Raw genomic sequence first — 57,671 nt, forward strand, 5'->3', positions numbered from 1 at the left:
GTTTCATTATATCGTTGTCTTGATTCGCTCATGGACAGACACCTCTTAGATAATAGTTAAGATTATTATTACTTCTACACTAAGAGACGTCCACTTTTAATTCTAAGTGCATTTATCCAGTTAATTCTTTGGAATTCCCCAATAAATTCCGAATAAATGGATTTTTTCCAGCTAATTTCAGGCATTTTTGTCGAGATGAGCATATGGACGAAAATTAACTACATATTTTCCATCTAAACTGAATTATCGGGGAGTTTCCTCCGGAATAGCTGTACAATTTCCAGTTAATTTATCTTCACGGGTCCAGAATCCTCGCGAAACCTAGTTAGTACGATCATCCCCAGCTATTCTCATCATCCAAACTAAACCTTGCACTCCCAGCAAACCTACAACCAATCACCCTCGCCAATATAGTCATCAAAAGCAACCCTTTCAAAACAGATACAGCAAGCCAACTAAGTCATCGACCGAGTCAACCAACCCAACTCAGCCAGCCCCCAACCAATAGGTAGATGTCACTTTAACATAGCTCCACCAAAAAAGGCGCAACAGACTGACGGAACACATTCAGTGGAATCTTACTCTTTTTGCGTTGGTCATTCGTCAATACGACGACGATCTCAAGACTAGGGATGATATAAATACATTGTCCGCCAAATCCATATGCGTAAAAGTAGGTTATCGTATTCGCGGGCGATCCTTCTTCAGAAGAATCAGGGTAGGCATCTGTCCACCAATGCCAGCCATAGCTGCCGCGACGTGGTGCCTCCGCACGTATCGCAGGTTGCGTGGAACGAACGACAAGTTCTTGCGAAATTAGCTGTTTGTTCCCCCATTTTCCTTGCTGTAAGTAGAGTTGACCAAACTTGAGCATATCACTAGGACGCAGTGACAGTCCAAAACCTCCCGTATGAATTCCTTGTGGGTCGTGCTCCCACGCATATGACTCAATCCCAAGGGGGCCGAATAGAAATAACTCGGCATAACGGGCTACCGGCATGCCTGTTACTTCCATAATAATGGCAGATAATAATTGTGAGCCGCCTGAATTGTAAGTCATTTTCATGCCAGGCGTGTCGGACAAAGGTAGATCTAATACGAAGTCAATCCAATTGGATGTTCTGGTCATAGTAGGGAAGGAATTCTGACCGCCGAACTCGGTCCAATTGAAGCCAGAAGTCATCGTTAATAGATGAAGCAGTGTGATTTCGCCTTTGCCGGAGTGCGGTTCTTGCCCAAGCCGCGGGAAAAATACAGATGCTGGTGTCATCGGATCCGGCAATAATCCCTGATCCATGGCTATGCAAAATAGGGATGACAGAATGCTTTTAGTACAGGAATTGATCTTAGCAAGGGTATCATGTTTGGAAGGATCTCGAAAATGCTCAAATAAGAGTTTGCCTCGTTGACTTATTAGACAACTAACGAGATTGGCAGGTTCTATTGCTGCAAATAAATTTGAAAAATTCATGTCAACCTTCTTCATTTTTCGGCATGATTTTTGCATATAGGGGGAATTACACATGTAAACGATATGCTGGTGTAACGTAAAAATTCATTATTATTATACCCATCACACCCGAACTACACTTATTTCCAAACCCGCTCCATTTTTAAGAACTCTTGCAAATACCCCAACAACGATACAGGACTCATAATTATTTGATATCCCAACACAAATAAAATAAATCCTAACTTATTCTTTCTCACTTTTAAATCCAAAGAACGAAATACGTGCTTTTGATAACGGTACAGTGTGAAGTAACTAACCATGGTTACCGGTAGCACTAATATGGTCAGCGGTCCTACAATCCAAAACACACCAAAGAATGCAAGGATAAGTCCTGGTAGCCATATAAGTGCATAGGTTGCATCTATATAAGGCATCATAAAATTAATTCCTGTTAGATACTTTGCGTAGACTTTAGGTTGTTCCCATGGTTTTACAGCCCTAAGTCCCTCGATCATACCTCTTGCCCATCGGCTTCGTTGTCTTGCAAAATGAACAAAGTTTGTCGGTACAGAGGTAAACGCAACAGATAGAGGTTCAAAAAATACACGATATCCATGTTTTAAAAATAGCCATGTTAAAACAATATCTTCACCTATCGAATCTGACCAACCACCCATTTGTTTAACTGTTTCTGTTCTGTACATACTAAAGGCACCTTGAGCAACCAAAGTCTGTTGATACATGCCTTGTAGTCGTTTTACCGATGCAATAGCTAAAAAGTAATCCCATTCTTGAATTTTAGCCCAAATGTTCTCGCGGCTATTCCTTACTAGGACCGCACCCGCGACTGCACACACATCAGGTGGAGCTGATATCATACGACTTACAAGATACCTTAGCGCCGATTGATGCATCAATGTATCTGCATCCAAGGTAATCATATACTCCGTCTTTACATAGGTTAAGCCCGTATTTAACGCGTGATTTTTCCCTGCTCTGTGTTCATGCACCACTAATAAGTCGATGTTATTTTCTAATGCAATTATTTGGGCTACTTCCACCGTTGCATCAGTTGAATTGTTATTAGCTAAGATGACTTTTATTTCGCCTTCATAGTCTTGCTTAGCCACTTGAAGCAAAGTATCCTTAATACCTTTTTCTTCATTCCACGCAGCAATCAAAATTGTTATTGCCGTTTTTGGATTCAATTCTATGAATTTCGGTTGTTTATCCATTATCAAACTCACAACCATAAACGCATTTAAATAGCCAGGTATATAAGCTATCCCCGTAATTGCCAACAGAGCCCCCGGCAAGGTAATAATTTCTCCCAACTCTACAATCCATCTCTGAGACAAATAGATGGAAAACAACACCCATAACAATGCGAATACATGACTAATGACGAATTTATAAATAACAGGTATATATCTGTCCGATTTTACGGATTTTTTTGTTCTTTTCTTTCGCACCCTTCTCACATCCGTTCAACGAGGATACTCTACGTAACCATACTACTTTTTGAGTATCTCGTGTACCTACAGTTCTTGGTATTAAAACGAATTTATGATAAGCAGATTTTAATTACGCCTATCTAGCATCGAAGCTCATCGGATCTGAAGGAACGTTATGGAAACAAGGAAAATTCACATAGCTGGAGAATATTACTATGATACTTTTTCTCAGCTGTATATGGGAAATAAAAGGAGACAACGCTACTATGAATCAAGAGGTAACCGATTTTATCGAAAAGCTTCCAGCATGGCAGGTTGAGGTGAGTAATCGACTTCGTCAATTGGTCCATCAGGTCATTCCCGAGGTCGCCGAGCGTATTCAGTATAAGAAACCTCATTTTTTGAAGAATGGTCACTATGCCGCTGTTATTTCGCCGTCTAAGGATGCGATTGCGTTTATGATTATGAATGCGACAGGTTTGGAAGTCCCGAAAAGTTATGAAGGACCTACTGAACGGAAATGGTTGAAAATCCGCGAAGGCGATACGCCTGATTTCGATTTGATGGCTAAGCTGTTAGATCAGGCGTCCAGTGGGCTGTCATGAATTGTTAAACGACAATCATCAGTGGAAGTAAATAAACGAAAAGCCTGAGAAGCGATTTACGCGCTTTCAGGCTTTTTTTTGGAGATATGTTAGGCGTAAGCTTATTCGTGTTTTGTAAACGTTTGACCGCCCATTTGCAGTGTATTCCCATCTACTGTGAAAGAAACAGTGTTAATGGCTCTGTCTGCAACGAACTTAATATGCCCGGCATCTAGGATCAAATAGTTACCCACAGCTACTCCCGCACGATACAGCACGCCATCGCTAGTAAGCTCCATTTCGGTAGCTTTTTGCTTTTCGGTCCACTTACCGACAAGTTGAGATACTACGGTTGGGTTTAAGTTAATCGCGTGAGTCAGGACGAGCTCATACTGATTTTGCGTAAATTGATCAGCAATTTGTTGGTAGATTGTATAATCTTCACTCTGAGCGGCAAACGTATTCTTTTGTGCATGATGCAGCACATATACGTAGCTGCCTTTTGAAGCCAATACAGTATCATTTGCATCGTGCTGATCAGCAGCCCAATCTGTTTGTGTAAACACTTCAATAGTAGCCATTACAGTTGCTGGAGCTGTTACATCTTTGGGAAGATACAAAATATCCATCGCACTTTTCACGTTCTTGGACAATTTGCCGGATTCAACGCCTTTTGCAAGAGATTCCTGTGGCCATACGGTAGGGCGTACTTTTCCTCCAAGAGATGAAGGGATATGCACCGTGTAGCCATATTTAGCTAGGATGAGTTCTTCATCTGCACGGAACGTGAGGAATTCATTATTTTCACTAAGATAGGCCGTTTTGCTGTTCTCATCCCATGTCACATTATAACCAAGTCCTTGAGCAACACCACGTACAGGTAAATAGATCGAGTTATTATAATTAAGCGGAGTTACTTCGTTACCTTGCTCATCTTTCAGAGAGATAGCTTTCCCGCTAGCATTCACTTGCACGGATGAATCTAGAAATGCTTTTACCTCTGTAAGCGAGCCATTAGCAAAAGCTCCTGCTGCCATTCCAAGTGTCAAAGTGGCAAATAGGCCGGTTACGATCATCGTTTTCTTTTTCATGTATAATACCTCCGAGGATTAATTATAGTACAACTCAGTTTATCAAGTTGCCTTTATAGCTGTAAGACGAACGGGGTTCGTAAAAAGTTTGGAGGTATCGTGGCTCATTTTTTTGAAGGGTATGCTAAACTCGGTACATAACAAAGAAAATCCAAAAATCAAGGAGGTGAATTGGAGCAATCATTATCGCTGTCTTTAGACGCAATGACTGTTTTTCAAGAGCATCCTGGTCAAGATGAAGAAGAATGTAAATGCTATGACAATAAGCCATTCAAGGGAGTGTAATTCAATGTCCGATCAAACAGGAAAACACAAATTTACAAACCGTCTTGCTGATGAGAAATCACCTTATCTATTGCAACATGCGCATAATCCAATTGCTTGGTTTCCATGGGGAGAAGAAGCTTTCTCTAAAGCTGGACGCGAAGGTAAACCTGTATTCTTATCCATAGGCTATTCTTAGCTTCGGCTATACAAATATCGAGTAGTGCATATGTCTACATGTCATTGGTGCCACGTTATGGCACACGAATCATTTGAAGATCAAACCATAGCTGACATGCTGAACAAAGATTTCATCTCTATTAAGGTAGACCGTGAAGAGCGCCCTGATATCGATCATATCTATATGGCGGTATGTCAGGCAATGACCGGGCAAGCCGGCTGGCCGTTGACGGTGTTCTTAACACCAGAGAAGAAGCCATTCTTCGCAGGGACTTATTTTCCGCGCAGTCGCAAATATAATCGAGCAGGGATGGTTGAGATCATCGCACAGCTTGCAAGTAAGTGGAGGGAAGACTCTGAGCGAGTTCGCGAGCTTGGTGATCAAGTGATCAGTCAAACGACAAGTCGGTTGCTGGAGCATCAAATAGGCGGCACAATGTCAGAGGAAACGCTGCATGAGGCTTTTCGTTTGTATGAGTCTAATTTTGATGCTGAAAATGGTGGATTTGGCAGCTCTCCGAAGTTTCCTACCTCTCACAATCTGTCATTCTTATTGCGATATTATAAGAAAACGGGGAATGAGCGAGCGCTTGAAATGGTTGAGAAAACGCTAGACGCTATGTACCGTGGGGGCATGTATGATCACATTGGATTCGGTTTCTCCAGATATTCTGTTGATGCCCAATGGTTAGTGCCGCATTTTGAGAAGATGCTGTATGATAACGCACTTTTGGTGATGACGTACGTAGAGGCTTATCAGGTGACGGGAAAAGATGAATATGGCGAAGTCGCTGAGCAAATTATGACGTATGTGCTTCGTGATATGACGGACGATGGCGGCGGTTTCTACTCTGCGGAGGATGCCGATTCGGAAGGCGAGGAAGGCAAGTTCTACGTCTGGACGATGGACGAAGTTGAGGACGTATTGGGGATTGATGAGGGAGACCTCTTTAGTGAGATCTACGGATTGACAGAGTCAGGGAATTTTGAGGGAAAAAATATCCCGAATCTGCTCGACACGACGTTGGCGTCTGTGGCTAGGCGGAAGCAAATCCCTCTGGATGAGCTGAAGCAGCGTTTGGAAGCTGCCCGCGTCAAGCTTTTCGCACATCGCGAAAAGCGGATCCATCCGGGCAAGGATGATAAAATTCTGACCTCGTGGAACGGTCTGATGATTGCTGCGCTGTCCAAGGCGACACGTGCCTTGGACAAGCCATTGTACGCGGACGCTGCCGCGAAGGCCGCGGACTTCCTGCTTCGCGAGCTGCGCCGCGAAGATGGGCGCTTGCTCGCGCGCTATCGCGATGGCGAAGCGGCGTTCCTGGGCTACGTGGACGACTACGCGTTCCTCGTATGGGGACTGATCGAGCTGTATGAGACAACGTTCGAGCTGCGCTATCTCCGTGAAGCGGTCCAGCTGAACGCAGAGATGCTTCGTCTCTTCGGAGACGAAGACAGGGGCGGGCTCTACTTTTACGGCAGCGATGCCGAACAGCTGCTCACCCGCCCCAAAGAGATCTACGACGGCGCGATGCCGTCGGGTAACGGAGCAGCCGCGCTCAATATGCTGCGGCTGTCAAGGCTGACCTACGACGCGAAGCTGTCGCAGGCAGCCGATGAGCAGCTCCGGGCGTTCGCCGGAGCTGTCAGTAAGTACCCGCCGGGCCACGCGCTAACGCTGGCCGCGCTTGATTTCGCATGTGGCGAAGCCTGCGAAATTGTGATCGCCGGCGCCCCGGCGAAGCCTGAGACACAGCACATGCTGCGCACGGTTCAGCGGCAGTACTTGCCGAATGCGCTGCTGATTCTTCACCCGCAGGGAACGGAAGGTGAAGAGGTGCGCCAGCTGATTCCGCTGGTTCAAGACAAATTGCCGCTTGGCGGTCGGGCCACGGCGTATGTGTGCCAGAACTTCGCTTGTCAAGCACCGACACAGGACCTTGAGGACCTTGAAGAATTTTAAAACAACGAAAATCTATTCCAACAACACTGATAATAATTATCATTATTGGTTACAATAGACGTAGAAACGTAAAAAGAGGCCATGAAGGCCTCTTTTCAACTCAACGTTTCTATTCACAACTTGATCTTGAATCGGGCTAAAGCTGAATTAAACTTTGGATTCGAATGTTCTACAATCTGTCTCTTCTGAATTACGAGCTTGATTACTACCGTGGTGGCTCACGATGGAAATCGAGCTTGCATTGCATTTGTTTCCATTGGCCCAGTATTTGCAGGAATTCACTTCACACATTACATCTTTTGCCATGTCCTTTTCACCTCCCCTACCTCATAGGGTGGGCGAAAGGGACCTCTTTTTATACATGGAGCTAAAAATACTTATACAAGGTGGGTGCAGACGTAGATCTAATAAAGTGTATAGATGTATGGATTGAATTAGGAACAAGTGTAACCATGTATAGAATATACTTGAAGTAGTATGTCAAGGACTTCAAGGGGATGAAGATATGGCTGAGAAGAATGAGCTTCAAACCTGTGTCAGATGCAAGTACGTTGCCGTGAAAGAAGACAGGTACTGCATTCGTTGTGGAGCGCCGCTCAAGAACAAATGTACGAAAGAGAAATCCCTGATGCATAAGGGTTGCTATAAGGTCAATAAAGCGGATGCGAAGTACTGCGCGGATTGCGGGACGGAGACGACTTTCAGCCAATGGGGACTCTTATGACCGTGAGTGTAGCACCTATCAAAATAAACCTGTGACAAGGACGAAGTCCAAATCTCAGGTTTATTTTTTGCGTTTCAGGTTTATATCAGGTTGTCTTAAGTCGTTAGCATCAATAGTAGATAGATCCTACTTCTTCTGCAGCACTGCCTGCCACAAATCAGCCGAATCATAGCCTAACCGCCAAGCCGCGACGCCCGCGATGTCATACTTTTTCGCCAAGTCCATACGAGCTGTGACGGTAGCTTGATTCTCCAGCCAAAGCACGTAAGTGAAGCCATTCTCTTTGTACTCGATTTTATATTGACCAAACTCATTATCCCATGTTTGCGTGGTCGATTTGGAAGCCATTAAAGCAGGAATGTCCTTCATAAGAACGGTGCGGTTACCTACTAAAGCGCCTTTCGCATCCAGCTGCCATTCGCGTACATAATAGGGGATGCCTAGAATGATTTTGTCACGAGGAATACCGTACGAGAGGAACTCTTGAATGCCGCCATCGGCCCAAGGAATACCTGCAACGGAGCCAGGCGATGTGCTTCCTTTCCAGTACTGATCGTAAGCCATGATACAGATATAATCGACGATGGCACCTAGCTTCTCGTGATCAAAAGCGGAAAGATGATTCCACTTCACGCTGCCGCGCGGCAGGTCAATGGAAATAATTAATCCTTTGGCATGCGCGGAAGCAGTTAATTTTGAAATAAACGCCGTGAATGCATTGCGATCAGAACCCGCTAAGCTTTCAAAATCCACATTGATCCCTGGAACCCCCAATTGCACGGAGCGGTTGACCAAAGCCGAAATAAACTTGTCCTGGGCGGCATTGTCTGCCAGAAACTGCGTTGTTAAAGATGAGCTAAACTGATTGCTAACTAATGGGTACACGGTATAACCACTTTTTTGCAACCATTTGACGGTGTCGGCATTCGACGTATCCTTGAGATTACCAGCGCTATCTGCCAACTCGAAATAGGAGGGAGAATCCACGTCTAGACCGAGCGTATTCGATACATGTGCTTTAATCGTTTCTGCTCCTGAGCTTCCGTTCCAGCCCCACACTTGCAGCTTTTTGAAATTATCCCAGAGCATGCGGTGCTCCAAGGTTTGAATAGACGCATTGCTATATTGTTTACCATAAGATAAGGCTTCCGGTAGGGTCTTAAACTCACCAATCAGGTTTGAACTCTGAAACACTTGGTAAGAGGCGTAGTTGTTCCAGATCTTACGACCTTCCCGATAAATGGCGCTGTGTCCCCATTGCTTTGCGTAGCTGATCGCGTCATCGATGGAAGTGAATTCCTGTAGTAAAGCGTCATTTTGAAAAACTTTATATGCTTTAAGATTGCTGTAAACGGTTTTTTTGGAGTTGATATTGACGACTGTCGAGTTCCCCCATTTGAGAGCCTCATGAATCGCATCTTCTAAGGAAGCAAATCCCCAATTTGGAGCTGTAAATGTTCCTTGATACACGTTGTATTGCACGCTGCCTGCGCTGTTTGCAGCCTTCTCAGCTTGGGGGATGTTATCCCATACCCACCCGTTCGAGTTCAAATCGATAATATGAGCGCCGCCCCATTTTTTGGCTTCGGCGATGGCATCTGTCAGACTCGTAAACTTCCAAGAATCCAGCGTAATTTCATTTTGATAGAGTTGGTAACGCGCATAATTGTTCCAGACCCATCCTGTGGATTGCAAATCACGCACACTCGCGTTCGTCCACTTCTTAGCTTCAGAGATCGCCTCATTCAGCGTGGCGAATTGCCATTCTGGCAACGTTACATCCTGTTGATACACTTGATATCGGGGGAGATTGCTCCACACCCAAGTACGTGTACCGATTTCTTCGACGTGGCTGTTCGAGAACCATTTCGCATATGCTTCTGCCCCAGCATAGGTTGCAAATTCCATTAGCACCTGGTTGTACTGATAGACTCGATATTTCGTCGTTTTATCTGCGCTTGTACCTGTGTTGCTTGCTGCGAGTACAGTTGAAGGTACAGTCATTGAAAGAATTAGGGTGCCCGTGAGTAACCATTTACCAATTTTCATTCATTCCGCCTCTTTCTACTAAGCTACTCTATTGGACGCATGAAATGGTAGATTGGTTGCGTTTTCGTTCTGTTGGAAGTTCATGGATAAATCGTGAAGTTGGACGATGTCCCGACTTTTTAGTAACATGAGGGAGAATGGTTTACCGTGATGAACTTAAGGTGAGGGGAATTCATATGACGCAATATCCAGAGGCATACACCGATTATTTATGTTATTTTCACGGAGAGCGGGATTATTTCGAATGTCATGAAGTCATGGAAGAATATTGGAAAGAAAATCCCAAAGATCCAGCAAGACTAACTTACGTTGGGCTTATTCAAATTGCTGTCGGGATGTACCACAGTCGAAGAGGGAATTACGCTGGGGCTGTGAAAATGCTGCAAAGTGCAGCAAAGAACCTGCAAGCTGAGGATGTGCGAACTTTGGGCTTGGATGACATTGAACTGCAAGCCAGAATTGAGCAAGCTTGGCAGGCGATCGAACGGGATGACTATCAATTTAAAGATATGAATTTACCTATTGCTGATTCTGAGCTGCTGAACTTGTGCCTTGAATTATGCGGGCAAAAAGGGTGGAGCTGGCAAGCGCCAAGTCGGATGTCAGATGAAATGATCGTTCATAAGCATACGCGAAGAGACCGGTCAGAGGTTATTGAAGAGAGAGCTCGCCAACAAATCATTCGGAAGGAATTAGGTGGCATGGAATGAGTTCAGAAGGCAAAATTCTAGTCGTTGAAGATGAACCCAATATTTCTGAGGTTGTCAGGTTGTACTTGGAGCACTCGAAGTTTGAAGCGATTCAATTGTTTCGCGGCGGTGATGTCCTCAAAACGATCATGAGTGAGCGGCCTAATTTGGTGCTGCTTGACATTATGCTTCCTGATGTTTCCGGGTATGAGCTGTGTGAGCAAATTCGCAAAATGGATGCTCCGTATCATCACACACCGATTATTTTCCTTACTGCGAAAGGCGAGTCCTTGGACAAGCTCAGAGGCTTCAATTTGGGCGTCGACGATTATTTAGTGAAGCCGTTCGATCCGAATGAGCTCATTGCGCGCATTAAGGCTGTACTTCGTAGAACCTTGCAAATACCTGCTGATATGTCTGGGCCGCAAAGCTCTCCACGCAAATGGTTAGAAATTGGCAATATTATGATCGACTTAGAGCAATATCGGGTAACGGTTGATGGCAATCGTGTTGAACTGACACCGAAGGAAATTGAACTGTTGTTTTTCCTAATGAGCAATCCTGGTCGTGTCTTTACGCGCGAGGACCTGCTCGGATATGTGTGGAATTTTGATTTCTCGGGTGGCACTCGAACGGTGGATGCGCATGTGAAAAACTTGCGAAAGAAGCTAGGTCAGCATGAGACTTGGAATATTCAAACCCTCTGGGGCATTGGGTATTCGTTCGAGGTCGTTCAGCATGCTTAAGCGTTGGATTACGGGGAGATACAATAGTTTATATATTAAAATTTTCCTCTCCTTCCTTGCGACTTGTGTGCTTTTCTTTATTGGTTTATTCGTTTTTTGGAATTATTATTTCACAGATCTTTTCTATAAAGATAAAATCGAGCTTTTGGAAAAACGGAATACAGAAGTGATCCGATTGTTAAATTCTGTTCAGGATGGCACGATTTCCATTCGTGAATTGAAATATACCGTTCGTATTCTCGCTAGAAGTATTAATGGTCAAGTCTGGGTCGTAGATGAGAAAGGGAATATCACCAACGGTTCATCAGACGGTGAGGGAAGAGCGATTCCCAAGCAGATGGATGCCATATTTATTGATGGCTTGCATGGCCATTCAGGGCATACCATGATTAGTTTGGACACGCAGGAAGGGACTAGAAATTTATTTGCTTTTTATGCTCCCTATCAATTAAACGATCAGCCATTGGTCATTATTCTTCATTTCCCTGCTGGTGATATACGAGAGGTCATCTCAGCCGTGCGGCTAAACATTTTGCTGCCGCTTCTTTTTTCACTCATTGCGGTAGGCTTTATCCTGTTCATCGTTTCCCGTAAACTCGCAGGGCCGCTTCAACAGATGAATCGTGCCGCCTTAGAGCTGGCTCATGGGGATTTCAAGACACGAGTTCCCGTTACATCACAGGATGAAGTTGGACAGCTTGCTAAGAGTTTTAACTTTATGGTGGAGAAATTGGAGGAGTGGGAGGAAACGAGGCAGGAATTTCTCGCCAATGTCTCTCATGAGCTTAGATCGCCGCTCACAACGCTGCGCGGATTCATAGTTGCGATGAATGATCACATTATCCCACAGGAGAAGTACCCGCATTATTTACACATTTGCGATCAAGAGGTGCAGCGTTTACAACGTCTGGTAACAGACCTTTTGGACCTTGCTCAGATTCAAAATGGGGTTGATGTATTCCGATTACGTCCGGTAGATATGGTTGAATTAGTGGAAGACTCACTTGAGCTCCTAAAGCCTGCCATTGCGGAGAAGCTCATTTCGCTGCATCTTATTCTGCCAGAGGAGAATGGGGAAGGGTGCCAGGTGCAGTTAGATCCAGATCGATTTGCCCAAATCATCCATAATTTAATGTATAACTCATTGAAATTCACCCCTGAGGGGGGGACGTTAACAGTAGCTTTGGAAGAGCACGAGAAAGAAGTCCATTTGTATATTCGAGACACGGGGACTGGAATGAGCTCTGTGGAATTATCGCGGATATGGGATCGCTTCTATAAGGCGGATGAGGCTAGAACGTCCAAATCGGACGGTATCTCGGGGACAGGACTAGGTCTAACCATCGTGAAACATCTAGTCACTGGAATGAATGGAACAATAGCAGCCCGCTCTCGTATCGGGGAAGGCACGGAGTTTCAGATCGTATTCCCTAGGAGTGTTTGATTTGTTCACAAATTTGTCACAATATTATCATACTTCATACACATTTTTCGCCTATCCTGTTGCTGATGGATAGGTTTTTTTGTGGAGGTGTATGTAAGTTGAGCAGTACACGCAATGGCTTGCTGTGTGTAACCCTCACGACCTTCTTGATAGTCGGTTGTAATAGTCACGGATCTGGACAAGCTGGGTCCTCTATTACTGTGATCCCGTCTATGCCTGCTTCAGTTCAAGTCTCGCAAGAGCTCCCTACGGCTGAAGATGTACAGAATGTGAGTGAACGACAGCTGGTTATGCTATTCCAAGGGTTAATTGTGATGGATCGCCAACCTTTACTAGCTTTGACCGCTGAGCAAGCTCATGCCATTTTGCCCATTGTACGCAAGAGTGAAGAAGAAGGAAGCATCGACGAATCCGAACGAAAAGCAGTCATCCATGTGTTAACGATTGATCAGAAAGCTTATCTGGATGAACAATCGAAGCAATTGAAGATGCGCATAGCTGAACGAATGAACACTCATAGGGAAGCGTTGTCTGCAGCGGAGAGGGAGCGATATGTAAACGCTTTCGAAAGAAGGCGGAAGTACGAGCAACAAGTTGAAGCTGGTGTCTCAGGGCAAGTGAACAGCGATGCTTCATCTCCGGATTCACGTGGATTGGGGATCAGCGTTGAAAAACAATTAATTGAATTATTGATCTCAAAGTCGTAAGACAGCGTACAAATGCTAAGGGGGAAGTATCAGAATGAAATTTTTTCGCAGTAAATGGTTCATCGTGATTGTGGCAATCATCGTTTGTGCTGGTGGTTCCTATGCGTATTTAACGAAAGGAAAGAAAACAAAATCAGCAGAGACGAAAGAAGTGACGGTTGATGTAAAAAAGGGGAACATCCGCTCATCGGTTTCTGGGACAGCCCAATTTGAGCCGAAGGATACCCAAACCATTTCGTCAACGGAAAATGCTAGCATCAAATCGATTAACCTGACTCGTAATCAAGCGGTTAAAGCGGGAGATGTTCTTATTGAGCTGACGAGCTCAAACTTGGAAAACGATCTTCAAGATGCAAAAGTGACCTATGAGCAAATGGTGAAAGATTTGAACACGAAGCAACAACAAAAAGGATTAATGGGCGTTAATGCGCCAATTAGCGGGAAATTAACGTATGCCAATATTGATGTTGGCGCAACGATCAATAAATCAACGAAAATCGCTACTATTAGCGATGCAAGTACTTTAACTGTTACATTGCCTTTCAACGTGGAGGATGCTGCGCAATTACATAAAGGTGATTCCATAGACTTAACGGTTGATGGCTTCATGATCACCAAAACAGGAACGATTGTGGCAATTTCCAAAGACCCAAAATCGGATGGTAAAGGTGGTAAGCTATTCGATATCGATATTCAAATTAAGAATGACAATTCCATGGATGCGGGTATGAATGTCTTGGGCTCTGCAACCATTGGCGGACGTACGGTAGATTCACAAGGGAAAGCAGCACTTCAGTACGTGCAGGTTGCTACAGTACTTGCAGGAACGACAGGAAGTATTTCGACATTGCCTTTCAAAACAGGTGTAATTGTACATCAAGGTGATCTGCTTGCATCCTTCCTGAATGATACCTTAGACGATGATATAACTACAGCGCAAGCTGCGCTAGAACGTCAGAAGTTGAAAGTAGATGCGGCACAAGATCGCGTAACCGCACTGAAAATTCTTGCTCCTTTCGATGGTGTATTCTCAACAGATTTCGTGAATAAAAAAGTGGATATTCTTAGCAACTTCCGACCGGGAACAAGGGTTCAAAGCGGTACTCAGTTTGGTACTGTGGCAAGTTTTGCTAAAATGCAGCTTCCAGTCCAAGTGGATGAGCTGGACTTACCGAATATTAAAGTTGGAATGAAGGCGGAAATTAAGGTTGATTCCTTCCCTGGACGCACCTTCCCGGCAGAAGTGACACAAGTATCTACGGTAGGTACAACAACGAATGGCGTAACGTTCTATGATGTTATTTTGGCAACAGAAAATAAAGATAACGTGTTGAAATACGGGATGACAGCAACCGGTGAAATTTTGATTCAAGATAAGAAAGATGTCCTTTATATACCGCCAGAAGCGCTTCAGCTGCAACGTGGTAAACGTGTTGTAACGGTGAAGAAAGCGGATGGAACATCAGAACCAGAACATGAAGTGAAAATTGGGATTCGTTCTACAACGCAAATTGAGATCACGGATGGTCTTAAAGAAGGCGATAAAGTCGTATTGCCTGCTGCTGTGAGAAGACAGCAGAATTTAAGTACAGACGAGATCAATCGCTTAAGACAACAATTCCAGCAAGGCGGCGGTGCCGGCGGCGCTGGTGGCTTCCAACAAGGTGGTGCAGGCGGTGCCGGTGGAGCAGGCGGTGGTGGTAATGCTGGTGGCGGTAATGTACAGCGTACCACCGGTGGTGGTAATGCCGGTGGCGGTAACAGATAATGCTGCCCTGAAAGGAGCTATTGCGGGATGAATATCATTGAACTGAAAGATATTACGAAAACCTATAGGCGCGGCGAGGAAGATCTTCCCATTCTGCGTAACATATCGCTTTCCGTTGCCGAAGGTGATTTCGTCGCTATTATCGGCCCGAGTGGATCCGGCAAATCAACCCTGATGAACACGATCGGCTTGTTGGATGTACCGACCTCAGGCAGCTACACTCTGGACGGCGTGGTAACAGAGCACATGAGTGATAATGCGCTGGCCGAGCTTAGGAATCAGAAGATCGGCTTTATATTCCAGCAATTTAATCTGCTTCCACGATTAACGGCAATGGAAAACGTGGAACTCCCGATGATCTATGCGGGGATTTCAAAAAAGGAACGTAAAGAACGCGTAAATGCGATGTTGAAAATGCTCGGAATGGGCGAACGTGGCCATCATCGGCCAAGCGAGCTGTCAGGCGGTCAGCAGCAGCGGGTAGCGATTGCGCGTGCGCTTGCAATTTCACCTTCGTTGATTTTGGCGGATGAGCCAACGGGAGCCTTGGATTCGCGAACAGGTGAGGAAGTATTGGAGCTTATTTTGCAGCTTAATGCGCAAGGCAACACCATTGTCCTCATTACGCATGATCATCATATCGCGGACAATGCGAAGCGGGTGGTTGCCCTTCGAGACGGTGTCATCGTGGATGATTATCGGAACGACACGAAGAAGAGCCCGTTGCAGCAAGAGGTGAGCGTATGAAGTTAACTGAACTGATCCGGATGTCGCTTCGGACGATTATTTCAAGTCCATTGCGTACATTTCTGACCATGCTTGGCGTCATTATCGGCGTAAGCTCCGTCGTCACGCTCGTTTCCATTGGGCAAGGGACATCGGAGCAAATTGCGAAGCAATATGAGAACATGGGAACGAATTTGCTCGTCGTTACTGCGACAGGGAACGGGCGTGCGACGCAGTTGAGTTATGACGATCTGATGAATTTCGAGAATTTCCCGGAATTCAAATCCATCGCACCAACAATGTCGAAGAACGGTTCCAACATCAAATATGATCGTACGCAGGAGAAATATAATGTGTTAGGTACGAACGACCGTTATTTCGACATTATCAAAGCAAAAATTGATAAAGGTCGTAATCTGTCGCCGACAGATCTAGAGTTTCGTTCTAATGTCGCAATTTTGGGCAGCGAAGTGACGAAAAAGTTCTTTGGTACGCTAAACCCTGTTGGCGAAAACATCAATATTGATGGGGTTGTTTTCAATGTCATCGGTACACTCAAGGAAAAGGGCTCTAATATTGGGGGAGCTTCTGTAGATAGCTCTGTCATTGTGCCGTTAGAATCGGCTCGTCGTCAATTTAAGCTGGGTCAAATTCGAACAACTTACGTAGAAGCACCTACGAAGGACGATATTTATATCGCTCAGGAGACCATGAAGCAGTACCTGACGTATAAATTCAAAAGTGATACGGGCTTTGTTTTAACGAATCAGGACGAGCTGCTGAAAGCACGGACTGAAGCAACCAATACACTTACGAATCAATTAGTGGCGGTTGCCTTGATTTCCCTGCTCGTTGGGGGAATTGGGATCATGAATATTATGCTAGTTACGGTTAGTGAACGTACACGTGAGATCGGGATTCGCAAATCGATTGGCGCTAAGCGTCGAAATATTTTACTTCAATTCCTGGTGGAAGCGGTCGTAATCAGCGGCATGGGTGGATTAATTGGGCTGCTCATCGGCATTGGATTCTCGTATGCCTTGCCTTATTTTAGTCCGAAACAGTCAACCAGTCTTTCATTTGATGTAGGCCTTTATTCCTTCTTATTCTCTGTATTAGTTGGTGTGGTTTTCGGGTTATATCCAGCTAACAAAGCTTCCAAGCTGCGTCCAATTGACGCATTACGTTCTGACTAAAATTATCTACAAGGAGGACTCCCTGTGAATCAACAACGTAAGATGAAACGTCTGCTCAGCCGTTCGGCTCTAATGCTAACCGCTGCTAGCTTCCTAACACTTCCTCTGGCAACCTCAGCTTTCGCTGGCAAGGAAGGCGTATTTCTCAGTGATTCCGTCTACTTTACTTTGGACAAAGTGTCGTTATCGGTAGGAGCCGATGATGGCTCACTTCGTTTCTCATTAGGCTTGAACAATAATAGTAACTCTACTGTAGATTTCAATAACTATGGTGTAAAAGTCATTGATGCGAAGGGCATTACCTATACAGCGAAGCTCAATGAGAAGGTCGTTGCGCGTGTGAAGGCAGGAGAGACGGGGACATTTAAGTTTACGTCAGAGGTTCCGAGCAATCTTACGCCGTCTGACCTTAAGGTCGATATTTTTAGATGGAATAATAATACGACATCAGACATCGGGGCGCTTTCGGTCGAATCGGCCATGGCCGAAGCAGGTCAAACGCTGGAGCAACAAGCTGTTATTAATTTAAAAGAGATCGACAGTACATTGGCTGAAGAGGTTTTAGTAACCGCGAAATTAGGACAAAGCTATAAAGTTTACAAAGATGGCGTGTGGATGGTATACACGGATCTTACCTTGGCCAATGAAAGCAGATCCAGCGTAAAGCTTCCAGAGGGTTTAGAGCTCAATTTCCAAGACAGCAAAGGGCTGACTTATGGTGCACAGTTTGTTGCAAATGTAGGCGCATTGCTTCCTGAGCAGCCTGTGACAGTGAAACTACAAGCTGCTGTACCCGCTTCACTGGATACGAATAAATTGTCCTTGTTATTCTCACCTAAGGGCAAGGTGAAAACGACAGTGCTCGGCGCTTTGAACGCAGCGAAAACCTTTGCTGTAGGACGAATTGGCGATAAAACGGCTTACCCGAATACAGAAGCTAATGAAGATGTGAATGGTCTCGTTATTTCGACTTCTTGGGCATCGGCTATCCAACAATCGGACGGGCTGCATGTCCAAGCGAATGTGACATTGACGAACGATGGTGAAGGGATTGTAACGGTTCCTAACTTGACTGCAGAATTCCAGGCGAATCGTGGCAATGTTGGCGTGACGTCGAGTGACAATGCTGTTCGCAGCTCCTATTTATCACCAAATGAATCGACGACATTCCATTTCCAAGGCGTAGTACCTGCTTCGCTAAGTGCTGAAGCCTTGCAGCTTGTTGTGCTGGAGAAACAAGGTGCGGCTGCACCTACAACAACACCAACAGGTGGTGCTGGTGCTGGTGCTGGTGCTGGTGCTGGTGCTGGTAACACGGATACTTCGAAACAAGCAGTATCCCTGCCTGTTGCCATTACATCGCTTGCTGGGGCAGGCGTTGCAGTTGAATCAACCTCCTATGCTGCTGCGCAAGATTATAAGATCGGCGATTCCTTTAAATTAACTTCAACGAATAGCATCAATTCCAACATTGATTTGTCGCTCGTTGAGTTGGGTATGAGTGTGAACTCAGACTTTGGTTATAAGACTGTCGTTGGGAAATATAAACTAACGAATAGAGGGACGTCGACATTGACACTGCCGGATTTCCAAACTGATTTAACGAACGAAGAAGGCTACACCTATGCAGGTGTTCGTCAAACCAATGTGGCGAAGAGTATCGCGCCTAACACAAGTTACGTCCTAAGCTACTCGTACATGGTACCTGATAGTGAGGATGCGGATAAGCTAGCGCTAAATCTGTACGATACGAATCGATTGGCAGTTGGCTCTTACAAAGCGGAAGTGCAGCCTGTTCCAGCAACGGGTCCTATCTCGGTATATCCATTTAATATCGATTTTGACGATTACTCGCTAACCACCACGTATAACAAAGATGGGTCGTACGCTTACCGTTTACGGTTAGATCTGGATGTACAGCGACAAGCACAAGTGATTACAGATGCGAATTTCTCCTCGCTCTTGTTTGAGGTTGTGGATACGGAAGGACGCCTTTTGAGCTCCAAAGCAATGACCTTCACAGGTCAGCAAAAAATTATGGCTGGCGTTCAGTTCCTTGAATTTACGAATATAAGATCCGAGCAAATTACCTCTGGCTCGTATTTCAACATCTATGAGGTTATTTCCACTCCGAATGGAGATGCGAAACGCTTAATCAGAACGATTAATCCATAGTCGGTAACAATGAGAAAAAGAGTAGGTCCAGTGATGAACTGGACCTACTCTTTTTGTTATTGCTGGTAACCATAAGCTGCGCTATAACAGCTCAGGTGATGGTGCATATGCCGCATCCACGAGATCTAACCGACCTGTTTCTGGGTCGATGATCAGACCGTGTACAGGTAAGTTTTTTGGAAGTAAGGGATGATTTCGAATAATATTAACACTTTTCTCAATGCCCTCACGAACATGATCGAACCCAGTCAGCCAGCGCTTCAGATCAATGCCAGCATGTCCCAGTGTTTCAATGACATCGTCGGAAATACCTCTGGCCTTCGCATTGGCAATGACGCTTTCCGAGTTAAGCCCTGTCATACCGCAATCATAGTGCCCAATGACGAAAACTTCGTCAGCATCCAGCTGATAGACAGCGACAATAATACTGCGCATAAGACTGCCGAAGGGGTGAGAGACGATGGCACCGGCATTTTTTAAAATTTTGGCATCCCCGTTGTGAAGGTTCATGGCTTTGGGCAGCAATTCAACTAGTCGTGTATCCATACATGTGACGACGACCATTCGCTTGTCTGGAAATTTCGTGGTTAAGAACTCTTGATACTGCTTCGTTTCTACGAAATCCTTATTGTAGCTTAAAATCTCATTGATTAAAGACATGGTATTCCCTCCTGGTAAGTTGATGTGCTGCATGTCTATGTTTGTGCAGCTTTATCGTTTATCGACTAAGCTCATACCCGCATTGTAAATTTGATTATTACTCTTCAGTATATAGGATTTATTTACTTCGTGGAAGTCGATTTTCATGTTATCCTCGAAAAAAATCTCGTCCTTCGCTTTATAAACCAATGGGAAAGTGTTCGTCACAGCAGAGACATCCTCGGCATTCGCCGTAGTAACCAACCACAGGGTAGGTACACCATTCACGGAGCAACCGCAGCCCTCAGTATCAAAAACGAGCTTCAACAAGGTGTTGTTTTGTTCCATATATGGTGTTAAACGTTGTCTAGCTGTATCGGTAAATGTGATGTTCATCTTAGTCATCTCCCTCGTTTAATTGCACAAAAAATAGCCTGTCATTGCAAGGCTTGTCCTTATTCTACCACACTTGGACGGAAATTTGATTCTAGCCCTCAATGGAAGTATGATAAATATTGAAACATTTGGGAGGAGATGAGCACATGAGTGTTGGTGTTGTTAATGCCAAGTTGGAATCGTTCAAAGCTTATGTTCGTAAAATGAAGCAGTACGAAGAGGCAATCTCTTTGATTTATTGGGACATGCGGACCGGTGCTCCGAAAAAAGGAATCGAGACGCGTTCTGAGGTTGTCGGTGAGCTCTCCACCGAAGTATTTCGGATGTCCACGTCGGATGAGATGGGCGGCTATGTAGATTTCTTCATGCAGCCGGCGGAGCTGGAGCAGTTAGATCCTATTTCCCGTAAAATGGTGCAGGAATGCAAAAAAGAGTACGATCGAAGCAAAAAAATACCAGCTGAGAAATATCAAGCTTATGTCGTTTTAACTTCGCAAGCTGAGTCCGCATGGGAAGGCGCGAAGCATAATTCGGATTGGGCGTCTTTTCAGCCATATTTGGAGAAAATCGTGGCGGCAACGCAGGAATTTATTGAGCTGTGGGGCTATGAAGGGCATAAATATAACACACTACTGGATATGTATGAGCCGGGAATGACGGTTGACAAGTTGGATGAGGTATTCGGTACCTTGCGCGAAAAAGCAGTTCCACTGCTTGGGCGTATCGGGGCTTCGGCTAATCAGCCGAATCGTGCATTCTTAGACCAACAATTTGATATTGGCAAGCAGAAGCAATTCTCGCTTTCTATTTTGAAACAAATGCAGTATGACTTTGAAGCAGGTCGATTGGATGAAACCGTGCATCCTTTTGCAACGGCGTTGAATCCAGGAGATGTGCGTATTACGACTCGTTATTTGCCCAATGACATCACCTCGGCTTTGTTCGGGACCATTCATGAGGGCGGACATGCGCTGTATGAGCAAAACATTTCCACTGATCTTGTTGGAACCAATCTATGCTCAGGTACTTCCATGGGGATTCACGAGTCGCAGTCCCGCTTCTGGGAAAATGTGATTGGCCGCAGCAAACAATTCTGGGATCGCTACTACAGCGAACTTCAGTCGACATTTAGCGGGCAAATTGATGATGTCGGTGTAGATGACTTCTACCGCGCAATTAACCATATTGAGCCGTCCTTGATCCGAATTGAAGCGGATGAGCTTACGTACAACTTACATATCATGATTCGCTATGAGCTCGAAAAAGGCTTATTCAGCGGCACAATTGCTGTAGCGGATTTACCTGCGGCGTGGAATGCCAAATACGAGGAGTATTTGGGAGTTACACCTCCGAATGACGGCGAAGGTGTCCTTCAGGATGTACACTGGTCCGGCGGTGCGTTCGGCTACTTCCCATCGTATGCACTAGGGAACATGTACGCGGCGCAATTCACGAACACGTTACGCAAAGAGCTGCCTAACTTCGATAGCTTAATTGCAGAAGGTAACTTGGCGCCGATCAAAGAGTGGCTTACCGAGAAGGTTTACCAGCATGGTAAACTACTGACACCGAACGAAATCATTCAACAAGTCACAGGCGAACCATTAAATCCGGAATATTTGGTGGCTTATCTGGAAGAGAAGTATTCAGAAGTGTATGGGATTTAGTTGGTAAACTGCAGTTGAAAAGTGAGTGAAACAGCTTTCCTATGACGGTGTCCCGTCTGGAGGGCTGTTTTTTTGTTGATTAGTTTTCTTGCCTGATTGGCTGCTTGCTGTTCAGTAGCTCTGCAAGTCCAGTGCGCACTGACCGTAAACTACAAACAGCAAACAGCAACGGCAATGCGGAAACCCACAACCTACAACCTACAACCTACAACCCGCAACTCACAATCCACAATCCACAACCCGCAACCCACAAGCCACAACGCACAACGCACCCCGCACAACGCACAACGCACAGCCCACAAGCCACAAGCCACACCCCGCACCCCGCTAACCAGTAACTACTACCCATCACCACATCAAAATCCCCCCGTAAATACTTCGGTTGCTTTCCACTCCTCAACAAAACCTGCGATTGTGCATCTTTTTTCTGGTGATTTAGAACTTTTAAGTGGTATTCCTGCGAAAATGCAGGAATAATTGTAGATTTCAGCAGTTGAAGTCTAATTACTCGAAAATACCTGCACTTTAGCATCAATTCATCATTTGGTGATGAGAACGGTATAAAAAACCTGCATATTTGCATTTCTGCGCTTTCGGAAACAGGCTAGCGCCTCGCAATAGTCTCGAAACCCGAGCCTAAAGTCGCTAGCGCCGCGCAATAGGCTCTAAACCCGAGCCTAACTCAAGTCTTAATTTGTTTGTTTGAACTTACAATCCTGAAGCTCGATTCGTCATCAATCCCAAATTTTATCAGCTGCAATTGCTTTTCTGGAAGAACCATTAACCGACGTCTGGGCTCTTGCATACGATACATTACAATTCGAATCGGAGGGACGTCCTATGAACAATCGAAAAAGATGGGGATTCACATTATCCGTCGTTCTGCTCTTAAGCCTAATAGCTTCAGCATGTGGAACTAAGACGGAAGAAACAACGAAAGTGCGAATTGGTGAGGTGACGCGATCCTTGTTCTATGCACCGCAATATGTGGCGTTATCTCAGGGTTTTTTCAAGGATGAGGGGCTCGATGTGGAGCTGACTACGACGCCAGGCGGCGACAAAACGATGACCGCGTTGCTCTCGAATGCCATTGACGTCGCTCTTGTAGGATCGGAAACATCTATTTATGTTTCACAGCAAGGTTCAGATGATCCCGTAATTAATTTTGCGCAGCTTACGCAAACGGACGGCACTTTCCTAGTTGCTCGTACCAAAGTAGATAAGTTGGATTGGAATGCACTCAAAGGGAAAGTCTTCCTTGGGCAGCGTAAAGGCGGCATGCCGCAAATGGCTGGCGAGTTCACGCTGAAGAAGCACAACATCGACCCGCAGAAGGATTTGCAGCTAATTCAAAACATTGATTTTGCCAATATTGTTTCGGCCTATGCTTCGGGAACAGGGGAGTATGTACAGCTTTTCGAGCCGCAAGCGTCGATCATTGAGAAAGAAGGCAAAGGGTATGTGCTTGCATCCTTCGGTGTAGAAAGTGGACATCTGCCGTATACCGTGTTTATGTCGAAGCAAAGCTTTATCAAAGCCAACCCAGGCACAATTCAGAAGTTTACGAATGCGATTCAACGAGCGCAGCTGTGGGTTGCAGCGAAAAGCGTGGATGAGATAACGGAAGCGGTCTTGCCTTATTTTAAAGATATCGATGTCGCAATTGTAAAAAATGTCGTGAAACGTTATAAGGATCAAGGCTCATTCGCCACGGATGGTATTGTGGACGAACAAGAATGGAATAACCTGCTCGATGTCATGACATCGGCTGGTGAGCTGAAACAGAAAGTCGCATGGAGCAAGCTAGTAAATAATTCCTTTGCGGAAAAAGCCAAATCAAATGTGAAGAAGTAAAACAGCGGAATAGGAGTCACCGTAGATGGAGACAAGAGGAGGTTAGGCGCCATGGACACAGCTGTGCAGGTTGGAGATGTCACGCAGGTTTACGTAACAGAGGAGCGAGCCACGCTTGCCCTGCAAGGAATTTCTTTTGACATTGCGAAAGGCGAATTTGTCAGTTTGATTGGTCCTAGCGGTTGTGGCAAAACAACGCTCTTATCGATCATCGCGGGACTCCTCCCGCCCACGTCTGGCCAGATCACAGTAGCAGGTCATCACGTGCAGGGGCCATCGCCCAAAGTGGGCTACATGCTGCAGCAGGACTATTTATTTCCTTGGCGAACGATTGAAGCTAATGCCTGTATGGGCCTGGAAATCGCAGGCACACTGACAAGAGAGAAGAAACAGGAGGCGCTTCACTTACTGGAAGAAATGGGTCTGCTGGACTTCAAAGATTATTACCCCGCACAGCTCTCAGGAGGGATGCGGCAGCGAGTAGCACTCGTCCGAACCTTGGCGACGGAACCGGAGCTGCTGTTATTAGATGAGCCCTTCTCGGCGCTGGACTACCAAACGAAGCTGCAACTAGAAGACTTGGTTGTAGAGACACTGCGCGCTAAGAAGAAAACAGCGATTTTGGTCACGCATGATATTTCAGAAGCGATCGCGATGAGTGACCGAATTATCGTATTGGCACCGAATCCAGGGCGCATTCGCAGGTCCTTCCTGATGCCAGAGGTGGTAAGGGCTGCTGTACCTTTTGAAGCAAGAGAATTACCTGAATTTCATGTGCTTTTTCGGCAAATTTGGCAGGAGTTTGGAGGTGTGCAGCATGGATAATCGAGATGAGCGGCGCATCCTAGTTGACCAACCGAATGAGTTGTTAAAGCAGGAAGTACATCAACGTTTTCTGAAGGCGAAGAAGAAAGAGACGAAGTGGGTTCGACTTTTTCAATTTGCCATCTTGTTCCTATTTTTATCCCTATGGGAACTCGCATCCCGTTTGAAATGGATCGATGTGCTGCTTTTTAGTTATCCAACCAAGGTATTCCATCTGCTGTGGGAGAAGCTGCTTGACGGGACGCTTCTTCCTCATGTAGCTGTGACGGTGGAAGAGACGATCATTGGATTTTTCCTGGGGACGATTTTTGGAACGGCATTAGCGGTGGTCATTTGGTGGTCGCCATTTCTGTCACGTGTGCTGGATCCATACATTGTGGTGCTGAACAGTATGCCGAAGGTAGCGCTGGGACCTTTATTTATTGTAGGCTTTGGGCCTGGCTTGCTTTCAATTATCGCAACAACACTTTCGATTACAGTCATTATTACGACGCTTGTCGTCTACGGCAGCTTCAAGGAAGTCGATCATAACTACGTCAAGGTCGTGAAGCTTTTTGGTGGCAATCAGCGAAAAGTTTTTCTCAAAGCGATACTGCCTGCATCTTTTCCAACCATCGTTTCTACGCTAAAAGTAAATGTAGGTTTGGCCTGGATCGGCGTCATCGTCGGCGAATTTCTAGTGTCCCAGAAGGGGCTGGGATACTTAATCATATATGGCTTTCAAGTCTTCAACTTCACCTTGGTGATATCCACGCTTTTCGTTATTGCCTTAGTCGCCACGGTGATGTACCAGCTTGTAGCTAACCTAGAGAAGAAACTAACGAAGCATCGGTAGAAGAGAAAGGCTTGCCACAACAAACTCTAAATGAAATAATGAGCCCATAGAAAAACCTGTAAAGAGGTGAAAATGCTATGGGCTTTCGTGTGCTCAAAACAGCCTTGGCCGTCATAATCGCTATGTATTTGGCGTATATATTAGGGGTTCATACGCCTGGAGCAGCGGGGCTTCTTGCCATACTGGGCATTGAAGTGACGAAGAAAAAAGGGATCCAAAGTGCCCTTCACCGCATCGCGGCTTCGATTCTGGCACTACTCATCGGTTCGGCCTTATTTAACCTGCTTGGCTTCCATATATGGGTCGTGAGTTTGTTTATTCTTATCGTGTTTCCAGTTCTGGTTCGTCTGAGGATTACCGAGGGGGCTGTAACAGGTGCCGTCGTGATGTTGCATCTTTTTGCTTATGAATCAGCGGACTGGGCATCCGTGCTCAACGAATTATTTTTGTTGGTTATTGGATTAGGTTCTGCAACGATAATTAATATTGCTTATATGCCGAAGGCAGACAGCGCTCTTACCGCGCATAAGCAAACTATCGAAGGCTTATTTTCCGACATTTTTGTCAACATAGCTAAGCACCTTCGGGATAATACCGTGATATGGGATGGCAAGGAGCTGTTGGAAGTCAGTGAGGTTATAGAACGCGGAGCGAGCTTGGCGAAACGTTCGATGGATAATACATTGCTTTCTGGCGGAGATTCCTATTGGCGCGTGTATTTCTTCATGAGAGGCGAGCAGCTGGAATCGATTCACCGGATGATTGATCTTGTCGCGCAGGTGTACCAAACCTTACCGCAAGGGGAATGGGTCGCTGTGATCTTCGAAGATATTAGCCAAACTGTGAAGGAAGACTATTATACAGGGGAAGCAGAGAAAGAATTACAAGAGCTGAATGCCCGTTACAAGGGTTTACCATTGCCCGAGAGTCGTGAGGAATTCGAAGTGAGATCAGCGATTTTACAGCTTAACAGGGAGTTAATGCAATACTTAGCTATTGCCAAAAAGCAAAAAAAACACCGTCCGGAAGCGGGTTGACTCTGACAGATATAAGTATTTTTGAATCTCAAAAATAATATAAAATAATTGTCACTCTAGACTACTGTCCTGCATACACTTGTAATGAATGATTGTATGGAGGAGGTTGAAAGGATGTCATTAGATAAAGATTTGCAATGCAGAGAGATCATTACAAAGGCTGTCTGCGGTAAAGGTCGCAAATTTTCTCATGTAAGTCATACCGTGACTCCGCCTTATTCTCCAACCAGTATTTTGGGCGCTTGGATTATTAATAACCAATTCGAGGCTGTCCATTCTGGAGAGGGCGTAGAGGTAGTTGGTACTTACGATATCAACATCTGGTATTCTTACGATCGTAACACCAAAACAGACGTAGCAAAAGAAACCGTATCGTATGTAGAAATCGTTGGACTAAGCTACTTGGACAAAAAACATAAGCCGACGACAGCCGAAGTATCAGCTGTCGCGACGCAAGAGCCGAACTGCGTAGAGGCCAGCATCTCTTCAAGCGGCGACAGCGTCATCATTCGGGTGGAACGCGAGTTTCAAGTTGAGCTCATTGCCGAAACGAAAGTCTGTGTAGTCGTTTGCACCAACGGCTGCAATGACTTCGACGACAAGCACGTGGATTTCGATGACAGTGGCGATGGTGATTTTGAGGATCTGGACGCCGATCTGCTCGAGGATGAACTGGATTAAGGAATCTTATACGCCATTATATGCGGGCTAAAGAGGTTCGGCAGAGGGCATTTGCCCTCTTTTTTGTTGTATTCGCACATTTGGGCATTCGCGGATGCATGGCACCATAAGAAGTAGAAATGAGTGATATGAGGGGGTGTTAGCTTGGAAACCTTCTTACTGCACGCACAGGAGAAAGATGCACTCGAGCTCGCAGAACGCATCCGCATTCCGAGTGGGAGTAGGCTTCCCGAGAACTGGCAGGGTCGGATGATTATTCATTGGGGAGCGGCGCATGATGAATACCCGCACCAACCTGCTCTGCAGCCCATTAAAGCGATCATGCGAGCACAGAATCGAAGGAAAAGGGATAATCTGCTGCAGCTTCACGGTATGAAAACGATGGTCTCACAGGCCGCCACAGCACGTGGGAAAAGGGAACCAGAACCTTTTACACATAAATATAAAGTAGCTGTCTTTCATCTTCAAACACTTCTTATTTATGAGAAAAAGGAGACGCTCCTGCTTTCAGAGAAGTCCTTACAGCATCAAAGACAATTGGGTGTGAATGCTGCCTACATAGAAGTTGTTCCAGCACAGATCAACTTTCACGCACGCAGAGCGAGCCGTGAGTCTGTCAAAGCGATCTACGCCCTTGGCTTAGACTATGGTCTCGTCACCATCGGGATCACGCCAAGCGGCCATACGCTTGTGCTGGATGTCGATCCCGTTCCGAAGCTGAACGGGAGACTGGCACAGCTCTTCGCACAGGCGATCGATCAGTATGATCAATCGCTCGCGAAAGAGCTGGAGCGGAAAGAGCGAGCGATGCTCGGCTGCGATCCTGAGTTCCTGCTCGTGAATCCGCAGGGCAAGGTCGTCTTCGCCGACCGCTTCCTAACCCGGGATGGCGCCGTAGGGTGCGACGCCATCGTGTTAAGCGGGCATCGCGTGATTCTGCCGCTGGCTGAGCTGCGCCCGCAGCCCAGCGTGGATCCGCTGCAGCTCGCGAAGCACGTGCGAGCAACCATGGGGCTTGCCGCGCGGAAGATCAACGACGAAAGCCTCGCCTGGCTTTCGGGCGGGATGCCCGTGCGGGGCTATCCGCTAGGCGGTCATATTCATTTTAGCCGCTGCTGGATGAATGGGCATCTGCTTCGAGCGCTGGATAATTACCTCGCGTTGCCGCTAATCCTGATTGAAGATGAATCGACGCGCGGTCGTCGCCCGCGATATGGCTATCTTGGGGACTTCCGGAAGAAGTCTCATGGGGGTTTCGAGTACCGTACACTGCCGAGTTGGTTGGCCTCTCCCGTCGTAACCCGAGGTGTCTTCGCACTGGCTTCTCTGATTGTTAATAACTACTGGCGCTTGCCGCGGAGGCCTCTTCAAGAACCAGACATCCAAGCTGCGTATTACAGCGGTGATAAGCGTAGGCTTCAAGATGAGGTAGGGAAGCTTTGGAAGGATTTGGAGCAGCTCAAGGGTTATGAGGTCCATGCAGGCTTGCTGGAAGGTCTTCGTTTGCAGATCACCTCTATGGAGGCGTGGGATGAAATGGCGGACATTCGGTTCGCTTGGAAAATTGCACCCGGGGTCCGTAAAGAAGCTTTTGGGGAAGGAATCATGTTATAATAGATTATCTGTAACATCATAGGGTTATAGATTTATAGGAGATAGTAAGTTGTTGATAAAGAAGATAAAAGCATAGGCTGTACTCGAATTTGTAGTTCTGCAAGTTGTTCTGCTTCCTGGAGGTAACTCACCTGCAGGAAGCAGAATGACTTCGACTAGGCTGAGTATAGATGAAAATAAGAATGATAGTTTCAAAGAGTTCACTTTTCATTATTGAATAGGTTGGAGGAACACAAGTTGGCTACATATACGCCGATGATTCAGCAATACTTAGCCGTCAAGGCGCAGGTCCCAGATGCTTTTTTGTTTTTTCGTTTAGGCGATTTCTATGAGATGTTTTTTGAAGATGCGATCAATGCGTCACGTGAATTAGAAATTACGTTAACAGGCCGTGAAGGTGGCGGCGATGAGAAAATTCCGATGTGCGGCGTCCCTCATCATGCGGCTGACAACTATATGTCCCGTTTAATTGAGAAAGGCTACAAAGTCGCCATATGTGAACAGGTGGAAGATCCCGCTGAGGCCAAGGGTGTTGTTCGCCGTGAAATTGTCCGGATCGTCACACCAGGTACAGTCATGGATAGCAAACTCCTTGGAGAATCCGTCAATAACTATATCGTATCTTTGGTAAACCGCGCGGATGGCTATGCCTTTACAGCCTGCGATATCTCAACAGGGGAACTATATACGACGCAACTGCCCCCTTCTTGGGAGCTTGTGGTAGACGAGTTGAACGTGTATAACCCTTCTGAAATTGTAACCAATCAAGCTCTGTTGACTACGATTCGTGAGTCTGGTGCAGCGTGGGGCCGGAATATGGTGTTAACGGAGTGGACCAAAGCCGATGAAGGCTTGTTGGATGAGCATTTCGCAGAGGATGCCGCGTTGTCGGCTTTATCTAGCATCAGTCGTCAAGGGGTAGCCTTGCTGCTTGCTTATTTAAAAGAAACGCAAAAAAGAGCGCTCACGCACGTAAAGCACATTCGCATCTATGAGCCTGATCAATTTATGACGATGGATCCGTTTACTCGTCGGAATCTAGAACTTGTCGAAACGGTTCGTGAACGTGCCAAAAAAGGGTCGTTATTGTGGCTTTTGGACAAAACGGTTACCGCTATGGGCGCACGGATGCTGCGCCGTTGGATCGAGAAGCCGCTGATGAACGTGGCTCGTATCGAAGAAAGATTAGAGGCTGTCAATCTACTCTACAATCAGTTGATTGTGCGTGAAGATGTGAAGCAGGCGCTGAAGGAAGTCTATGATTTGGAGCGGTTAGTGGCCAGGATTTCCTACGGCAATGCGAATGCTCGCGATATGATCGCACTGAAGCACTCCTTACAGCAAGTTCCGATGCTCCAGCAGCTATGTGCCGCATCAGGTTCCGAAACGCTGCGGAAGCTCGTTGAAAATATGGACGTCTGTGATGACGTCATGTCCTGGATTGCCAATGCCATTGAGGACGAGCCTCCAGTTTCGATTCGTGACGGGGGCATGATTCGCGAAGGCTATCAGCCTTACTTGGATCAGCTTCGTGAAGCTAGCAAGAACGGGAAGCAATGGATTGCGGAGCTAGAGCGTCAAGAACGCGAAGCAACGGGCATTAAGTCGCTCAAAATCGGCTACAACAAAGTGTTCGGTTACTTTATCGAGGTCACGAAGGCCAACATGTCTGCCCTGCAGGAAGGGCGTTACGAGCGTAAACAGACGCTTGCGAATGCAGAGCGCTATGTAACGCCAGAGCTCAAAGAGAAAGAAGCGCTCATTCTGGAAGCGCAGGATAAAATGATTGATCTGGAGTACGAGCTGTTTACGGAGCTGCGCGACCGGATTTCGAAGCATATCTCCAGATTGCAGAAGCTGGCGGAGGTGATTGCCACCGCCGATGTGTATCAATCGCTGGCGACGGTCAGCGCGGCGCATCACTTCCGCAAGCCGGAGATCGGCGAGGGCTTCGATCTTGCCATAGAAGACGGCAGACACCCGGTGGTGGAGGCTGTCATCCAGGACGGCTCGTTCATCGCGAACGGGACGAGCCTGCTTCAAGAGCAGGGCCGCATCCTGCTCATTACCGGGCCGAATATGGCCGGTAAGAGTACCTATATGCGGCAAGTAGCCGTGATCTGCCTCATGGCGCAGATCGGCTGCTTCGTGCCTGCGAGCTCGGCGCGCATCCCGGTCACCGACCGGATCTTCACGCGGATCGGCGCTGCCGATGATCTCATCGGCGGGCAGAGTACGTTCATGGTCGAGATGATGGATATCCAGGTCATGACGGAGAAGGCGACGAGTCGGAGCCTCGTCATCATTGACGAGCTGGGCCGCGGCACCTCGACAGGCGAAGGCATGGCGATCGCGCAGGCCGTCATTGAATTCCTGCACGATCGGATCGGGTGCAAGACACTCGTGTCGACGCATTTCCATGAGCTTGCACATCTAGAAGAGAGCCTTGTGCATCTGCGCAATCACTGCATGGCCGTGAAAGAGAGCGGCAGGCAAGTGACCTTCCTGCGCAAGCTCATCCCTGGGGCAGCAAGCACGAGTTACGGCATCTACTGTGCCGAAATCGCCGGGCTGCCCGACGCGATCATTCAGCGCTCCTATGCGCTGCTGAATGGCTTTGAAGAGCGTGCGGCGTCGTCAGCAGTACCGCAAGCCCATAAGACCACGATGGAATCCGTGGTCGCAGAGACTGCCGCTGCATTTGAACCAGTGGCAGCGGCACCGATCCGACAACTGTCCCTCTTCGAGGAGGACGGTCCTGCCGAAGTTGCCGTCAAGAAGAAACATGACGGCAAATCTCAACTGGTGCTCGATCAGTTGAAGGGCATTGATCTTATCAATATGACGCCTTTGCAGGCGCTCAATTTAGTGTATGAATGGAAGCAAAAGCTGCAGTAATCCAAGTTATGCCAGCATCCGGTTTGTCTCGCCAGCAATAGCTTATTACAAGCAAATAGATCTCAATTGAACGGAGATATGCATATGAAAGTATCATCACTGAGCACAAAAGCTTTGAAAGCTACTTTAGCGCTAGCATCTGCTTTAGCACTCGTTATGCCTATAAGTGCCATGGCAGAAGAGGATTTAAACACCGTTCTCGTGCGAAAAACACTCGTTGAAAACCATGTGAGCGGCGTATCCTTAGAAGCGCTTGAGAATCAGAGCATTGCGCAAATGCTCGAGGGGTTGAAGGATCCTTATACGGTCCTCTTCACTCCGCAGGACTATAGTCAATTTTCTAGCTCTCTAGAGAATAGCTTCGAAGGCATAGGCTGTGTGATTGGACTCGATGACAAGGGTGTGTATGTGTCGAAAACAATCCCAGGTTCGCCAGCAGCTGCTGCGGGCCTGCAGCGGGAAGATTATATTCGTGCTGTTGATGACGTTCCTGCCTCTACCACGTCAATTGACGAGGTTAGGAACAGAATTATCGGTGTCGCAGGTACCAAAGTGAAGGTTACTGTACTGCGCGGGGATAAAGAGATAACATTCGAGCTTACGCGCCAAGCCGTAAATTCCCCGGAAGTCTACAGCAGCAGCTTTGCAAATGGTGTTGGTTATATTCAAATCACGGACTTTTCGGATGAAGCTGATGATGAATTTGACAAACAACTAATGGCGCTTCAAGCCAAAGGTCTGAAGTCGTTGATCCTAGATGTTCGTGATAATCCCGGAGGTTATCTTGAAACAGCGAGGAACATTGCGAAGCATTTTGTGAAAGAGGGCGTCCTCATTCATACGCAGGATCGCGATGGTGTCGATGATCCAGTGCTCATTAAGGATGGTAATCCGCTTGAGATTCCAGTGTATATTTTAGCCAATGAAAATAGTGCAAGTGCGTCAGAGGTGCTCTCAGGTGCTTTGCAGGACTATGGGGTCGCAAAAGTGATCGGTATGCAAACATATGGAAAAGGAAGCGTGCAGCAGCTTTTCGAGCTTCCTGATCTCAGCGTGTTGAAGGTCACTGTAGAAGAATACTTAACACCGAAGAAGAGAAAAGTGAACAAAGTCGGTATTACACCAGACATGCAGGTTGATGGGGTATCAGCTCAACTCATCACTGCACTTCATGAAACAGGGGTTTCTGATATCCAAGTGATATTTACGAAACACGGTGTCTCCTATAATGGCAATGACCTTGGTTATGGGTTTGGCAGCTTCCAGGAAAATGGCAAGTTCTTTGCTTCGGCACGAGGACTAGCCGCTCTGATCGGGGCCAAGATTACATGGAATGATGCGAATCGGACCGTTGACATCACGGATGACAAGGGAACGCATGCGTTCACGATTGAAACAGATAAGCTGATTATTGAAAACGGCTCGAGTTACGTAAATGTCGACCTATTTGATGATTATTTTCCGCAGCTGAAGGTTAATCATCAAGGGGAGAATGTTTCTATACAGGCAGTAAAGGGGAATTAAGTCAATGGGCAAAATTCAGCTCTTAAGCGAGCATATTGCGAACCAAATTGCAGCAGGTGAAGTGGTGGAGCGGCCTTCATCGGTCGTGAAAGAGCTGGTTGAAAACTCGGTTGATGCGGGGAGTACCCGTGTTGATGTCACGATTGAAGAGGGTGGCTTGACCTTAATTCGAGTGTCCGATAATGGCTCTGGTATGGCGCTGGAGGACTGTGAATTAGCTTTTCAGCGGCATGCAACGAGTAAAATAGCGACGAGCAAGGATCTGTTCTCGATCCGCACACTTGGCTTCCGAGGCGAGGCCTTGCCGAGTATCGCTTCTGTCTCGAGACTTGAGTGTGTAACCAGTTCGACAAGCGATGGTCTTGGACGGAAAATCACCATCGAGGGCGGTACGATTCGCGCTGTAGAAGAAATAGCAGCATCGCGCGGTACCGAAGTGACGGTGCGGGATTTATTTTACAACACACCAGCTAGGCTGAAATATATGAAAACGATCCAGACGGAACTTGGGCACATTTCGGATTATTTATATCGACTATCACTCGCTCATCCTGGCATTGCATTCACTTTAAAGCATAACGGGAATGTGCTGCTCCAAACGTTAGGTAACGGGGATCTGCTCCAAGTCATTGCAGGCATCTACGGTACTGCGATTGCCAAGCAAATGCTTCCACTCCAAGTGGAAAGCTTGGATTATACAATCTCGGGCTTTGTCGCCAAGCCCGAAATGACTCGCGCGAATCGCGGCGGCATCTCGACCATTGTTAATGGTCGGTATGTGCGCAACTTCGCGTTGAATCAAGCCCTGCTGCAGGGGTATCATACCCTGCTGCCGATTAATCGCTTCCCAGTGGCAGCGCTGCACATCGGGATGGACCCTGCACTTGTGGATGTCAACGTGCATCCATCCAAGCTTGAAGTCCGCTTCAGCAAGGAAGCGGAGTTAACGGCGTTGATAGAAGCCGAGGTGAAGCGGCTATTCGGCAGACAAGTGCTGATTCCTACGGGAATCAAGGCATCTGCTCCGAAAGGCGCTTACGTTCAAGAGCAATTGGAGCTCTCTCGTACCGTAGAGCCTCCCAAAGAAAATCGCAGTTCGTCGTCGATGGAGCTGGATGCGGAGTTTTTTAAGGATCATCAGGATTCCGAGGATACGAATAAGAGTTCGACTGCGAATGTGTTGAAAGAAGCAAGCCCTGTGCAAAGTCCTGACAACCAGTGGGTGCCGCCGCAAATTAAAGAAAACGCACCAGCCTATCGTCAGGCGTCATCTTCTGCCTTGGCCTCTCCTATTCAACAGCAGGCACCTTCTGTACCATATTCAAGCAGCAGCTCGTCCAAGGATTCTGACTATACATCAAAAAAGACGCCATCATCCTATCAGGGGTACACTCCAGCAGCCGATGTTTCTTATAGAAACACTTCGATTCAACAGCAACGTCGGACGAATGAGGCATTCATGGACTTGATGCCTTCGGCTGAGGACAATGATGCGCCAAAGCTCCCAACGTTTCCTAAATTGGATCCGATCGGACAAATGCATGGCACCTATTTGATTGCACAGAATGAAACTGGCTTGTACCTCATTGATCAACATGCGGCACATGAACGCATCAATTATGAATATTTTTATGAGCGTTTTGGCAATCCTGCTGAGGCGAGCCAAGAATTACTCGTTCCGATTACGTTGGAATTTACCCCTTCTGAAGCTAGTGTTATTTCGGATAAACTTGCTTTATTTGAACAAGCAGGCGTGTATATGGAAGCCTTTGGCGGGAATACATTCCTTGTTCGTGCACATCCGCATTGGTTTCCGGCAGGGGAAGAGAAGTCCATCGTCGAAGAAATGTGCGAGCTTATCATCTCTGATCGCAAAGCGCTTGATATTGCCAAGCTGCGCGAGAAGGCGGCTATCATGTGCTCTTGTAAAGCGTCAATTAAGGCGAATCAGGGGCTGAGCATCCTGGAGATGGAGACGTTAATTGATCGACTCGCAGGCTGCAGGAATCCTTATACATGTCCACATGGACGACCGATCGTGGTAAGCTTTACGACCTATGAGTTAGAAAAAATGTTTAAGCGAGTGATGTAACCCTGTGTTAGTGACAACTTCGTATAACCCGTCCACCGAATTAGTGGCGGAGGCCGCGCGCTTATCAGCTTTGTACGGTGGCCGAATTGTGCCCCGCAAGAAGTATTCTTTGGAACTTCTTAGGAGAAATTATAAGGATAATTCCGTCCTGCTTGTGACAAGAGAAGAGATCAGGTACTATGAAGAGGATCAACCTGCAGCTTTTTTCCATCCAAGCATGTCTCTCGTTCGTGTCAAACGGATGCAGCGAGGAGAGTCTGATCTACTCATTGAGGCATCAGGCGTAGTACTCGGAGACAGTGTCGTAGATTGCACAGCAGGGCTGGCATCGGATGCGATTGTCTTCTCCTATGTCGTTGGCGTTGAGGGGCATATCACAGCACTAGAGAGTGCAGAGATCCCTGCGATGCTGATCCAAGAAGGCTTAGCGCAGTATGAGTCAGAGATACCGGAGCTGAATGCAGCGATGAGACGCATTGAGGTTAGGCGGACACATCACCTTCCCTATTTGCAGCAGTTAGACTCGCAGAGTGTGGATGTCGTGTATTTTGATCCCATGTTTCGCAGTCCGATCGAGGAGTCGCATGCGATTTCACCGCTTCGGCATCGGGCGAACAATGAAGCTGTCAGTTTGGCTTCAATCGCAGAAGCAAGACGTGTAGCCCGCAAAAGTATTGTGCTAAAGGAAAGCAGAGACAGCTCTGAGTTTGCCCGGCTCGGGTTCGAGCATGTGTTACGATCAACAACGAAAACAACGTATGGAGTGATTCGATTGTGTTAGCCCCATCAGCCAAGCCGAAATTACTCGTGCTACTTGGTCCCACCGCAGTTGGCAAGACCAAGCTCAGCTTGGAAATTGCGCAGCGCTTCAATTGTGAAATTATTTCTGGTGATTCGATGCAGGTTTATCGTGGCATGGACATCGGAACCGCTAAAGCGAGCGAGGCGGAGCAACAGTTAATCCCGCATCATTTGATTGACATTCATGAGCCGTCGTATCCGTTTTCTGCAGCAGAGTTTCAAGAGCGAGTAAAGGCGTTAATTCACGACATTCACTCGCGTGGCAAGCTGCCTTTTATCGTAGGTGGTACAGGGCTATATATTGAATCTGTCTGTTACGATTATCAATTTACGGATGTTAGCATGGATGAAGCGTTCCGGCAGGCGCAAGAAGATTTTGCGAATACGCATGGGGAAGAAGCCCTGCATGGCAAACTGCGTGAGATTGATCCTGAGAGTGCTGACCGATTGCATGCGAACGACCGTAGACGCGTGATTCGTGCGCTCGAGATTTTCCATGTATCTGGAGAAACGATGACGGCTCACTTAGCCTCCCAGAAAAAAGAATCTCCATACGAACTATGTATTATTGGGCTCACGATGGATAGAGCACTGCTCTATCAGCGGATTGAAGAGCGCATCGATGCGATGATACAGGAGGGTTTGGTGGAAGAGGTACAAGCGCTTCTGGATGCAGGTACACCTAAATCGGCAATTTCGATGCAAGCCCTTGGCTACAAGGAGATTGTCAGTTATTTGGAGCATGAGCTCAGCTTTGAGGCAGCTGTGACCCTTCTTAAACGGGATACACGCCGATTTGCGAAGCGTCAATTGTCCTGGTTTCGGCATATGAAGGACATTGATTGGGTTGATGTAACAGATACAGCAAATTTTTCTGCCCATTTCGAAATGATTAGTGATATACTAGCAGGAAAGTTTGTACATAAAATAGAATATAATTAACAAATATCACCATTAGAAAATAGCGCCGTCTGGCGAAAGTTTCATTCCATTAAAGGGGGACATACTGATGAACCGAACCATTAATATCCAGGACAATTTTCTAAATCAGCTGCGTAAAGAAAGCATTCCCGTAACCGTTTATTTAACTAATGGGTTTCAAATTAGAGGACTTATTCGTGCATTTGACAACTTCACCATTATCATCGACAGTGAAGGCCGTCAGCAAATGGTGTACAAGCATGCCATTTCTACTTTCACACCACAGCGTGCTGTTTCGTTAATGGCGGCTGCAGAAGGCATGGAGTAATCCGCGGTTTCCAAACATTTTGCAACTTTTTAATGGACTGAAACGTCTAACCGAATAGAAACTTTTGGGAGCAACCTTGAATAAAGGTTGTTCTTTTGTTGGTTTCTTTTTCTACCTAGAGACACGAAACGTAAGGGAGTTGGTGAATATGGATAAACCTACGAGACATCCATCCACGCCGCAAACCAAGCCAAGGGAGTCCAAACAGAGTAATAATAAAGGCTCCAAGAAGAAACGCTTCAATGCACGTAAGCTTATTATGGGCTCCATCATTGCTGCAATCGTGGCAGTCATCTGTGCAATGGGAATTTATATTATTGTCATCATGAGCGGCTTTAAAATTTTGGATGCCAATATTGATAAAATTGTTAGCACGACAGAGTCCACCCTTATTTATGCCCAAGAGGAAGGTAAAGATAAAGATGGGAAGGATAAACCGGCCACCGAGATATCGAAAATTTATCGAGGCGAGAATCGGGAAAGTGTCAATATCAAAGATATTCCTGAGCGGTTGAAGCAAGCGTTCATCGCCACCGAGGATCGTCGGTTCAATGAGCATTCCGGTGTTGATTTAAGGGCGATCGGTCGTGCGCTTGTCACGGATATTATCCACATGAGTGCTGTTGAAGGTGGAAGTACGATCACACAGCAACTGGCCAAAAACGTATTCCTTAGCTCGGAGAAGACGGCTTTCCGGAAAGGTACGGAGATGTCGATCGCGTTTGCTCTCGATGAGCGGTTTACGAAGGATGAAATTCTGGAGAAATATTTGAATCGTATTTTCTTCGGGAGTAACGCATACGGCATTAAGGCCGCTGCCAAGGTTTACTTTGGCAAATCGAATTTAAATGATTTGAAGGTCTGGGAAATCGCAACTTTGGCAGCTTTGCCAAAAGCACCTTCACGTTATTCACCATTGACTCATCCTGATCTATCCAAAGAGCGTCGTGCTGTTGTCCTTAGATTGATGACAGATCAAGGTTATATTTCTGAGGCTGAGCGAGCTGAAGCAGCTGCTGTGGATTATGTACCACCAGCTTCTGCGAGCACAGGTACGAAAGAATATGCTTCGTTCGTGGATTATGTAGTGAATGAAGCGGAAGACATGTACGGCATCGAAGAAGATGAGCTATTGACCAAAGGGTACCGGATATACACAACAATGAATATCAAAGCTCAGAAAACCATTGAACAAACTTATGCCAATCCGAGTTTCTTCCAAAAGGACGCATCAGATGGTCAGAAAATTCAGAGCTCCATGGTTATTTTGGATAATAAAACCGGTGGTATTATGGGATTAATTGGCGGCCGGGATTATAAAACCAAAGGTTTTAGTCGAGTATACTCACAGAGACAGCCTGGTTCTTCTTTCAAACCGATTGCCGTTTACGGACCTGCTTTAGATAGTGGGAAATATACGCCTTATTCGATATTGGATGATACGCAAACGTCTTTCGGGAATGGCAGTTATACGCCGCAAAACTATGATCGTCAAACACATGGGCAAGTCACCATGTTTGAAGCGGTCAAGAAATCGTACAATTTAGCTCCTGTATGGTTATTGAATCAAATGCGAGTGTCGACTGGGGTTGAGTTTGCAAAGAGGCTTGGCATCACCTTAAATGCTCAGAAGGACCAGAATTTAGCAATAGCGCTCGGAGGCCTGACAGACGGCGTGTCGCCGTTGCAAATGGCTAGAGCCTATACGGCTTTTGCGAATCAAGGTTCGCAAAATAAAACACATGCGATTTTGCGCATAACAGACGCTCAAGGTAAGGAAATTGCGGCGTATAAGCCGGAGAAAAAGCAAGTTATACAACCGTCCACAGCTTACTATATGACACTGTTGCTGCAGGGTGTTGTTGAAACAGGTGGTACTGGTGTGAAAGCAAAGTTCAATCGACCGGTTGCAGGGAAAACGGGTTCAACGGGACTTGATATTAAGGGCATTGAACAGTACGATCGAGATGTATGGTTCGTTGGCTATACACCTGAATGGACTGCGGCGGTGTGGGAAGGCTTCGATAAGGTCGATTCCAAACACTATGTCACAGTAGGAAGCGGCAGCACAGCGGCACTATTCAAGGAAATCATGTCGAAGTCCTTGGAAGGCAAACCGGTTACAAGCTTTGTTAAGCCAGCGAATGTGCAGGATTTGAAGGAACCACCAAGTGGAATCTCAGATGTTACGGCAACTTATGTACCGGAGTCAAAACGTGTTAAAATAGCATGGACCTCTCTCGGAGAGAAAGTTAGTTACGAATTGTATCGAAAAAGCGCGACTGAGGCTGAAGCGAAAATGATTGTTCAAACACCAAAAGCACTAGTCGAGGACACGACGATAAATAGCGGAGAAACGTATCAATATTACGTGGTACCGCTTGAGACGGATTCGAATACACCAGGTGCGAAGTCGAACATCGTTACAGTCGAAATTCCGAAGGACGATTCGCTTCCTAACGGTGGCATTCCTTCGCCAACCCCTTCGGTTTCGCCGTCACCATCGCCTGGTAATGGGTCATCGCCGTCCCCTTCACCGAGCGGGAAGCCTGTTCCATCGCCAACGCCAGGGGCATCGGTTAAACCAGGCACCGGAACGGAAACTGGGCCTAGCACAAGTCCGAGCCCATCCACGAGTCCTAAGCCTAGCCCAACGCCGTCGCCGGCTATCAAGTCGATTGATGACAAGCCGAAGAGCGGCTTGTAAGGCGGCTGAGCAAGCATAGTAAGGCCCGAAATGGGCCTTACGGCTCCGGCTGAACGACGCGGACAAGCCATAAGCCCGAAAAGGGCGTTATAGAATCACTTTCTCGCCGAAAGGCACTTACGTGCTCGCATTGTCAAACAAATACAAACTGGAGGACCGATCAATGAACCTAGCCACCAAATCAATAAAGTCTAAAATGCTACTAACCGCTTCCTTGCTTACTTTAACTCTTATCGCATCCGCATGTGGGAATAAACCAACAGAAACGACTGGCGGCACGGCTACACCTAGTACCGCCACCAAAGCACCAACAGCTGCCGCAAGCCCATCACCTTCTGCATCGACATCAGCAGGCAAGCAGTGGAGCAAAGCTCCCGACATGATCATTGATACGAACAAAACGTATCAGGCTGAAGTAACCACGTCCAAAGGAACGTTCACTATTGATCTGTACACTAAGGAAGCACCGAAGACTGTAAACAACTTCGTCTTCTTATCCAAAGAGGGCTTCTATAACAACGTGACGTTTCACCGTATTATCAAAACCTTCATGATTCAAACAGGTGATCCCCAAGGAACAGGCAGAGGGGGTCCAGGCTATAAATTTGCGGATGAACTGAAGACGACTCATACCTATGAACCGGGTACTGTGGCTATGGCTAATTCAGGCCCTAACACGAATGGCAGCCAATTTTTCATTTGTTCCGGTGCAGATTGCGCGTCATTGAATAAGATGCCGAATTACTCTATTTTCGGAAAAGTAACTGCTGACGGTATGGCTACTATCGCAAAAATCGCGGAGACACCTGTGGAAAGAGATCCGAATGGCGGAGACTCCTCCCCAAGCAAGCCAAAAGAGAAGGTAACAATTAACACCATTTCCATCAAAGAAAAATAAACTAACATAAAGAACGCTTTCATACTGGATAGGAGTGGATCACATGAAACAACCGTGCCTATTGTTCCATGGATTTACAGGTGGACCTTATGAGGTTGAGCCGTTAGCTCGGCATTTACGAGAGCGTGGTCAGCAATGTGAGGTTCCAGTCCTTCCATGGAATGGAGAAAGCCGACATCAGCTTCACGCTTCACGATGGGAAGATTGGGTGGAGGCGGCTGAATGGCATGCGGCGAGAATGACTGAAAAGTATGGCTCCTTTGATATGGTTGGATTTTCAATGGGAGGTCTGCTTGCGGCCTATTTATCTGTTCGCTACCCTGTTCGGAGGCTAATCCTGTTAAATACGGCTGTTATTTATGTCAGCCCAGGCAGGCTTCTGAATGTCCTTCGTGATGAATGGAAATATCAACGTAAAATCAGTCTAATCAAAGGGAAGTCAACACCACTCGTTGCCACCTGGCAATTTACGAGGCTTGTAAGGCATCTGAAACCTGAGCTGAGTCAAGTGAATAAGCCTACGCTCATCGCGCAGTCGGAGAGAGATCAAGTTATTCATCCTCAAAGTGCGCGGTACATTTATAGCAAGCTAAAAGGTCAACGAGAGCTGTATTGGCACGCCAAATCAGATCATTTAATTTGTTTGAGCGAGGATGCGCCAGCCCTATTTCGGCAAGTTAGTGCATTTCTGGATAAGGAGTAGGGAGGATGACGGCAAAGCCGAGCATGAACAAGAAACAACGCGCCATCTCACCCGTGCCACCCAAGCGGAAAACCTACTCTTCTAAAGGTAAAGCACCATCTAAGTTTTATCGCATCTTTGTGAGGACGTTTCAATTCATTTTGATCTCCTTTACACTGATGGTTGCTTGGGTTGTGTTTATCCAGTGGAAGGTGCAGGTAGGGCCGCAACATACCTTGCCGAAGCAGGTAGATGTAGGGATTGTTCTAGGGGCATCTCTGCGCAATGACATTCCAAGTCCTGGTCTGCAAGAACGGCTGGACTTAGCTGTGGATTTGTACAAGCAGGGGCGTTTTAAACAGCTCATTGTTACCGGTGGATTAGACCATAATGGCTCTAAGCTAACGGAAGCAGAGGGTATGAGGGACTATTTGGTGAAAAAAGGACTGCCAAAGACAAGTATATTCCTTGAGCCTAAGGCGACGAGCACGTATGAGAATTTACTGTTCAGCAAGGAAATTATGGATGAGAAGTCGCTTGAGAGCTCGATCATCATCACCCATAAATTTCATGGCTCCCGTTCACTAGATATTGCAGAAACGATTGGTTTCAAAGATCCGCTGGTTTCCTCAACAAAGTCACAGGTACTTTTCATGCCTTATCATGATACGAGAGAAACTCTGGCGTACACGAATTGGTATTTGACCAAACTGCAATTGAAGCTCGGGCTGAAATGAAGAAAGCATGACTGGGAAGCGGGGTGAACCGCTGTCTGTCATGCTTTTTCTTATCTAGCCATTCACGATGGCGCCGCCGTTGATATGTAGAATTTGCCCCGCCATATAGGAGGAGTCCTCGCTGGCTAAGAATACGTAGCTGGGGGCCAACTCACTAGGCTGTCCTGCTCGTTTCATCGGCGTCGTAGAGCCGAATACCTCGACTTCCTGTGCCGTAAACGTGGACGGAATAAGTGGTGTCCAGATGGGCCCGGGAGCAACACCGTTCACGCGAATGCCTTTGGCGTTCAGTTGCAGGGAGAGCGAGCGAGTGAAAGTGACAATAGCACCTTTCGTTGATGAATAATCAATTAATTGCTCGTGACCGTGATACGCGGTGATCGATGCGGTGTTAATGATCGCACTTCCAGACTTTAAATGGGGAAGAGCGGCTTGCGTCATGTAGAAGTAGGAGAAAATATTCGTTCGGAACGTTCGCTCAAGCTGAGCAGATGTAATGTCAGTAATGCTTTTCTGGGGATGCTGCTCAGCAGCATTGTTTACAAGAATGTCGAGTTTTCCGAACTCTTTAATGACTTGCGTAATAATTTGCTTGCAGAAGCTCTCATCTCCGATGTCGCCTGCGACCTGTAAGCACTTGCGGCCTGCTTGCTCCACATGGTTTTTGGTGTCTGCCGCGTCCTTATCTTCATTCAGGTAGACGATGATCACATCGGCTCCTTCTTTGGCGTAAGCGACTGCTACGGCGCGCCCAATGCCACTATCTCCTCCAGTGATAATGGCAACTTTATCTTTAAGCTTACCAGCAGGCTTATAGCTTGCTTTCTCAAATTCGGGAAGTGGATTCATTTCTGATTCGATGCCGGGTTGATGGTTCTGATGCTGCGGCGGGAAAACAGGTTTCTCCTTCGTGGTAGTCATGTAATCGGCTCCTTTCATCTAAGAAAATACGTTGTTAGGATGTTACAAGTGGATCCAAATCATACTTCACACGGTAATGATAGCCATATTTCGTTTGATAGCCAAGCTTCTCGTATAATGAGACTGCGGGCACGTTGCTTGCGATGACTTGCAAATATTGCTGGGTCGCGCCTTGCTTAATGCTCCATGCAGTGAGTGAATGAAGAATCGCATACCCATAACCTTTACCTCGGTGCTCTTCGTGAACGATGACATTGACGAAGCCTGCCCATTCTCCTTCAACGATCGCTGTGCCAAGTGCAACAATTTGATCTTGATCCTTTAACGAGATGAAAGCTTTCGGTACCGGCATCCGCTCACTTAAACCTTGATAGAAGCTCCGACGTTCTTCTGGGTACTTTTCAAGGAAGAGGAATGCATCCAGCCACTCCTTAGTTACGGTTTGTGAAATCTCTATGTCGAGTGACGCCGACGATGGATATTGGTTCTGTAATCGCTCTAGAGCGTGAGCAGCAACCTGTTGACTATCAGCCGTCATCATATAACAAGGGGTATCTATTTCATACCCTTTCGCTTTTAGGAAGCTATCCAAATGTTCGGGAGAGGCATGACTAATATGGAAAATAGCAGGTAACCCGTGACTATGGTAAAATTGTTCAACATGCGATAGCCAATGTTCATCATTGGGGTAAGCGCCGATGGCGAATACGCTGTTTGCTCGTTTGGTGACCCCATGTGAGGCTCTGATGAGCCATGAATCAACCATTGAGGTGGTTTCTGCTGGCCAAGTATTTGCTGCTATTCGATCCAGTAATTCGAAAAAATCACGATCTGTTTGCATGAAAAACGTGCCTCCAATCGTTAAACTATTACATAAATATACATTTTATTGTATAAAAATTCAATCATTCACCATATGAAAATTGCGATTATTTTATTGCATTTGATTATTTGGAGGTAATCTACGTTGGAAATACGCTTGTGATCGGCCACTTTGGAAGACTATGAAGCTGTGAATACCATCATTTGCGAAGGCCAGGAAGAGCATGCGGAGGCATTGCCAGATCGATTTGCTCGATTAGATCATGTTGTGGCAATGGGCTGGTATCGAAGTTTCTCAGCTAAGTCAGACAAAGAAATTATCGTGGCAGAGCTTGGGTCAGAGGTCGTCGGTGTGGCTATGCTTGAGATGAAGCAAAGTCCAGGTTATGAAGCCCTAGTACCTCGGAAATATGCCTATTTGAATGAGCTTGCGGTAGCCTCTTCATATCAGCGGCAAGGGATTGGCAAGAAGCTATATCAGGCTGCCGTTCAATGGGCACGAGACCGCGATGCCGCATCATTAGAACTAAATGTATGGGAATTTAATGAGCGTGCGCTTCGCTTTTATGCATCGCTTGGTATGCTGACTTTAAATCGAACCCTTACGACACCAATAAAGAAATAGAAACAAAGGAGAATCACCGATGCTTTTTATAGATAATGAAGGAATTACCGATCCACGGATCAATCTGGCCATTGAAGAATTTGCCTTGCGTCAGCTACCGGCGGGAGAGAGTTATTTACTTTTTTATATCAACGAACCCTCCATCATCATTGGCAAAAATCAAAATACGCTGGAAGAAATTAATCCTGAATATGTGAAAGCGAATAACCTGCATGTCGTTCGTCGATTGTCAGGCGGAGGCGCGGTGTATCATGATCTAGGGAACCTGAATTTCAGCTTCATAACACAGGATGATGGCAACTCCTTTCATAATTTTCAAAAGTTTACGGCCCCCGTTGTTGAAGCCCTGCACGCACTTGGCATTCAAGCTGAATTAACAGGTCGTAATGATATTCAAGTTGGTGAACGCAAAATATCAGGTAACGCTCAATTTGCAACGAAGGGAAGAATGTTCAGTCATGGAACGCTGCTATTCGATTCTGAAATTGAGAATGTCGTTTCGGCACTGCGTGTTGATCCGGACAAAATCCAATCCAAAGGAATTAAGTCGATTCGCAGTCGAGTAGCTAATATTGCTGAATTTCTTAAAGAGCCTCTCACGATGGAGGAATTCCGCGTTAAACTGCTCCTTTCCATTTTCGGCGTAAACGAAGCGAAGGTCCCTACTTATCAGCTCACAGAGGAAGATTGGACACATATTCATCAGATATCGGAAGAGCGTTATCAGAACTGGGATTGGAATTATGGTAAATCACCGAAGAGCACAGTTCAGCATGCGAAAAGAATTGAAGGTGTTGGAAGAATTGATGTTCGCTTATCCATTGAAGCAGGACATCTTCAGCACGTCAAAATTTATGGTGATTTCTTCGGCGCACATGATGTGGCTGAGCTTGAAGAGAAGCTGCTCGGTGCGCGGTATGAGGAGACAACTCTTCGTGAACGATTGGCATATGTGGAGTTAAAGCGCTACTTCGGTGCTTTGGATGTGGAGACATTCGTGTCATTACTGATGTTGACGTAATTTCACATAGAACGAATTAACAGCTTATTCGGTTAACTGTGACGGCTGCGGTCTAAAATGGGTTTCACAAGCGTAGGATGGTGGATACGAACTAATAAACCATCATCTAAACGAGGTGATCCTCATGAGTGGTAGAAGCTTGCCATCCAGACAAATCAACATCGTTCTCCGGCAGCCGGAACCTGGCAGTCAGCGGCGTACAGTTGAGGGATTAGGCGGGCAATCAGGCGCTTCCCCCCTTGCTGACGCCGAGCCCATGATCTCTGGTAAAAGGACGCCAATGGAAGGTCCGCTATCGGATATTTTCAAAGAGCTGAATCAACTCATAGGCTTAGAAAATGTCAAAGAGCTGGTGCATGAAATTTATGCGCTCCTCCAGATATCCCAATTTCGTGCTGAAGCTGGACTTATGAGCAATGCTCATGTGTACCATATGATTTTCAAGGGCAGCCCCGGGACAGGGAAAACGACCGTTGCAAGACTGCTAGGACGGATGTTTCATGCGATGGGCGTGCTGAGTAAGGGACATTTCATCGAGGTGGAGCGTGCAGACCTTGTGGGAGAATACATCGGGCACACCGCACTGAAAACACGTGAATTAATGAAAAAAGCGATGGGCGGCGTCCTATTTATTGATGAGGCGTATAGCTTGGCACGAGGTGGAGAAAAAGATTTTGGGAAGGAATCGATTGATGCGCTGGTAAAAGGAATGGAAGATAAGAAAAATGAGTTTATCCTTATTCTAGCGGGTTATAGCGAGGAAATGGAGCAATTCCTAGCTACAAATCCGGGACTGCCATCCCGTTTTCCGATTCAAATTGAATTCGAGGATTATCCTATAGATCAATTGATCCAAATTACAGAGCTGATGGCAAAGGAGCGGGAGTATGTTCTGCTGCCACAAACCCTTGCCAAGCTGAAGCAGCATCTTTCTGAGGAGAAAGCGATGACCTGGCGTGCTTTCAGTAATGCGCGATATGTGAGGAACATTTTGGAGAAAGCGATGCGGCATCAAGCCGTACGATTGTTAAGTCAATATGTGAATGCACCCTCCAAAATTGAACTGATGTCGATTCGTCCTGAAGATGTGAAATTTAAATGACAGCTTAAAAAACCATTTAATCTACCCAGGTTGATGGTTTTTTACGTTTGTTTAGATGGATTCTTCCTCAGATGTACCGATAAAATGAAGGCAATACTGAGTAAGTCCGTTATAATCGAATTTTCCTGTCTGGCAAATTGACTTTCCTAATCATTTCCTCCACAATGATGAAGGAATAGGCCAATTTGGCCTTATTTCAGTCATTATAAGCATTATGCGGGAAGTAAAGGAGACGACAATGAAAACAACTTCACATATGGTAGAAAAAGATATCGATGACAGAGCGGTGCTCGTCAGTCTGATCACGCAGAAGCAGAAGAAAAATGAGCTTCTGGCGGAATATTCGTTGCAGGAGCTTGTGAAGCTGGCAGAAACAGCTGGCGTACAAGTGCTGGAGACGATGACACAGAACAAAGAAGCCAAGGATACCAAATGGTTTATTGGTAAAGGGAAGGTCGAGGAATTAAAGCTGCTGTTGGAAGAGCATGGCGGGAATACGGCTATCTTCGATCAAGAGCTGTCAGGTGCACAGGTTCGTAATTTGGAAGCGGCGCTCGATGTGAAAATTATTGATCGGACGCAGCTTATTTTGGATATTTTCGCGCAACGTGCCAAAACACGTGAAGGGATTATTCAGGTTGAATTGGCGCAGCTAAGCTACTTGCTTCCAAGGCTGTCTGGCCAAGGCAAAAACCTGTCACGACTAGGTGGCGGTATCGGGACAAGAGGACCAGGGGAATCGAAGCTGGAGACTGATCGCCGGCATATCCGCGGGCGTATTGATGAATTGAAGGCGCAGCTCGAGGAAGTTGTTCGTCACCGGACCTTACATCGGGAACGTCGTAAGAAAAGCGGTGTATTCCAAGTCGCCTTAGTTGGGTATACCAATGCAGGGAAGTCTACGCTGTTGAAACAATTAACACAAGCGGATGTCTATATTGAGAATCAACTGTTCGCAACCTTAGATCCAACGTCACGGACAATGGAATTGCCAAGCGGCAAAGAAATTGTACTTACGGATACAGTTGGTTTTATTCAAAATCTACCGCATGATCTAGTCGCTTCGTTCCGCGCCACGTTGGAAGAAGCGAATGAGGCAGATTTAATTCTCCATGTGGTGGATAGCTCTACGGATATGCGGGGCGAGCAGATGCGTGTTGTACAAGAAGTATTAGAAGAGCTTGGCGCGCATCAGAAAGAACAAATTACAATTTTTAATAAAATAGATCTCTGTCCGCAAGCGGAACGGGAGATGCTTTCAACTGAAGGCGAATTCATGAAAATGAGTGCCTACACGCCTGAGGATCTGGAACGTCTTCGCATCACCATTGAGGATAAGTTGATGGGCGATAGTAAGGAGTTCCGTATTCCAGCCAATAAAGGGGATGTCATCGCCCTCATGTATCGCATAGGCGAGGTGCTTGAGACCGATGTGGATGGGGAAGACATGGTGTTCAAGGTTCGTGTGAACAAGGATGATTATGTAAAGCAGGCGTATTTACTGGTTGATTACGATCAATCGGTGGCAAAAACAGAGCAGGATGAGAACGAGGGAGAGAGCAACTAAGATGCATTTCGGGGAAAAGGTTATTGCGAGAATGGAAAGAGCTGAGCAACGCGTAGAGAGCGCTTTTCGTCAAATCGAGAAAACCATTGATCTTAATCAATGGAAGGTGATTCGTGCCTTCCAAGAACATAAAGTAAGTGATTATCATTTTGCTTCTTCAACGGGTTATGGCTACAATGATCGAGGCAGAGAAGTGCTTGACCTTGTCTATGCGGATGCGATGGGAGCAGAAGCAGCGCTTGTACGCCCGCATTTTGTATCGGGAACACATACCATCGGAACCGCCTTGTTTGGTGTTCTGCGCCCTGGCGAACATCTACTTTACATCACGGGTAAGCCCTATGATACGTTGCACAAGGTCATTGGCAAGCCTGGCGACGGCACAGGCTCCTTACAGGACTTTGGCATCGGCTACAATGAGGTCGCGCTCTTGGAGGATGGATCGCCGGATTGGCCAACTATCCAAGCGGCTATTCAGCCGAACACGAAGGTGATCGGCATCCAACGTTCACGCGGCTACTCGTGGCGACCGTCGTTCACGGTAGACCAAATCGGCGAAATGGTCCGATTTGTGAAAGAGATCAACCCCGAGCTGATTGTCTTCGTGGACAATTGCTATGGTGAATTTACCGAGCTGCAGGAGCCGACGCAGGTTGGCGTCGATCTGATGGCCGGCTCGCTGATCAAGAACCCCGGCGGCGGCATCGCCCCTTCGGGCGGCTATATCGCCGGGCGACGCGACCTCGTGGAACTCGCCGCGTACAGATTGACCGCCCCAGGTATTGGGGGCGAGGTCGGTGCCATGCTCGGCGCGACGCGAGCCATGTTTCAAGGGCTTTTCCTTGCCCCTCACTTGGTGGGGCAAGCGGTCAAGGGCTCGGTCTTCGCAGCTGCGATGTTCGAAGACCTCGGCTTTGTAAGCCATCCGCGCTGGGATGCACAGCGGACGGACTTGATTCAAGCGATCCGCTTCACCTCGGCGGAACATTTGATTACATTCGTGCAGGGCATCCAGAAGGCTTCTGCGGTGGATTCGCATGTCGTTCCAGAGCCTTGGGACATGCCTGGCTACGAGCATCCCGTCATTATGGCGGCGGGAACGTTCATTCAAGGAGGCAGCTTGGAGCTGTCTGCTGATGCTCCGATTCGCGAGCCGTATATTGCGTATATGCAAGGTGGCTTGACCTACTCACATTGTAAGTTAGGTGTACTAACGGCAATCCAACATATGGAAGACAAGGGATTACTGTGAAAATTTAAACTGTGAACAAACCTGACACTCCTTGACACGTTTTTGTTAGAAAGGTACAATAAGAGTGAGGTACTTACTGACCAGGAGTGATTAGCATGAGTGATGAGATACGTAGAAATATGGCGTTATTCCCTATCGGAATCGTCATGAAGCTGACTGATTTAACCGCAAGACAAATTCGCTACTATGAGCAACACGAACTGATCATCCCGGCACGAACTGCTGGTAATCAACGGCTCTATTCGTTTAATGACGTGGAACGTCTTCTTGAAATTAAAGATTTGATTGAAAAAGGCGTTAACATTGCTGGCATCAAGCAGGTTCTTATCCCTGTGGATAAAGATTCTGAAGATGCAACGATTCTTAACGAGCACACCGAAGTGAAGCGTAAAGAATTAACCGACTCTCAATTGCACAAAATGCTGAAGCAGCAGTTGATTGGCGGGGGAAAACGCCCGGATCAGGTTTCTTTGATTCAAGGACAGTTATCCAGATTTTACAAATAAAATTGTTGTCTAATCGCTTAACATTTGAGAGGAGAATGCACACGTGAGCTATAACATTAATTATTCCAAAGAAGATATTCTTCGCATCGCCAAAGCAGAAAACGTTCGTTTCATCCGTTTGCAATTCACAGACTTGATGGGAAGTATTAAGAACGTAGAAATTCCTCTGAGCCAGCTTGAGAAAGCGCTTGACAACAAAATGATGTTTGATGGATCTTCCATCGAAGGTTATGTACGTATTGAAGAGTCGGATATGTATTTATATCCGGATTTAGATACATGGGTTATTTTCCCATGGGTAACTGAAAGCAAAGTCGCTCGTTTGATCTGCGACATTTATATGCCAGATGGCACTCCGTTCCCTGGGGATCCGCGCGCCATTTTGAAAAACGCGTTGAAGCAAGCTGAAGAAATGGGCTATTCCGCTATGAACGTTGGACCAGAACCAGAATTCTTCCTATTCAAAACCGACGAAAAAGGTAATCCGACAATGGAATTGAATGACCAAGGTGGTTACTTCGATTTGGCTCCGATGGATCTTGGTGAAAATTGCCGTCGTGATATCGTGCTAACACTGGAAGAAATGGGCTTTGAAATTGAAGCTTCTCACCATGAAGTAGCGCCAGGACAGCACGAAATTGACTTTAAATATGCTGATGCAATTAAAGCGGCTGACCAAATTCAAACCTTCAAACTTGTTGTCAAAACAGTAGCTAGACAGCATGGCTTGCATGCAACGTTTATGCCGAAGCCTTTGTTCGGAATGAACGGTTCTGGAATGCACTGTCACCAATCCTTGTTCAAAGGTGAGACAAATGCATTCTATGATGAGAGCGACAAATTAGGCTTGAGCACAGTTGCAAGACAATATATGGCGGGCGTACTTCGTCATGCGCGTTCTTTTGCTGCGATTACGAACCCAACAGTTAACTCTTACAAACGTCTAGTTCCTGGTTATGAAGCTCCTTGCTACGTGGCATGGTCAGCAAGTAACCGTAGTCCGATGATTCGTATTCCAGCTTCCCGAGGCTTAAGCACGCGTGTTGAAGTTCGTAACCCGGATCCAGCGGCGAATCCTTACTTGGCGTTGGCTGTTATGCTTGCAGCTGGTTTGGATGGCATTAAGAACAAAATGCAGCTTCCTCCGCCAACAGATCGCAACATCTATGTGATGAGTGAAGAAGAGCGTGAAGCGGAAGGTATTCCTAGCTTGCCGCTGAACTTGAAACAAGCTTTGGACGAGTTACTTCGTGATGATGTTATTTGCGATACGCTGGGTGAGCATGCCCTTGCACATTTCTATGAGTTGAAAGAAATTGAGTGGGATATGTATAGAACGCAAGTTCACCAATGGGAAAGAGATCAATATCTGTCCCTTTACTAAAATAAACGAAACCCTTCACGCTCTTGGCGTTGAGGGTTTTTCTTTTTTTGGAGCAGCCTGTCATTGCCAATCCCTTATCAGGTACTGTATCATATAAATGGGTTTTATTTGACAACTAGATACGTAAAGCCCGTCTATCTCAAATTGGAGAATTGATGGGTTTTTTAACGCGAAGGAGACTAATTGAACTATGGACAATTTCAAGCGAAATTTAGAAAAGTACGCAGAGTTAGTGATTCGAATCGGGGTTAACTTGAATAAAGGCCAAGATTTGTTGATTGAAGCTCCCATAGAAACACTTGATTTAACGAGACTGATCGTTCAGAAAGCATATGAGGCTGGCGCGAAATTTGTCCATGTGCATTGGCAGGATGATGTCGTTACTCGTAATAAATTCGATTATGCGCAAGATGATTCGATGGACTACTACCCTGAGTGGTATACAACGATGCTCGAACGTTTTGTTGAGAATGGTGGAGCCTTATTGAACATTAAGGTGCCGAATCCGAATCTTTATGATGGTATTGACGCAAGTCTGATTTCTAGAGCATCCAAAGCTGCTTCGACTGCTAGAGCCAAGTATCAGCACTATGTGCGAACAGGTGAGTTTAGCTGGTGTTTAATCAAAGCTCCTACAGAAGCTTGGGCTTCTATTGTGTATGCGGATCTGCCAGATGAGCAGCGAATTCCTGCGATGTGGGATGCGATTTTCAAAATCAATCGTGTGTATGAAGAGGATCCTATTGCGGCTTGGCAGTCACACTTGGATAGGTTGAAGGCTACACATAGCTTGATGAATGAAAAAAGCTATAAAGCTCTGAGGTACCGGGCTACTGGTACGGATTTGCGTGTTGAGCTGCCAGAAGGACATATTTGGCTAGGTGGGGATAATGAGAACGCACGAGGCATCCGATATGTGGCTAATATGCCGACGGAAGAAGTATTTACCATACCAAACCGAACGGGTGTTAGTGGTACGGTGGCGAGTACGATGCCTTTGAATATTAATGGCGCGTTGGTGGATCGGTTTACATTTACTTTCGAAGCGGGTAAGGTAGTGGACTTCAAGGCTGAGGTTGGGCACGACCATTTGGCACGCTTATTGGATATGGATGAAGGGGCGCGCTACTTGGGTGAGGTTGCACTTGTACCGTTTGATTCTCCGATTTCCAATTTAAATCGTATTTTCTACAATACGGGCATTGATGAGAATGCTTCCTGTCACTTGGCATTGGGTAGCTGCTATCCAATTAATTTGAAGGATGGTACCAAGCTTTCCAATGCGGAATTGAAGGCTCGCGGAGGGAATACCTCTTTAATACATGTGGACTTTATGATTGGGTCTGCCGAGCTTGAGATCGATGGGGAATTAGCGGATGGTACGATCGAACCGATCTTCCGTGCGGGGAACTGGGTGTTGTCGTTTTAAAATAATGAAAAAAAGCAAGGCTCTCAAGTGTGTGATCACTTTGAGGGCCTTGCTTTTTTGGTATCCTTGGGCTTACATATCCCGGAACAAGCCGATTACGCGTCCAAGGATCGTCACGTTCTTCAATAGAATTGGTTGAAGCGCGGAGTTCTCCGGTTGAAGGCGAATATGATCCTTCTCCTTGTAGAAACGCTTGACAGTAGCTTCATCATCTTCGGTCATCGCGACAACGATATCGCCGTTATTCGCTGTTTGCTGTTGTTTGACAATGACATAGTCGCCATTGTGAATTCCAGCTTCAATCATACTGTCACCCATAATACTTAGCATGAACACGTTGTTATCGCCAACCATGCTTGAAGGGAGTGGGAAATAGTCTTCGATATTCTCAGTGGCTGTAATAGGAACACCAGCCGTTACTTTACCAACGAGGGGAACACGAGCGACGGAGACTGCGAATTGGGATTCGGCACCATCTAGTCCAAGAATTTCGATTGCACGTGGTTTAGTAGGATCTCGACGAATCATGCCTTTTTTCTCAAGACGCTCCAAATGCCCATGTACGGTTGAACTCGAAGCTAGTCCAACAGCTTCGCCGATTTCTCTAACAGAAGGCGGGTAGCCCTTATCTTTCACTTCGTTCTTAATGAATTCCATTATTGCTTGTTGACGCTGCGAAATTTTACTCATAAGTTATCACTCCAATACTGGGAATCATTACCCAAAGTATAACATAGAACCCGAGTTCGTACAAACATAAGTTCGAGAAACGGTTGACTCAAACATGTGTTCGTGTTATTCTAATATCAGAACAAATGTTTGGGGGATGATTTTTATGTATATGGCTTATTCACAATCGAACACAACAACAACACTTCAAGGTACTGCTCACACATCCAGAGGGATGACGAATAAACGGGGTTATGCGAAACTACTACTTCGTTTCTTGTTGATCGCAGCTATTCTTGGCACTGTGTTTTCGTTTGGTGCGATTGTACAAGCCTATGCAGGTGATGGGACCGTTACAGTGGCTACATCAATCGCTTCTGTTCAACCATCGGTGAAAGCTACCGAGCACGAGAAAATTGTCATCCAAAGCGGGGACACGCTATGGGAAATCGCAGACGCTCACAAAAAGAAGAGTGAGAACACTCGTTCTTATGTCGAGAAATTGAAATCATTCAATCATTTGTCGAGCAGTTCTTTGCAAGAAGGGCAAGTTCTATTACTTCCTTAATGAACGAATTCTAAGTTAATTATATAGATGAATGTACGAGACATAGTCGCCTGTTGCTATGTCTCTTTGCGTTGTATCCTTGACAATCCCAATCGGTGATGGCAAAGTAGTACTCATATTAAAATTTTGACTGGGAGGATTACAATGAGTGACAGCATGGATAAGACGATTGAACGTATCAATGAACTAGCTCGAAAGGCGAAGACGGTTGGCCTTACAGACGCAGAGTTAGAGGAACGTAACGAACTAAGAAAGATCTATATAAATGCGTTTAGAGGTAATCTTAAGGTCCAACTAGATTCCATTAAGTTTACTGACGAAGAGAAATAAGCTTACACATAGATACTACATTCAAAGGGGAAATGAATGATGACGTTGAAAGCTGTGCTGTTTGATTTGGATGATACGCTGTTATGGGATGATCGCAGTGTGGAGGAGGCTTTTGCTGCAACCTGTGCCGAAGCGGCGAAGCATGTTCGTGTAAACCCAGAGGAATTAGAAGCATCTGTTCGTAAAGAAGCGAGAAGCTTATATGAATCCTTTGAAACATTCCCATTTACCAAAATGATCGGGATCAACCCGTTCGAAGGTCTATGGGCTAATTTCACACAGGGTGAAGATGAAAACTTCCGTAAATTAGAGAAGCTTGCACCTGGCTATCGCACAGAATCTTGGACGAGAGGGCTTGCTGCTCTTGGAATTGAAGATCGTGAGCTTGGGTACAAGCTAGGTGAATTGTTTGCAGCTGAACGCCGCAGTCGTCCTTATGTTTATGAAGAAACCTTCCGTGTATTGGATGCTTTGAAAGGCAATTACAAGCTTCTTCTATTAACAAACGGTTCGCCAGATCTGCAAAAAGAGAAATTAGCAGGTGTTCCTGCGATTGCTCCATACTTTGATCACATTATTATTTCAGGTGAATTTGGACAAGGGAAACCAGCTGCAGCTATTTTCAATTATGCACTAGGGTTACTTGAGATCGAAGCAGAGGAAGGCATTATGATTGGGGACAAGCTAACGACGGATATTCTGGGGTCGGGAAGCATTGGTATGCGTAACATTTGGATTAATCATCACGGACTCCAAAGCGGCGATGAGATCGTACCTGCGTATGAAGTATCCCGTCTGCAAGAAATTTTGCCGATTATTTCAAACGGTTAAGTCTAAAGGTCATGAAGAAAGCCCAGCAGCTATGCAAGACTTAATGGTCTTGAAGTGCTGCTGGGCTATTTTTTGCGGAAATGAAATTAGGCTTTATTAAATTGTGGATCATCAACATTGTAAGCAACCCAGCCATCTTTTTCGATGAAAAGGCGAACAGCAACGATTTCACGATTATCCATCAAGGTGAAGAAGTGATTCGTGTTCTCAGGAACGGAGATCACGTCACCTGGCTCAAGTTCAACATCGAAATAGCCATGTTCTTCGGATTTGATAATGAAAATCCCTTTACCAGAAACGATAGCCCGGATTTCATCTTCGGTGTGCGTGTGCACTTGTTCGAACTTTTTGAGAAGTTCTTCAATATTTGGAGTTACATCAGAAAGGGAGATAACGTCCCAAATTTCGTAACCGCGTCTAGCAGCTAGATCTTTAATTTCAGCTTCATAAGTGGAAATGATTTCTGCTTTCTCATCATCACTAAGGATAAATTTCTCGCGAAGCGCTACAGGTAGCTTGTTAGCGTCCCAGTGCTCATAGACAACTTCTTGACTATCCAAGAAGGCTTTAACTTCAGCTTCGCCTTCGATACGTTCATTGGTATTGCGAATTCTAATTTGTGCCACGTAACATCCCTCTTTCATAAATAAATATAACCATATTATAGAGGATATCAAGCTCACTGTCGATGGAAGGATATAAGTTTTTCCGATAAAACCTATAGGAATTAATCATAATTCAAAATCTTTTCATAGAAGCCGTATTCTGTTACACTAAATCTTAACATAATTTGTCGTTTTTTTTCTTCCACATAAGAATTAAGAAGTTTCCGGCTCTCGGAAAAACAAATTCTTATTGGCGATAAAAACAACCTTTATAACGCGGTCGCTCATCCACGAATGACTTCGATAGAAGTTTTTATCATTTCGGTTTAGGAAAAGTTGAAAGGGAGTCTTGCCATGAAGAAACCACCGATTCAAGAACAGCTTAAGAAGAAGATTATGATCCTAGATGGTGCCATGGGTACGATGATTCAGCAAGAGAATTTGACAGCTGAGGATTTCGGTAGTGATGACCTGGATGGATGTAATGAAATCCTATGTGTTACACGCCCAGATGTGATTCAAAAAATTCATGAAGCTTATTTCGCCGCTGGCGCTGATATGATAGAAACGAATACGTTCGGAACGACGAGTGTTGTTTTGGCGGAGTACGACTTACAAGACCGTCATCGGGAGTTAAACATCGCTGCTGCAAAATTGGCGATTGCTGCTGCTGAGAAATATTCGACGCCAGAATGGCCTCGGTATGTAGTGGGCGCCATGGGACCAACGACCAAAACCTTGTCGGTGACAGGTGGCGTGACGTTTGAGCAATTGGAAGAAAGCTACTATCAGCAGGCACTTGCCCTTGTAGAAGCGGGCGTAGACGCGATGCTGCTTGAGACTTCCCAAGATACACTGAATGTGAAAGCAGGCAGTATTGGGATTCGCAGAGCTTTTGAAACGTTAGGCGTAGAGCTTCCAATTATGATTTCCGGTACGATTGAGCCAATGGGCACAACGCTGGCCGGGCAAAATATTGAATCCTTCTATATTTCCCTGGAGCATTTGAAGCCGATCTCGATGGGCTTGAACTGTGCGACGGGACCCGAATTTATGCGTGATCACATTCGTACGCTTTCAGGTATTGCGGATACAGCGATCAGTTGTTATCCAAATGCAGGCTTGCCGGATGAGAATGGTCACTATCACGAATCTCCGGAATCCTTGGCGAAAAAAATGGCTGGATTTGCTGAGCAAGGCTGGATCAATATTGCCGGAGGCTGCTGCGGAACGACACCAGATCACATTCGGGCAATAGCAGAGACACTTGCGAATTATCAACCAAGAACGGAATACGGCACTCATCCACCTGCGATTTCTGGTATTGAGACCGTTTATATCGAGCCTGAAAACCGTCCTATCATGGTTGGTGAACGGACGAATATTTCCGGATCCAGAAAGTTTAAGCGTCTAATTAAAGAAGGTAAGTTTGAAGAGGGCTCTGAAATCGCTCGTAATCAAGTGAAGAACGGCGCTCATGTGATCGACATTAATCTACAGGATACGGATATTGATGAAGCCTATGCGGTAGAGGAATTCATGCAAGAGGTTGTGAAAAAGGTAAAAGTACCTTTAATGATTGACTCGACCTATGATCATATTATCGAGCTTGGACTCAAGTATTCACAAGGTAAAGCGATCATTAACTCGATTAACTTAGAAGATGGAGAGACGAAATTCGAAGGGATTT

Annotated in this window: 50 protein-coding genes and 1 pseudogene (1 of these 51 running past the window's edge); 40 read left to right on the forward strand and 11 right to left on the reverse strand. The window is 46.1% G+C overall.

The features are described from left to right. Positions 1-520 precede the first annotated feature (520 nt). Together AC58QC_RS16220 and AC58QC_RS16225 are read right to left on the reverse strand one after the other, a co-directional pair. Positions 521-1,471: a serine hydrolase domain-containing protein gene (locus AC58QC_RS16220; RefSeq protein ID WP_497416170.1), complete on the reverse strand. Its 951-nt coding sequence runs from the start codon at positions 1,469-1,471 to the stop codon at positions 521-523. Positions 1,472-1,590: 119 nt separating this feature from the next. Beyond that, positions 1,591-2,925: a glycosyltransferase family 2 protein gene (locus AC58QC_RS16225; protein WP_497416171.1), complete on the reverse strand. Its 1,335-nt coding sequence runs from the start codon at positions 2,923-2,925 to the stop codon at positions 1,591-1,593. A 248-nt stretch (positions 2,926-3,173) separates the two neighbouring features. On the opposite strand from AC58QC_RS16225, the gene AC58QC_RS16230 reads away from it, so the two are divergent. Next, positions 3,174-3,512: a DUF1801 domain-containing protein gene (locus AC58QC_RS16230; RefSeq protein ID WP_497416172.1), complete on the forward strand. Its 339-nt coding sequence runs from the start codon at positions 3,174-3,176 to the stop codon at positions 3,510-3,512. A 101-nt stretch (positions 3,513-3,613) separates the two neighbouring features. On the opposite strand, the gene AC58QC_RS16235 is transcribed toward AC58QC_RS16230, so the two are convergent. Next, a complete protein-coding gene (locus tag AC58QC_RS16235; RefSeq protein ID WP_497416173.1) occupies positions 3,614-4,582 on the reverse strand; it encodes a stalk domain-containing protein in 969 nt (322 codons plus the stop codon). 289 nt (positions 4,583-4,871) lie between these two features. On the opposite strand from AC58QC_RS16235, the pseudogene AC58QC_RS16240 reads away from it, so the two are divergent. Further along, positions 4,872-6,989: pseudogene (locus tag AC58QC_RS16240) on the forward strand (thioredoxin domain-containing protein). A 147-nt stretch (positions 6,990-7,136) separates the two neighbouring features. Here the strand turns inward: AC58QC_RS16240 and AC58QC_RS16245 are convergent. Further along, complete coding sequence (locus tag AC58QC_RS16245) at positions 7,137-7,295, reverse strand: DUF1540 domain-containing protein (protein ID WP_497340425.1); 159 nt, start codon at positions 7,293-7,295, stop codon at positions 7,137-7,139. 199 nt (positions 7,296-7,494) lie between these two features. Here AC58QC_RS16245 and AC58QC_RS16250 point away from each other — a divergent pair, with 199 nt between their 5' ends. After that, on the forward strand, positions 7,495-7,713 hold the full coding sequence (locus AC58QC_RS16250) for a hypothetical protein (protein ID WP_497416174.1): 219 nt from the start codon (positions 7,495-7,497) through the stop codon (positions 7,711-7,713). A gap of 126 nt (positions 7,714-7,839) precedes the next feature. On the opposite strand, the gene AC58QC_RS16255 is transcribed toward AC58QC_RS16250, so the two are convergent. Continuing rightward, positions 7,840-9,762 carry a glycosyl hydrolase family 18 protein gene (locus tag AC58QC_RS16255; RefSeq protein ID WP_497416175.1) on the reverse strand — a complete coding sequence of 641 codons (1,923 nt, stop codon included), beginning with the start codon at positions 9,760-9,762 and terminating at the stop codon, positions 7,840-7,842. Positions 9,763-9,938: 176 nt separating this feature from the next. On the opposite strand from AC58QC_RS16255, the gene AC58QC_RS16260 reads away from it, so the two are divergent. The 8 genes from AC58QC_RS16260 (at position 9,939) to AC58QC_RS16295 (ending at position 19,213) form a co-directional block, all read left to right on the forward strand. Beyond that, positions 9,939-10,472 (forward strand): DUF309 domain-containing protein, encoded by a 534-nt coding sequence (locus tag AC58QC_RS16260; protein WP_497416176.1) that lies wholly within the window; start codon positions 9,939-9,941, stop codon positions 10,470-10,472. After that, positions 10,469-11,197 carry a response regulator transcription factor gene (locus tag AC58QC_RS16265; RefSeq protein ID WP_497416177.1) on the forward strand — a complete coding sequence of 243 codons (729 nt, stop codon included), beginning with the start codon at positions 10,469-10,471 and terminating at the stop codon, positions 11,195-11,197. Before AC58QC_RS16260 ends, AC58QC_RS16265 begins: the two co-directional genes overlap by 4 nt. Next, positions 11,190-12,641: a sensor histidine kinase gene (locus tag AC58QC_RS16270; RefSeq protein ID WP_497416178.1), complete on the forward strand. Its 1,452-nt coding sequence runs from the start codon at positions 11,190-11,192 to the stop codon at positions 12,639-12,641. The genes AC58QC_RS16265 and AC58QC_RS16270 overlap by 8 nt, the downstream gene beginning before the upstream one ends. 98 nt (positions 12,642-12,739) lie before the next feature. Beyond that, a complete protein-coding gene (locus AC58QC_RS16275) occupies positions 12,740-13,348 on the forward strand; it encodes a hypothetical protein (RefSeq protein WP_497416179.1) in 609 nt (202 codons plus the stop codon). Between the two features lie 34 nt (positions 13,349-13,382). Continuing rightward, positions 13,383-15,116 (forward strand): efflux RND transporter periplasmic adaptor subunit, encoded by a 1,734-nt coding sequence (locus tag AC58QC_RS16280; protein ID WP_497416180.1) that lies wholly within the window; start codon positions 13,383-13,385, stop codon positions 15,114-15,116. A gap of 27 nt (positions 15,117-15,143) precedes the next feature. Further along, entirely contained in the window at positions 15,144-15,863 is a 720-nt protein-coding gene (locus AC58QC_RS16285; RefSeq protein WP_497416181.1) for an ABC transporter ATP-binding protein, read from the forward strand. Continuing rightward, complete coding sequence (locus AC58QC_RS16290; RefSeq protein WP_497416182.1) at positions 15,860-17,038, forward strand: ABC transporter permease; 1,179 nt, start codon at positions 15,860-15,862, stop codon at positions 17,036-17,038. Before AC58QC_RS16285 ends, AC58QC_RS16290 begins: the two co-directional genes overlap by 4 nt. 24 nt (positions 17,039-17,062) lie before the next feature. Next, positions 17,063-19,213, forward strand: coding sequence for a hypothetical protein (locus AC58QC_RS16295; RefSeq protein ID WP_497416183.1), 2,151 nt, complete (start codon positions 17,063-17,065; stop codon positions 19,211-19,213). 81 nt (positions 19,214-19,294) lie between these two features. Here AC58QC_RS16295 and AC58QC_RS16300 read toward each other — a convergent pair whose 3' ends face one another. Together AC58QC_RS16300 and AC58QC_RS16305 are read right to left on the reverse strand one after the other, a co-directional pair. Next, a complete protein-coding gene (locus AC58QC_RS16300; protein WP_497416184.1) occupies positions 19,295-19,873 on the reverse strand; it encodes a beta-class carbonic anhydrase in 579 nt (192 codons plus the stop codon). 51 nt (positions 19,874-19,924) lie between these two features. Then, complete coding sequence (locus tag AC58QC_RS16305; protein ID WP_497416185.1) at positions 19,925-20,248, reverse strand: iron-sulfur cluster biosynthesis family protein; 324 nt, start codon at positions 20,246-20,248, stop codon at positions 19,925-19,927. 146 nt (positions 20,249-20,394) lie between these two features. Between AC58QC_RS16305 and AC58QC_RS16310 the strand changes: the two genes are divergently transcribed. The 17 genes from AC58QC_RS16310 (at position 20,395) to AC58QC_RS16390 (ending at position 42,349) form a co-directional block, all read left to right on the forward strand. Further along, the gene (locus AC58QC_RS16310; protein WP_497416186.1) at positions 20,395-21,915 is read left to right on the forward strand and encodes a carboxypeptidase M32; all 1,521 of its coding nucleotides are present in this window, start codon (positions 20,395-20,397) and stop codon (positions 21,913-21,915) included. A gap of 840 nt (positions 21,916-22,755) precedes the next feature. Then, on the forward strand, positions 22,756-23,769 hold the full coding sequence (locus AC58QC_RS16315) for an ABC transporter substrate-binding protein (protein ID WP_497416187.1): 1,014 nt from the start codon (positions 22,756-22,758) through the stop codon (positions 23,767-23,769). A 51-nt stretch (positions 23,770-23,820) separates the two neighbouring features. Beyond that, the gene (locus AC58QC_RS16320) at positions 23,821-24,594 is read left to right on the forward strand and encodes an ABC transporter ATP-binding protein (RefSeq protein ID WP_497416188.1); all 774 of its coding nucleotides are present in this window, start codon (positions 23,821-23,823) and stop codon (positions 24,592-24,594) included. Beyond that, positions 24,587-25,429: an ABC transporter permease gene (locus AC58QC_RS16325; RefSeq protein WP_497416189.1), complete on the forward strand. Its 843-nt coding sequence runs from the start codon at positions 24,587-24,589 to the stop codon at positions 25,427-25,429. The genes AC58QC_RS16320 and AC58QC_RS16325 overlap by 8 nt, the downstream gene beginning before the upstream one ends. 77 nt (positions 25,430-25,506) lie before the next feature. Further along, positions 25,507-26,466 carry an aromatic acid exporter family protein gene (locus AC58QC_RS16330; RefSeq protein ID WP_497416190.1) on the forward strand — a complete coding sequence of 320 codons (960 nt, stop codon included), beginning with the start codon at positions 25,507-25,509 and terminating at the stop codon, positions 26,464-26,466. 114 nt (positions 26,467-26,580) lie between these two features. Beyond that, on the forward strand, positions 26,581-27,147 hold the full coding sequence (locus tag AC58QC_RS16335) for an outer spore coat protein CotE (protein WP_056620858.1): 567 nt from the start codon (positions 26,581-26,583) through the stop codon (positions 27,145-27,147). Positions 27,148-27,291: 144 nt separating this feature from the next. Next, the gene (locus AC58QC_RS16340) at positions 27,292-28,761 is read left to right on the forward strand and encodes a putative amidoligase domain-containing protein (protein ID WP_497416191.1); all 1,470 of its coding nucleotides are present in this window, start codon (positions 27,292-27,294) and stop codon (positions 28,759-28,761) included. Positions 28,762-28,998: 237 nt separating this feature from the next. Continuing rightward, a complete protein-coding gene (gene mutS / locus AC58QC_RS16345) occupies positions 28,999-31,659 on the forward strand; it encodes a DNA mismatch repair protein MutS (RefSeq protein WP_497416192.1) in 2,661 nt (886 codons plus the stop codon). Positions 31,660-31,743: 84 nt separating this feature from the next. Further along, positions 31,744-33,183 (forward strand): S41 family peptidase, encoded by a 1,440-nt coding sequence (locus AC58QC_RS16350; RefSeq protein ID WP_497416193.1) that lies wholly within the window; start codon positions 31,744-31,746, stop codon positions 33,181-33,183. Positions 33,184-33,187: 4 nt separating this feature from the next. Then, positions 33,188-35,275 (forward strand): DNA mismatch repair endonuclease MutL, encoded by a 2,088-nt coding sequence (gene mutL, locus AC58QC_RS16355; RefSeq protein WP_497416194.1) that lies wholly within the window; start codon positions 33,188-33,190, stop codon positions 35,273-35,275. A 4-nt stretch (positions 35,276-35,279) separates the two neighbouring features. Next, positions 35,280-36,056, forward strand: a complete 777-nt coding sequence (locus AC58QC_RS16360) for a class I SAM-dependent methyltransferase (protein WP_497416195.1) — start codon at positions 35,280-35,282, stop codon at positions 36,054-36,056. Continuing rightward, positions 36,047-37,018: a tRNA (adenosine(37)-N6)-dimethylallyltransferase MiaA gene (miaA, locus tag AC58QC_RS16365; protein WP_497416432.1), complete on the forward strand. Its 972-nt coding sequence runs from the start codon at positions 36,047-36,049 to the stop codon at positions 37,016-37,018. Before AC58QC_RS16360 ends, miaA begins: the two co-directional genes overlap by 10 nt. A 67-nt stretch (positions 37,019-37,085) precedes the next feature. Beyond that, positions 37,086-37,325 carry an RNA chaperone Hfq gene (hfq, locus tag AC58QC_RS16370; RefSeq protein WP_497416196.1) on the forward strand — a complete coding sequence of 80 codons (240 nt, stop codon included), beginning with the start codon at positions 37,086-37,088 and terminating at the stop codon, positions 37,323-37,325. Positions 37,326-37,473: 148 nt separating this feature from the next. Continuing rightward, positions 37,474-40,032: a transglycosylase domain-containing protein gene (locus AC58QC_RS16375; RefSeq protein ID WP_497416197.1), complete on the forward strand. Its 2,559-nt coding sequence runs from the start codon at positions 37,474-37,476 to the stop codon at positions 40,030-40,032. A 163-nt stretch (positions 40,033-40,195) separates the two neighbouring features. Continuing rightward, entirely contained in the window at positions 40,196-40,930 is a 735-nt protein-coding gene (locus tag AC58QC_RS16380) for a peptidylprolyl isomerase (protein WP_497416198.1), read from the forward strand. Positions 40,931-40,973: 43 nt separating this feature from the next. After that, positions 40,974-41,633 (forward strand): alpha/beta hydrolase, encoded by a 660-nt coding sequence (locus tag AC58QC_RS16385; RefSeq protein ID WP_497416199.1) that lies wholly within the window; start codon positions 40,974-40,976, stop codon positions 41,631-41,633. Between the two features lie 5 nt (positions 41,634-41,638). Beyond that, positions 41,639-42,349, forward strand: coding sequence for a YdcF family protein (locus AC58QC_RS16390; protein WP_497416200.1), 711 nt, complete (start codon positions 41,639-41,641; stop codon positions 42,347-42,349). 54 nt (positions 42,350-42,403) lie between these two features. Here AC58QC_RS16390 and AC58QC_RS16395 read toward each other — a convergent pair whose 3' ends face one another. Both AC58QC_RS16395 and AC58QC_RS16400 read right to left on the reverse strand, forming a co-directional pair. Continuing rightward, complete coding sequence (locus AC58QC_RS16395; RefSeq protein ID WP_497416201.1) at positions 42,404-43,270, reverse strand: SDR family oxidoreductase; 867 nt, start codon at positions 43,268-43,270, stop codon at positions 42,404-42,406. Positions 43,271-43,304: 34 nt separating this feature from the next. Then, positions 43,305-44,111 carry a GNAT family N-acetyltransferase gene (locus AC58QC_RS16400; protein WP_497416202.1) on the reverse strand — a complete coding sequence of 269 codons (807 nt, stop codon included), beginning with the start codon at positions 44,109-44,111 and terminating at the stop codon, positions 43,305-43,307. Between the two features lie 171 nt (positions 44,112-44,282). On the opposite strand from AC58QC_RS16400, the gene AC58QC_RS16405 reads away from it, so the two are divergent. The 8 genes from AC58QC_RS16405 to AC58QC_RS16440 all read left to right on the forward strand — a co-directional run bounded on the left by AC58QC_RS16405 (position 44,283) and on the right by AC58QC_RS16440 (position 52,978). Then, positions 44,283-44,717 (forward strand): GNAT family N-acetyltransferase, encoded by a 435-nt coding sequence (locus AC58QC_RS16405; protein WP_497416203.1) that lies wholly within the window; start codon positions 44,283-44,285, stop codon positions 44,715-44,717. Positions 44,718-44,736: 19 nt separating this feature from the next. Continuing rightward, positions 44,737-45,738 carry a lipoate--protein ligase gene (gene lplA / locus AC58QC_RS16410; protein WP_497416204.1) on the forward strand — a complete coding sequence of 334 codons (1,002 nt, stop codon included), beginning with the start codon at positions 44,737-44,739 and terminating at the stop codon, positions 45,736-45,738. A gap of 124 nt (positions 45,739-45,862) precedes the next feature. Continuing rightward, positions 45,863-46,840: an AAA family ATPase gene (locus tag AC58QC_RS16415; protein WP_497416205.1), complete on the forward strand. Its 978-nt coding sequence runs from the start codon at positions 45,863-45,865 to the stop codon at positions 46,838-46,840. A gap of 238 nt (positions 46,841-47,078) precedes the next feature. After that, positions 47,079-48,407 carry a GTPase HflX gene (gene hflX / locus AC58QC_RS16420; RefSeq protein WP_497416206.1) on the forward strand — a complete coding sequence of 443 codons (1,329 nt, stop codon included), beginning with the start codon at positions 47,079-47,081 and terminating at the stop codon, positions 48,405-48,407. Positions 48,408-48,438: 31 nt separating this feature from the next. Next, a complete protein-coding gene (locus AC58QC_RS16425; RefSeq protein WP_497416433.1) occupies positions 48,439-49,659 on the forward strand; it encodes a methionine gamma-lyase family protein in 1,221 nt (406 codons plus the stop codon). 95 nt (positions 49,660-49,754) lie between these two features. After that, entirely contained in the window at positions 49,755-50,165 is a 411-nt protein-coding gene (locus tag AC58QC_RS16430; RefSeq protein WP_047676992.1) for a MerR family transcriptional regulator, read from the forward strand. Between the two features lie 55 nt (positions 50,166-50,220). Beyond that, positions 50,221-51,549, forward strand: a complete 1,329-nt coding sequence (gene glnA / locus AC58QC_RS16435; RefSeq protein ID WP_497416434.1) for a type I glutamate--ammonia ligase — start codon at positions 50,221-50,223, stop codon at positions 51,547-51,549. A gap of 190 nt (positions 51,550-51,739) precedes the next feature. Continuing rightward, positions 51,740-52,978: an aminopeptidase gene (locus AC58QC_RS16440; protein WP_497416207.1), complete on the forward strand. Its 1,239-nt coding sequence runs from the start codon at positions 51,740-51,742 to the stop codon at positions 52,976-52,978. A gap of 72 nt (positions 52,979-53,050) precedes the next feature. On the opposite strand, the gene lexA is transcribed toward AC58QC_RS16440, so the two are convergent. Further along, on the reverse strand, positions 53,051-53,668 hold the full coding sequence (lexA, locus tag AC58QC_RS16445; RefSeq protein ID WP_056620907.1) for a transcriptional repressor LexA: 618 nt from the start codon (positions 53,666-53,668) through the stop codon (positions 53,051-53,053). Between the two features lie 145 nt (positions 53,669-53,813). Here lexA and AC58QC_RS16450 point away from each other — a divergent pair, with 145 nt between their 5' ends. The 3 genes from AC58QC_RS16450 (at position 53,814) to AC58QC_RS16460 (ending at position 55,376) form a co-directional block, all read left to right on the forward strand. After that, entirely contained in the window at positions 53,814-54,215 is a 402-nt protein-coding gene (locus tag AC58QC_RS16450; protein WP_497416208.1) for a LysM peptidoglycan-binding domain-containing protein, read from the forward strand. Positions 54,216-54,359: 144 nt separating this feature from the next. Further along, positions 54,360-54,545, forward strand: a complete 186-nt coding sequence (locus AC58QC_RS16455) for a DUF896 domain-containing protein (protein ID WP_497416209.1) — start codon at positions 54,360-54,362, stop codon at positions 54,543-54,545. A 39-nt stretch (positions 54,546-54,584) separates the two neighbouring features. Further along, positions 54,585-55,376 carry an HAD family hydrolase gene (locus AC58QC_RS16460; protein ID WP_497416435.1) on the forward strand — a complete coding sequence of 264 codons (792 nt, stop codon included), beginning with the start codon at positions 54,585-54,587 and terminating at the stop codon, positions 55,374-55,376. 86 nt (positions 55,377-55,462) lie between these two features. On the opposite strand, the gene AC58QC_RS16465 is transcribed toward AC58QC_RS16460, so the two are convergent. Next, positions 55,463-56,002 (reverse strand): 1,2-dihydroxy-3-keto-5-methylthiopentene dioxygenase, encoded by a 540-nt coding sequence (locus tag AC58QC_RS16465; RefSeq protein WP_497416210.1) that lies wholly within the window; start codon positions 56,000-56,002, stop codon positions 55,463-55,465. Between the two features lie 333 nt (positions 56,003-56,335). Here AC58QC_RS16465 and metH point away from each other — a divergent pair, with 333 nt between their 5' ends. After that, positions 56,336-57,671 carry the 5' end (the start) of a methionine synthase gene (metH, locus tag AC58QC_RS16470; protein ID WP_497416211.1) on the forward strand. It continues 2,102 nt past the right edge of the window, so the window shows 1,336 of its 3,438 coding nt (coding positions 1-1,336); the start codon lies at positions 56,336-56,338; the stop codon falls past the right edge of the window.

Source organism: Paenibacillus sp. J22P51 (genome assembly GCF_059692215.1).

Bases quoted from the DNA above. Each gene is read 5' to 3' on its own strand.
- AC58QC_RS16220 (WP_497416170.1), bottom strand. From the start codon at position 1,471: ATGAATTTTTCAAATTTATTTGCAGCAATAGAACCTGCCAATCTCGTT.
- AC58QC_RS16230 (WP_497416172.1), top strand. From the start codon at position 3,174: ATGAATCAAGAGGTAACCGATTTTATCGAAAAGCTTCCAGCATGGCAG.
- AC58QC_RS16235 (WP_497416173.1), bottom strand. From the start codon at position 4,582: ATGAAAAAGAAAACGATGATCGTAACCGGCCTATTTGCCACTTTGACA.
- AC58QC_RS16245 (WP_497340425.1), bottom strand. From the start codon at position 7,295: ATGGCAAAAGATGTAATGTGTGAAGTGAATTCCTGCAAATACTGGGCC.
- AC58QC_RS16250 (WP_497416174.1), top strand. From the start codon at position 7,495: ATGGCTGAGAAGAATGAGCTTCAAACCTGTGTCAGATGCAAGTACGTT.
- AC58QC_RS16255 (WP_497416175.1), bottom strand. From the start codon at position 9,762: ATGAAAATTGGTAAATGGTTACTCACGGGCACCCTAATTCTTTCAATG.
- AC58QC_RS16260 (WP_497416176.1), top strand. From the start codon at position 9,939: ATGACGCAATATCCAGAGGCATACACCGATTATTTATGTTATTTTCAC.
- AC58QC_RS16265 (WP_497416177.1), top strand. From the start codon at position 10,469: ATGAGTTCAGAAGGCAAAATTCTAGTCGTTGAAGATGAACCCAATATT.
- AC58QC_RS16270 (WP_497416178.1), top strand. From the start codon at position 11,190: ATGCTTAAGCGTTGGATTACGGGGAGATACAATAGTTTATATATTAAA.
- AC58QC_RS16280 (WP_497416180.1), top strand. From the start codon at position 13,383: ATGAAATTTTTTCGCAGTAAATGGTTCATCGTGATTGTGGCAATCATC.
- AC58QC_RS16285 (WP_497416181.1), top strand. From the start codon at position 15,144: ATGAATATCATTGAACTGAAAGATATTACGAAAACCTATAGGCGCGGC.
- AC58QC_RS16290 (WP_497416182.1), top strand. From the start codon at position 15,860: ATGAAGTTAACTGAACTGATCCGGATGTCGCTTCGGACGATTATTTCA.
- AC58QC_RS16300 (WP_497416184.1), bottom strand. From the start codon at position 19,873: ATGTCTTTAATCAATGAGATTTTAAGCTACAATAAGGATTTCGTAGAA.
- AC58QC_RS16305 (WP_497416185.1), bottom strand. From the start codon at position 20,248: ATGAACATCACATTTACCGATACAGCTAGACAACGTTTAACACCATAT.
- AC58QC_RS16310 (WP_497416186.1), top strand. From the start codon at position 20,395: ATGAGTGTTGGTGTTGTTAATGCCAAGTTGGAATCGTTCAAAGCTTAT.
- AC58QC_RS16315 (WP_497416187.1), top strand. From the start codon at position 22,756: ATGAACAATCGAAAAAGATGGGGATTCACATTATCCGTCGTTCTGCTC.
- AC58QC_RS16320 (WP_497416188.1), top strand. From the start codon at position 23,821: ATGGACACAGCTGTGCAGGTTGGAGATGTCACGCAGGTTTACGTAACA.
- AC58QC_RS16325 (WP_497416189.1), top strand. From the start codon at position 24,587: ATGGATAATCGAGATGAGCGGCGCATCCTAGTTGACCAACCGAATGAG.
- AC58QC_RS16330 (WP_497416190.1), top strand. From the start codon at position 25,507: ATGGGCTTTCGTGTGCTCAAAACAGCCTTGGCCGTCATAATCGCTATG.
- AC58QC_RS16335 (WP_056620858.1), top strand. From the start codon at position 26,581: ATGTCATTAGATAAAGATTTGCAATGCAGAGAGATCATTACAAAGGCT.
- AC58QC_RS16350 (WP_497416193.1), top strand. From the start codon at position 31,744: ATGAAAGTATCATCACTGAGCACAAAAGCTTTGAAAGCTACTTTAGCG.
- mutL (WP_497416194.1), top strand. From the start codon at position 33,188: ATGGGCAAAATTCAGCTCTTAAGCGAGCATATTGCGAACCAAATTGCA.
- hfq (WP_497416196.1), top strand. From the start codon at position 37,086: ATGAACCGAACCATTAATATCCAGGACAATTTTCTAAATCAGCTGCGT.
- AC58QC_RS16375 (WP_497416197.1), top strand. From the start codon at position 37,474: ATGGATAAACCTACGAGACATCCATCCACGCCGCAAACCAAGCCAAGG.
- AC58QC_RS16380 (WP_497416198.1), top strand. From the start codon at position 40,196: ATGAACCTAGCCACCAAATCAATAAAGTCTAAAATGCTACTAACCGCT.
- AC58QC_RS16385 (WP_497416199.1), top strand. From the start codon at position 40,974: ATGAAACAACCGTGCCTATTGTTCCATGGATTTACAGGTGGACCTTAT.
- AC58QC_RS16390 (WP_497416200.1), top strand. From the start codon at position 41,639: ATGACGGCAAAGCCGAGCATGAACAAGAAACAACGCGCCATCTCACCC.
- AC58QC_RS16395 (WP_497416201.1), bottom strand. From the start codon at position 43,270: ATGACTACCACGAAGGAGAAACCTGTTTTCCCGCCGCAGCATCAGAAC.
- AC58QC_RS16400 (WP_497416202.1), bottom strand. From the start codon at position 44,111: ATGCAAACAGATCGTGATTTTTTCGAATTACTGGATCGAATAGCAGCA.
- lplA (WP_497416204.1), top strand. From the start codon at position 44,737: ATGCTTTTTATAGATAATGAAGGAATTACCGATCCACGGATCAATCTG.
- AC58QC_RS16415 (WP_497416205.1), top strand. From the start codon at position 45,863: ATGAGTGGTAGAAGCTTGCCATCCAGACAAATCAACATCGTTCTCCGG.
- hflX (WP_497416206.1), top strand. From the start codon at position 47,079: ATGAAAACAACTTCACATATGGTAGAAAAAGATATCGATGACAGAGCG.
- AC58QC_RS16425 (WP_497416433.1), top strand. From the start codon at position 48,439: ATGGAAAGAGCTGAGCAACGCGTAGAGAGCGCTTTTCGTCAAATCGAG.
- AC58QC_RS16430 (WP_047676992.1), top strand. From the start codon at position 49,755: ATGAGTGATGAGATACGTAGAAATATGGCGTTATTCCCTATCGGAATC.
- AC58QC_RS16440 (WP_497416207.1), top strand. From the start codon at position 51,740: ATGGACAATTTCAAGCGAAATTTAGAAAAGTACGCAGAGTTAGTGATT.
- lexA (WP_056620907.1), bottom strand. From the start codon at position 53,668: ATGAGTAAAATTTCGCAGCGTCAACAAGCAATAATGGAATTCATTAAG.
- AC58QC_RS16450 (WP_497416208.1), top strand. From the start codon at position 53,814: ATGTATATGGCTTATTCACAATCGAACACAACAACAACACTTCAAGGT.
- AC58QC_RS16455 (WP_497416209.1), top strand. From the start codon at position 54,360: ATGAGTGACAGCATGGATAAGACGATTGAACGTATCAATGAACTAGCT.
- AC58QC_RS16460 (WP_497416435.1), top strand. From the start codon at position 54,585: ATGACGTTGAAAGCTGTGCTGTTTGATTTGGATGATACGCTGTTATGG.